We start from the raw sequence: 57,671 nt of genomic DNA, 5'->3' as shown, positions 1-57,671 counted from the left end.
GGCGTATCCAGAACAGCCAGCCGCAACACGGTTCGGTGCAACTGGATATCGGCAGCGGCGCGTTGATCGCCGATGCCGACGGCAAAAGCTGGGTGCTGCTGCGTGCGCGCACCACCGGTAATGCCTTTGACATGAAACTGCCGCTGCAAGTGGCAGCGCTGCTCCAGGCCAGTCGCGCACAGGCCAGCGGGCAAGGCGCGCAATTGCTCGCGGCCAGCGGCCTGCTCTACGCGGCCAACGGTCAGCAGCAGGCCACACGGGAAATCACCTGGGTCGGCGGCGGCGCGACCGTCGGTATTCTGTTGCTGCTGTTGCTGGCGTTCCGCCGTTGGCGCGTGCTGCTGGCCTTTGTGCCGGTGCTGGTGGGCATGCTGTTTGGCGCGGTGGCCTGTGTGGCGCTGTTCGGCCATATGCATGTGATGACCCTGGTACTGGGCTCCAGCCTGATCGGCGTGGCGGTGGATTACCCGCTGCATTACTTGTCCAAGAGCTGGAGCATGAACCCCTGGCGCAGCTGGCCGGCGTTGCGGCTCACCCTGCCGGGGCTGAGCCTCAGCCTCGCCACCAGTTGCATAGGCTACCTGGCGCTGGCCTGGACGCCGTTCCCGGCACTGACCCAGATCGCCGTGTTCTCCGCCGCCGGGCTGATCGGCGCTTACCTGTCGGCCGTGTGCCTGTTGCCCGCGCTGCTCAAGGGTGTGGAATTGCGCCCGGCGCAATGGCCGCTGCGCATCGCCGAATGCCTGTGGCTGGTGCGGGCTTCCTTGCTCAAGCGGGTGCCGAGCCCGGTGTTGCTGGCAATGGTGCTGCTGTTCTGCGCAGGTGGCCTGTGGCACCTGAACAGCAAGAACGATATCCGCCAATGGATCGGTGCACCGCCGCAATTGCTGCAAGAGGCGCAGGCCGTCGCGCGGATTACCGGGTTCCAGCCCACCAGCCAGTTTTTCCTGGTACGCGCGGACGACCAGCAGCAGTTGCTGGAACGCCAGGCCGCCCTGAGCCAGCGCCTGGATCAACTGGTGAACATGGACAAGCTCCAGGGGTACCTGGCGCTCAACCAACTGGTCAACCTGCCGGCCGAGCAGCAACAACTGCGCGACGCCTTGAACCAACTCCCACAACATTGGCAGCCACTGCTGGACCTCGGTGTGCCTGCCACGGCCCTGCAAGCCGAAGTCGCGCAGTTGCAAGCGTTGCCCACCGAAGACATCGACGCCGCGCTCGTCGGCCCCCTGGCCGAGCCTTGGCGCACGTTGTGGCTTGGCCAGGTCGACGGCGGCGGCGTGGCGGCGATGGTCAGCCTGCAAGGCTTGAACAACCCGGCGCTGCTGCGGGTGCAAGCGCTGGATCTGCCGGGTGTGCAACTGGTGGATCGCCTGGGCGACTTGAACCGCGTGTTTGCCGATACGCAGATCAGCGCGGCCGAATTGAAGTTGATGTCCTGCGTGCTGATCGTGCTGCTGCTGATCCTGCCATTCGGCTTTGCCGGCGCACTGCGTATCGTCGCCCTGCCCTTGCTGGCGGCGCTGTGCAGCCTGGCCAGCCTGGGTTGGCTGGGCCAGCCGCTGACCCTGTTCAGCCTGTTCGGCCTGCTGCTGGTCACGGCCATCAGCGTCGACTACGCGATTTTGATGCGCGAACAGATCGGCGGCCCGGCCGTCAGCCTTTTAGGCACGCTGCTGGCAGCGCTGACGACCTGGTTGTCGTTCGGCCTGCTGGCGGTGTCGAGTACCCCGGCGGTGAGTAATTTCGGCCTGTCGGTCAGCCTGGGCCTGGCGTTCAGCTTTATGCTGGCGCCTTGGGCGGGCCACCAGAAGCACGCCTCATGAATGTGATTATCGCCAATGCGGCAAGGAGCCCTCGTGCCCACAGTTGAAATGGAACGTCGCCAGGTGGTGGTGATCGGTGCCGGTCCATCCGGTGCCATCGCCGCCGCGCTGTTAAAGCGCAAGGGGCATGATGTATTGATCATCGAGCGCCAGCACTTCCCACGGTTCTCGATCGGCGAAAGCCTGCTGTCGCACTGCATCGACTTCATCGAAGAAGCCGGCATGCTCGACGCCGTGCAGGCCGCGGGCTTCCAGGTGAAGACCGGCGCTGCGTTCGCCTGGGGCGAGCGCTACAGCGCATTCGATTTCGGCGACACCTTCAGCAACGGCAAGCCGACCACCTTCCAGGTGCAACGCGGCGAGTTCGACAAATTGCTGGCCGATCAGGCGGCGCTGCAGGGCGTCGATATTCGCTACGGCGAAACCATCGTTGGCGTGGATTTCAAAGGCGAATCGCGCTACCTGCACGTGCGCCGCGAGAACGGCAGCGAATACCATCTCAAGGCCAGGTTCGTGCTCGACGCCAGCGGCTACGGCCGTGTGTTGCCGCGCTTGCTCGACCTTGAGGCGCCGTCGAATTTCCCGCTGCGCCAGGCGGTGTTCACCCACGTCGAAGACCGCATCGAACATCCTGGGTTTGATCGCACCAAGATCCTGGTGACCACCCATCCGACACAGCGCGATATCTGGTTCTGGACCATCCCGTTCAGCAATGGCCGCTGCTCGGTCGGCGTGGTCGCGGCGAAGGAGCATTTCGACGGCCGCGACGCGGACCTCGACGCCTGCCTGCGCGGTTTTATCGACGAAACCCCAAGCCTGTCCGGCGTACTGCACAACGCCGTGTGGGATACCCCCGCGCGCACCATCGGCGGCTACTCGGCCAACGTCAAAACCTTGCACGGCCCGGGCTTCGCGCTGCTGGGCAACGCCGCAGAATTCCTCGACCCGGTATTTTCGTCCGGCGTGACCATCGCCATGCGCTCGGCGAGCATGGCCGCCGGCCTGTTGCACCGTCAGCTGAGCGGCGAAACAGTGGACTGGCAAAGCGAATTCGCCGAACCGCTCAAGCGGGGTGTCGACACCTTCCGCTGCTACGTCGAAGGTTGGTATGCGGGCACGTTCCAGGATGTGATTTTCCATCCCGGCAGCTCGCCGGAGATTCGCCGGATGATCAGCTCGATCCTCGCCGGCTATGCCTGGGATGAGCGCAACCCGTTTGTCAGCGAGCCCAAGCGGCGGTTGCGGATGTTATCGGAGATTTGTGCAGGGGATGCCGCGTGAGCAGTCAGTACCTGAGTAAGAATTACGTCGAGGAAACCAGGTTCGGTTTCTGGTTCCTGCGCAGCCACACCTGGCAGCACCATGTGCTGCGCGTGGCGATCAACGACCTGCGCGGCCTGTTCAGCGAGGCATTGCCCCAGGCGCCGGTCTTGCTCGACGCCGGTTGCGGCCAGGGCAAATCCTTCAAGCTGCTGCAGCAAGTGTTTGCCCCCTCGCGCCTGATCGGCCTGGATGCCGACCCTCACAGCCTCCAACTGAGCCGCGAGGAAGCCACGCGCCAGGGCCTCGCCGTGGAGCTGATCGGCAGCGACTGCGCCACCCTCGAAGTGCCCGACGCCAGCGTCGATATCCTGTTCTGCCACCAGACGTTCCACCATCTGGTGGAACAACATCGCGCGCTGAAAGAGTTCTACCGCGTGCTCAAGCCGGGTGGCTACCTGCTGTTTGCCGAATCCACCGAAGCGTATATCGACACCTGGGTGATCCGCTGGCTGTTCCGCCACCCGATGCACGTGCAGAAGAGCGCCGAAGAGTACCTGCAGATGCTGCGCGAGCAGGGCTTTGAGTTCGGCGCGCAGAACGTCTCGTACCCCTATCTGTGGTGGAGCCGTTCCAGCGATTTCGGCCTGCTGGAACGTTGGGGCCTGCGCAAGGCGCCGCCGGTGGGCCAGCGCGAAGAAACCCTGGTCAATTGCGTCGCGCGCAAACCCTTGGCGGGTGCAACCGCATGATGCGCCTGCTGCTGATCGGCGGCCTGTTGCTGCTGAGCGCCTGCGCCAGCCAGGCGCCGCTGCCCGAAAAAATGCCCACCCTGACCCTGCCGATGCAATTGCATGTGCAACGCCAGGAAGGTGCCCAGCGCCAGGATTGGCTGCTGGTGATCCAGCGCGAGGACGGCGGCATTCGCTGGTCGATGATGGATCCCCTGGGTATCCCCCAGGCCCGGCAGATACTGATCAATGGGCAGTGGCAGGCCGATGGCTTGCTGCCGCCCAATCCCCAGGCGCGCGAGCTGTTCGCCGCCCTGCTGTTTGCCCTGACTTCGGCGGACGACCTGCGCGCGCTGTACCCCGACGCGCAGGCGATGGACCTGACGCGTACCCTGCCGGGCCATTGGCAAATCGTGTATCAGTCGTCCGAGGTATTTCGCGTGAACATCAGCGGGCAGCCGTTGAGCTATCGCATTACGCCGCTGGGAGTCGCGCGATGACCGCCTATCTCAATGCACTCGGTGTGATCTGCGCGCTGGGCCGCGGCCAGGCCGAGGTCAGCCGCAACCTGTTCGCCGGTGACTGTTCGGGCATGCGCGCCGAAAGCGGCTGGGTCCCGGAGCGAGTGCTGCCGGTGGCCGGTGTGCACGGCGAGCTGGCGACCATCCCACCCGAGCTGGGCCAGCAGAGCAGCCGCAACAACCAGCTGCTGCTGGAGGCGGCGCTGCAGATTGAGGGCGAGATTCGCCAGGCGATCCAGCGCTACGGCGCGGCACGTGTCGCCATTGTGCTGGGCACCAGCACCTCGGGGATCGATGAGGCCAGTCGCGGCATTGCCCATTACCTGCGCGATAACCAGTTCCCCGGCGACTATGACTACCAGCAACAGGAGCTCAGCGCGCCGGCAAACTTCCTCGCCGACTGGCTGCAAACGAGCGGCCCGGCCTATGTAATTTCCACTGCGTGCACCTCCAGCGCCCGCGCGCTGATGAGCGCCCAGCGCCTGCTGGACCTGGGCGTGTGCGATGCAGTGATCTGCGGCGGCGTCGACAGCTTGTGCAAGCTCACTCTCAATGGGTTCAGCTCGCTCGAGGCGGTGTCGGACCAGCGCTGCAATCCGTTTTCGCGAAACCGCAACGGCATCAACATCGGCGAGGCGGCGGTGTTGTTTCTGATGAGCAGGCAGCCGTCGCCGATTGCCTTGCTGGGCAGCGGCGCGAGTTGCGACGCGCACCATATCTCGGCGCCGGAGCCCGGCGGCAAAGGCGCTTTGCAAGCGATGCGCAAGGCTTTGGCCAGCGCGAAACTGGCCCCCGAGCAGATCGGCTACTTGAACCTGCACGGCACGGCCACCCAGCATAATGACGCGATGGAAAGCATGGCCGTCGCCAGCCTGTTCCCCACCGGCGTGGCCTGCTCGTCGACCAAACCCATGAGCGGCCACACCCTGGGGGCTGCGGGCGCGCTGGAAGCGGCGTTCTGCTGGCTGAGCTTGACCCACAACCAACTGCCACCGCACGTGTGGGACGGCCAGGCCGATCCGGCACTGCCTGCGTTGCACTGGGTACGGCCCGGTGCCCGCTTGGAAAAACGCTGCCTGATGAGCAACTCGTTTGCCTTCGGTGGCAATAATGTCAGCCTGATTATCGCAGAGGCACCATGATCGATTGGCCACTCGCCGAACTGCTGCCCCACGCGGGCGACATGATCCTGATCGACCAGGTGCTGTCGTTCGATGAAGAGCAGGTTCGCACCCGCACGACCGTCAAGCCCGGCGGCCTGTTCAATCGCCCGGACGGCAGCCTGCCGGCCTGGGTCGGCATCGAGCTGATGGCGCAAAGCGTCGCCGCCTATGCCGGTTGCCGCGCGCGCCAGAAAGGCGCCGCCGTGGAGCTGGGCTTTTTGCTTGGCACGCGCAAGTTCGAGTGCAACGTGGAACACTTCCCGGCAGGCGCCGAGCTGACGATCCACGGCCTGCGCTCGCTGGAAGACGACAACGGCATGGGTGTGTTCGAATGCCACCTGACCGGTGACGGTATCCAGGCCAGCGCCCGCCTGAACGTATTTCGACCGCCACAGGCGGCCAACTATTTAGAAGAATCGAAGGACGAAACGCCATGACTGAATCCGTACTGGTCACCGGCTCCAGCCGTGGCATTGGCCGCGCCATCGCGCTGCGCCTGGCCCAGGCCGGGCACGACATCGTGCTGCATTGCCGCAGTGGCCGTGCCGAAGCCGATGCCGTGAAGGCCGAGGTTGAGGCGCTGGGCCGCAACGCACGGGTGCTGCAGTTCGACGTGGCGGACCGCGCGCGCTGCAAGGCAATCCTCGAGGCGGACGTGGAGCAACATGGCGCCTATTACGGTGTGGTGCTGAATGCCGGCCTGACCCGCGACGGCGCCTTCCCGGCCCTGTCGGAAGACGATTGGGACGTGGTGATGCGCACCAACCTCGACGGTTTCTATAACGTGCTGCACCCAGTGATGATGCCGATGATTCGGCGCCGTGCGGCCGGGCGCATCGTGTGCATTACTTCGGTGTCCGGGCTGATCGGCAACCGTGGCCAGGTCAACTACAGTGCCTCCAAGGCCGGCCTGATCGGCGCAGCGAAGGCGCTGGCCATCGAGCTGGGCAAGCGCAAGATCACCGTCAACTGCGTCGCCCCCGGCCTGATCGACACGGCCATGCTGGATGAAAACGTACCGGTGGAAGAACTGATGAAGATGATCCCGGCGCAGCGCATGGGCACCCCGGAAGAAGTCGCCGGCGCGGTGAATTTCCTCATGTCGGCCGAAGCCGGGTATATCACGCGCCAGGTGTTGGCCGTGAACGGAGGCCTGTGCTGATGAAACGCGTTGTCGTCACCGGCATGGCCGGCATGACCTCCCTGGGCAGCGATTGGGAAACCATCGCGGCCAACTTTCGCGCCAACCGCAGCGGCATCCGGCGCATGGACGAGTGGGACCGCTTTACCGAACTGAACACGCGCCTGGCCGGGCCGATCGACAACTTCGTCGTGCCCAGCCACTGGACGCGCAAGCAGCTGCGCAGCATGGGCCGCGTCTCGCGCCTGGCGGTGTGGGCGGCGGAGCAGGCGTTGCAGGATGCCGGCCTGCTCGGCGACGAGTCGATCAAGGACGGGCGCATGGGCGTGGCCTGCGGCTCGTCCACCGGCAGCACCGACGAGATCAAGGCGTTCGGCAATATGCTGCTGAACTCGGTGGCCGAGGGCCTGAATGCCAACTCCTACGTGCGCATGATGCCGCACACCACGGCGGCGAATATCAGCATCTTCTTTGGCCTGACCGGGCGGCTGATCCCTACGTCCAGCGCCTGCACCAGCGGCAGCCAGGGCATCGGCTATGCCTACGAGGCGATCAAGTTCGGGCGCTTGCCGCTGATGCTCGCCGGCGGCGCCGAGGAGCTGTGCCCGACCGAGGCCATGGTGTTTGACGCGCTCTACGCCACCAGCCTGAAAAACGATGCGCCGCAGACCAGCCCGCGCCCTTACGACACTGGCCGCGATGGCCTGGTGATCGGCGAGGGCGGCGGCATGCTGGTGCTCGAAGAACTCGAACATGCGTTGGCGCGAGGGGCGCATATCCACGCCGAGATCGTCGGCTTCGGCAGCAATGCCGACGGCCAGCACACCACCCGCCCGGAACAGAAAACCATGCGCCGCGCCATGGAACTGGCGCTGGAAGATGCCGGGCTCGAGCCTGGCGCGATCGGCTACGTCAACGGCCACGGCACCGCCACCGATCAAGGCGACATCGCCGAGACGCTGGCGACCAGCAGCCTGTTCGGCAGCCGCATGCCCATCAGTTCGCAGAAGAGCTTCCTGGGCCACACGCTGGGCGCCTGTGGTGCACTGGAATCGTGGTTCAGCATCGAGATGATGAACCGCGACCAGTACGTGCACACCTTCAACCTGGACGCCATCGACCCGCAATGCGGCGAGCTGGATTACCTGCAGGGTGAGTTTCGCGAGATGCATCACGACTACGTGATGAACAACAACTTTGCCTTTGGCGGCGTCAACACATCGCTGATTTTCCGCCGCTGGTCCTGACTTTTAATCGATTGGAGAAAACGGAATGTCTTCCTTGCTACGCGCTACCCTGATCACCCTGGCCCTGTTGACCACCGCCGGCTGCACCAGCAAGCCGATCCTCAACACCCAGCACGAGCTGCCGGTTGCCAACCAGGTCAGCGAAGAAAAAATGAAAACGGTGATCATCAACGCCCTGCAAAAGCGCGAGTGGACGGTGCAACGCCTGAGCCCGCAACTGGTACAGGCCGAGATCAACGTGCGCAACCAGTACTACGCAGCGATCGACATCCGCTACACCCGCAACAGCTACGCCATCACCTACCGCGACAGCCGCGACCTGGGCTACAAGGACGGCAAGATCCATCGCAACTACAACCGCTGGGTGAGCATGCTTGATCGCGACATCATGGCGGCATTGCGCGCCAATGGCATGACCGTGGCAGAACCGGCGACGCCATGAGTGACGTCACCCGCAGAGCGGGTTAATGAGCAGCAAGGCCCTGCCGCCCCCCGGCAGGGTTCATTGATAAAGACAGGTCCCTTAATAACTGATATTACCGCCGCCTTCCTGGCTGATCTGAATACTGTTGCCGCTATTGCCGTTGTGCCCGCTATTGACGTAGCGGCTATCAGCGCCGGCATTACCATTATTGCCATAGTTACCGTAATTGCCGTGATCACCGACGGCGTTAATATTTTTATTATTACCGTTATGACCTTGGTTGACATAGGTACTATGATTGCCGCTATTGGCATTATTCCCATAGTTCCCGTAGTTACCACTCGCGCCAATTATCCCACGGTTATCATTATTGCCATTGTTGCCGTGATTCTCATACCGTGAGTTCACCCCGATGTTTTCGTTATTCCCATAATTACCATGGTTACCCGACCCCGAAGAGGGACCGTACACCGCATAGGCCGCCTGGGCTGCCCGACCTGTAGAAACCATCTAACACCTCACGCTTGGTAGAAAAATTTATGATGAGCCGGCACGCCGACCCAACCCTTAATCGCAATGAGAAAATAACAGTTCCACAACGCTGAAAAAAAACAAACTATCGGCACACTACGAACACGGCGCACACAGTGACCGACGTGCCTTCGCCATTTAGGCACCTCGTCAGACCCCACACATAACCTGCAACTGAAACAGAACCTTCAAACGGCTATACGACGACCGCTATCACTGCCTGGCAGGAGCGCAGCCAGGCGATTGCCGTTATTGCCGTTGTCGCCCTGATTGTCATAGTGACTATTGCTGCCACTGTTGCCATTGCTCCCATAGTTACCAAAATTACTGCCATTCATACTGTTGCTGCCGGTATTGGTATTGATGCTTAACTGACCAATATTTATATTAACGTTATAGTTAATCGTGACGGCCTGAGGTGTGTTGCCTTGGCCAGCATCCGCCGCGTTCGGGCGAAGGCCTGCACCGGTATTCCCCGCAGGGTTGCCTGGTTGATTCGGGCCTGTCGTAGTTGGCCCCTGGCAATGCCGCTGCGCCCCGACGCCATTTTGGACCGGGCCAGTTCCCTGGCGAACAGGGGCCTGGTTCGGCTGGTTGCCTGGACCCGGATTTCCCCGAACATTGCTCCGCTGCCCTTGGCCTGGCGTATTTTGCGCCTGACGTTGCTGCCCCGCACCGCCACCTTGGCCTGGCACTGCCGCGTTCGGGCGAACGCCTGCACCTGTATTCCCCCGACCGCTTCCTCGTTGCGTCTGGCCTGCCGTATTTGGCCCCTGACAATGCGGCTGCCCCCCAACAGCACTATGGCCTGGGCCGGTTCCTTGGTGGGGGGCCGACGGGTTCGTGCGAACGCCTGCACCCGTATTCCCCCGAGCATTGCCCCGTTGCGCCTGGCCTCCCGTATTGGGCCCCTGGTGCTGCGGCTGCCCCCTAACACCACTTCGGCCTGGGCCGGTTCCTTGGCGTGGAGCCGCCTCGTACGGATGAATGCCTGCCCCCGTGTGCCCCGGTGGCCCATAGCCTATAGGGCGTTGCCCCTCACCATGCGCGTTGCCGCCAACGCGCTGCTGGGCCCCGCCACCGCCTTGACCTGAACGGGTTACTGGACTCCCAATCGGCGGACCCGTAATGGTGTCAACGGTTGCACCCGGCATTCCAAGCCGCCACAACAACCAGCCAAGCTCAGCGCTTCGATTCCCAGCGATCATACGAACCTCCCACATCGAACATTTCAATACGAAGCCTTCGGCAGGATCAGTGGCCATTCGCACAAAAAGGGTTCCAGCTTTCCCATACGAGAACGACGAATCGCCCCTCTGGAAAAAGCGACTCTGAAACCCGCTTCAAGTCAGGGATCTGACCCACCAAGCGCCACATTTCAATGCATGCCTAGATCGCCGCCTTACGCGTCAACAACTCCACGAACGCCTTCGCCATCGGCGTCTGTACGCCCTTGCGCTGCACCAGCCACACCGCCGTTACCGCCTCCTGGTCCAGCAGCGTGCGATACACCACCCCATCAATGCGGATGCGCTGGTACGACGCCGGCAACACCGACACGCCCAACCCCGCTGCCACCAGGCCGATGATGGTCATCGCCTCGCCCGCCTCCTGGGCGAAGTGCGGGCTGAAGCCGGCATCACGCGCCAGGTTGAGCAATTGCGCATACAGGCCACTGCCGTAAGTGCGCGGGAAAAACACGAACGGCTCCTGCGCCAGTTGCGCCAGGTGCAATCCTCGTTCGCTGCCCTGCACCAACGGGTGACCAGCGTTCAATACGGCCACCAGCGGCTCGCGCATCAGCTCGACCACACTCAGTGAATCCGGCAACGGCAGCGGACGCATCAGCCCGACCTGGATCGACTCATCCACCAGCGACTCCGCCACCTCGGTGCTGCTCATTTCCTGCAGGTTCAAGTGCACGGCCGGGAACGCCTGGCGAAAGGCGAAGATCGCCTGGGGAATGCTGGAGTTAAAGGGCGCGGACGAGGTAAAGCCGATCTTCAGTTCCCCCAGCTCACCCAATTGAGCCCGACGCGCGACGTCCGCCGCCTTGTCGACCTGCGCCAGCACCAGGCGCGCCTCCTGCAGGAACAGTCGACCAGCCTCACTCAGCTCGACCCGACGATTGGTACGCTCGAACAAACGCGCGCCGACCTCCTGCTCCAGCGCCTGGATCTGCTGGCTCAAGGGTGGTTGCGAGATGCCCAGCACCTGCGCGGCGCGGCCAAAATGCAGTTCTTCGGCAACGGCGATGAAATACCGCAAGTGACGCAATTCCATGCAAGCCTCATTAGGTCGTTAAAGCTATCAAACAGGTCGAACAATATATTGGAAAGAATCATTAGCCAGCTATATTCTTTTCAGCATTGCCAGTCCTGGCACGCTCTTCCTCCCCGAGGTCCCCGTGAAATCTGCTGTTGCTCCCTTCGCGCAAGAAGTCCCACCCACCGCCTTGGATGAGGTGGTGGCGCAGCTCAACGACGAGTACATCGAAAAAGGCACGCCGATGTTCATGCGCACGGTGCTGGCGCTGTTTTCCGGCGGGTTTGCCACCTTTGCCCTGTTGTATTGCGTGCAGCCGATGATGCCGGCGTTGTCCCACGAATTTTCCATCAATGCCGCGCAAAGCAGCCTGATCCTCTCGGTGGCGACGGCGATGCTGGCGTGCGGCTTGCTGATCACCGGGCCGATTTCCGACCGGCTGGGACGCAAGCCGGTGATGGTGTCCGCGCTGTTCTGTGCGGCGCTGGCGACCATCGCCAGTGGCTTGATGCCAACCTGGGAGGGCATCCTGCTGATGCGCGCGCTGGTAGGCCTGTCGCTGAGCGGCCTGGCCGCCGTGGCAATGACCTACCTGAGCGAAGAGATCCATCCGCAGCACATCGGCCTGGCAATGGGCCTGTACATCGGTGGCAACGCGATTGGCGGCATGAGCGGGCGCCTGATCATCGGCGTGTTGATCGACTTCGTCAGCTGGCACACCGCGATGCTGATCATCGGCGCACTGGCGTTGATCGCCGCCACCGTGTTCTGGAAGATCCTTCCCGAATCGCGCAACTTCCGCGCCAGCAGCCTCAAGCCGCGCAACCTGGTGGATGGTTTTGTCATGCACTTCAAGGACGCGGGCCTGCCGTGGTTGTTCCTTGAGGCGTTCCTGCTGATGGGCGCGTTCGTGACGATGTTCAACTACATCGGCTATCGCTTGCTGGCCTCGCCCTACGAACTGAGCCAGGCCGTGGTCGGCCTGCTGTCGCTGGTGTACCTCTCGGGCATCTACAGCTCGGCGAAAATCGGCTCCCTGGCCGACCGACTCGGCCGCCGTCGCGTGCTGTGGGGCACGATCGTGCTGATGCTCGCCGGCATGGCGCTGACCCTGTTCACCCCGCTGTGGCTGGTGGTGCCGGGCATGCTGATCTTTACCTTCGGCTTCTTCGGCGCCCACTCGGTGGCCAGCAGCTGGATCGGCCGCCGCGCCGTCAAGGCCAAGGGGCAGGCGTCGTCGCTGTACTTGTTCTGCTATTACGTGGGGTCGAGTATTGCCGGTACGGCGGGCGGGTTCTTCTGGCACTTTGCCGGGTGGAACGGGATTGGGGCGTTTATCGTCGCGCTGTTGATTGGGGCGTTGCTGGTGGCGCTGAAGCTGGCGAAGTTGCCGCCGCTGGGGAATGTGAAGGCCTGATACGGTCCTGCTTTAAATGTGGGAGCGGGCTTGCTCGCGAATGCGCAGTGTCAGTGGATACACCGCATTCGCGAACAAGCCCGCTCCCACAGTTGTTTTGCGTGTTAGTTGTGGTATTGCGCGGACAGTTCGTGCACCGCCTGCAGGAACGCACCAGCGTGCTCCGGGTTCACTTCCGGGGTGATGCCATGACCGAGGTTGAACACGTGACCGGTGCCCTTGCCATAGCTGGCCAGGATGCGTCCGACTTCGGTGCGAATCGCTTCCGGCTTGGCGTACAGCACGGTCGGGTCCATGTTGCCTTGCAGGGCCACCTGGTTGCCGACGCGACGACGGGCATCGCCCAGGTCGCAGGTCCAGTCCAGGCCCAATGCATCGGCACCGGCATCGGCGATGCTTTCGAGCCACAGGCCGCCGCCCTTGGTGAACATGATGACCGGCACTTTACGGCCTTCGTGTTCGCGGATCAGGCCGCTGACGATTTTGCGCATATAGGCCAGGGAGAATTCCTGATACGCCGCGGCCGACAGGTTGCCGCCCCAGGTATCGAAGATCTGTACTGCCTGGGCACCGGCCATGATCTGGCCGTTGAGGTAGGAGGTGACCGACTGCGCCAGCTTGTCCAGCAGCAGGTGCATGGCCTGCGGGTTGTCGTAGAGCATGGCCTTGGTCTTGCGGAAGTCTTTCGACGAGCCGCCTTCGACCATGTAGGTGGCCAGGGTCCATGGGCTGCCGGAGAAGCCGATCAGCGGCACGCGGCCATTCAGCTCGCGGCGGATGGTGCTGACGGCGTCCATCACATAGCCGAGGTCCTTGTGCGGATCAGGAATCGGCAGGGCTTCGATATCGGCCAGGGTGCTGACGACTTTCTTGAAGCGCGGGCCTTCGCCGGTTTCAAAATACAGGCCTTGGCCCATGGCGTCGGGGATGGTGAGGATGTCGGAAAAGAGGATGGCCGCGTCCAGTTGTGGGTAGCGGTCCAGCGGCTGCATGGTGACTTCGCAGGCGAACGCAGGATTCATGCACAGGCTCATGAAATCGCCGGCGTTGGCGCGACTGGCGCGGTATTCCGGCAAGTAGCGACCGGCCTGGCGCATCATCCACACAGGGGTGACGTCCACGGGTTGCTTGAGCAGGGCACGAAGGAAACGGTCGTTCTTGAGGGCAGTCATGTCGGCATCCGCAAAAAAAGTGCGGGCATTTTCTCAGAGCGCGACGCAAAAGGCACGGAATGCGCCGTGCCTTTTGTCTATCGGGTCAATTTGTCGCATAAAAGCAGCGCCAAGTTTCAAGCTGCAAGCCCCAAGTATCGGGGCTTCCAGCGTGCAGCTCATTGCTTGAAGCTGGCTGCTGGCGTCGTCAGACGCCCAGGTAATCCAGGATCCCTTCGGCGGCATTGCGGCCTTCGAAGATCGCCGTCACGACCAGGTCAGAACCGCGCACCATATCGCCACCGGCGAAGATTTTCGGGTTGCTGGTCTGGTGCTTGTACTGGCCTTGTTCCGGGGCGACGACGCGGCCCTGGCTGTCGGTCTGGATCTGGAACTGTTCGAACCACGGCGCCGGGCTTGGGCGGAAACCGAATGCGATGACCACGGCATCGGCCGGGATGATCTCTTCGGAACCCGGGATCGGCTCGGGGCTGCGACGGCCACGGGCGTCCGGTTCGCCGAGACGGGTCTCGACCACCTTCACGCCTTCGACGCGGTCTTCACCGACGATAGCGATCGGCTGGCGGTTGTAGAGGAATTTCACCCCTTCTTCCTTGGCGTTCTTCACCTCTTTGCGCGAGCCGGGCATGTTCGCTTCGTCACGACGGTACGCACAGGTCACCGACTTGGCGCCCTGGCGGATCGAGGTACGGTTGCAGTCCATCGCAGTGTCGCCACCGCCGAGTACCACGACCTTCTTGCCTTTCATGTCGACGAAATCTTCCGGCGACTTTTCAAAGCCCAGGTTGCGATTGACGTTGGCGATCAGGAAGTCGAGCGCGTCATACACCCCCGGCAGGTCCTCACCGGCAAAACCGCCTTTCATGTAGGTGTAGGTGCCCATGCCCATGAACACCGCATCGTATTCCTCGAGCAGTTGCTCCATGGTGATGTCTTTGCCGATTTCGGTATTGAGACGGAACTCGATACCCATGCCGGTGAAGACTTCACGGCGATTGCTCAGGACGGTTTTTTCCAGCTTGAACTCGGGGATGCCGAAGGTCAGCAGGCCACCGATTTCCGGGTTCTTGTCGAACACTACCGGGGTCACGCCGCCACGCACCAGCACGTCGGCACAGCCCAGGCCCGCCGGGCCCGCGCCGATGATCGCAACGCGCTTGCCGGTCGGCTTGACCTTGGACATGTCCGGACGCCAGCCCATGGCGAACGCGGTGTCGGTGATGTACTTCTCCACCGAACCGATCGTCACCGCGCCGAAGCCGTCGTTGAGGGTGCACGCGCCTTCGCACAGACGATCCTGCGGGCACACCCGCCCACACACTTCCGGCAAGGTGTTGGTCTGGTGCGACAGCTCGGCGGCGGCAAGGATGTTGCCCTCGGCCACCAACTTGAGCCAGTTGGGAATGAAGTTGTGCACCGGGCACTTCCATTCGCAATACGGGTTACCGCAACCCAGGCAGCGGTGGGCCTGGTCGGCCGAGTGCTGGGGCTTGAAGGGTTCGTAGATTTCCACGAACTCCTTCTTGCGTTGACGCAACAGTTTCTTCTTCGGATCTTTGCGCCCGACATCGATGAATTGGAAGTCGTTATTGAGACGTTCGCCCATCTTCAAAACCTCTTACACGACAGCTCCAAGCGGCAAGCTTGAAGCTGCAAGAAAATCACATTAACCGGCATACCGCGCACTGCATTTCACTTGCGGCTTGAAGCTTGCCGCTGGCGACTGCACTTATTGCGGGTTGGCACGGATGCTGGAAAGCAACGACTTCAAGTTGGCAGCCTTGGGCTTGACCAGCCAGAAACGACGCAGGTAATCATCGAGGTTTTCGGCGAGGTTACGACCCCATTCGCTGCCGGTCTCCTCGACGTACTCGTCCAGCACGTGCTGCAAGTGGTTCCGGTAGGATTCCATGGCTTCGCCGCTGATCCGCTGGATCTCGACCAACTCGTGGTTGACCTTGTCGACGAAGGTGTTGTCCTGGTCGAGCACGTAGGCGAAACCGCCGGTCATGCCCGAACCGAAGTTGTAACCAGTCTTGCCCAGTACCGCGACAAAGCCACCGGTCATGTACTCGCAGCAGTGATCGCCGGTACCTTCCACCACGGTGTGGGCACCGGAGTTACGCACGGCGAAACGCTCACCGGCCGTACCGGCGGCGAACAGCTTGCCACCGGTGGCGCCGTACAAGCAGGTGTTGCCGATGATGGCACTGTCCTGGGTCTTGTACACGCTGCCTGCAGGCGGAACGATCACCAGCTTGCCGCCGGTCATGCCCTTGCCCACGTAGTCGTTGGCATCGCCTTCCAGGTACATGTGCAGGCCGCCGGCATTCCACACGCCGAAACTCTGGCCAGCGGTGCCCTTGAAGCGGAAGGTGATCGGTGCTTTCGCCATCCCCTGGTTGCCGTGCTTGCGCGCGATTTCGCCGGAGATCCGTGCGCCGATGGAACGGTCGCAGTTGCAGATATCCAGGGCGAACTCGCCACCGCTGGCATCGTTGATCGAGGAACTGGCCATCTCGACCATCTTCTCGGCCAACAGGCCTTTGTCGAACGGCGGGTTGCGGTCCACCTGGCAGAATTGCGGCTTGTCGGCCGGGATATGATCACTGCCCAACAGCGGCGTCAGGTCGAGGTGGTTCTGCTTGGCGGTCTGGCCTTCGAGGATATCCAGCAGGTCGGTACGCCCGATCAGCTCTTCGAGGGAACGCACACCCAGCTTGGCCAGCCACTCACGGGTCTCTTCGGCGACGTAGGTGAAGAAGTTCACCACCATGTCGACGGTGCCGATGTAGTGATCCTTGCGCAGCTTCTCGTTCTGGGTCGCGACGCCGGTGGCGCAGTTGTTCAGGTGGCAGATGCGCAGGTATTTGCAGCCCAGGGCGATCATTGGCGCAGTACCGAAGCCGAAGCTCTCGGCGCCGAGGATCGCAGCCTTGATCACGTCGAGGCCGGTTTTCAGGCCGCCGTCGGTCTGCACCCGGACCTTGCCGCGCAGGTCGTTGCCGCGCAGGGTCTGGTGGGTTTCAGCCAGGCCGAGTTCCCACGGCGCGCCGGCGTACTTGATCGAGGTCAGCGGCGATGCGCCGGTGCCGCCGTCGTAGCCGGAGATGGTGATCAGGTCGGCATAGGCCTTGGCCACGCCAGCGGCGATGGTGCCCACGCCGGCTTCCGCCACCAGCTTCACCGAGACCAGGGCCTGCGGGTTGACTTGTTTCAAGTCAAAAATCAGCTGCGACAAGTCTTCGATCGAATAGATGTCGTGGTGCGGCGGAGGCGAGATCAGGGTCACGCCGGGTACTGCGTAACGCAGCTTGGCGATCAGGCCGTTGACCTTGCCGCCTGGCAGCTGGCCGCCCTCACCGGGCTTGGCGCCCTGGGCAACCTTGATCTGCAGCACTTCGGCGTTGACCAGGTATTCCGGGGTCACACCAAAACGGCCGGTGGCCACCTGCTTGATTTTCGAACTCTTGATGGTGCCGTAGCGCGCCGGGTCTTCACCGCCTTCACCGGAGTTGGAACGCGCACCCAGGCGGTTCATGGCTTCGGCCAGGGCTTCGTGAGCCTCGGGCGACAAGGCGCCCAGGGAAATACCGGCGGAGTCGAAACGCTTGAGGATCGACTCCAGCGGCTCGACTTCGTTGATGTCCATCGCGGTGTCCAGGGTCTTCACCTTGAACAGGTCGCGGATCATCGACACCGGGCGGTTATCCACCAGGCTCGTGTATTCCTTGAACTTGGCGTAGTCGCCCTGCTGCACGGCAGCTTGCAGGGTGTTGACCACGTCCGGGTTGTACGCATGGTATTCGCCGCCGTGGACGAACTTCAGCAGGCCGCCTTGCTGGATCGGCTTGCGCGCGCTCCAGGCTTCGGCCGCCAGGGCTTTCTGCTCGGCTTCGATATCGACGAAACGCGCGCCCTTGATACGGCTCGGCACACCACGGAAGCTCAGCTCGCAGACTTCTTCGGACAGGCCGATGGCCTCGAACAGTTGCGCGCCACGGTACGAGGTGACGGTGGAGATGCCCATCTTCGACAGGATCTTCAGCAGGCCCTTGGTGATGCCTTTACGGTAGTTCTTGAACACCTCGTAGAGATCGCCGAGGACTTCGCCGGTACGGATCAGGTCGCCGAGGACTTCGTACGCCAGGAACGGGTACACCGCCGAGGCGCCGAAGCCGATCAGCACCGCAAAGTGATGCGGGTCACGGGCAGTAGCGGTTTCGACGAGGATGTTGGAATCGCAGCGCAGGCCTTTTTCGGTCAGGCGGTGGTGTACCGCGCCGGTGGCCAGGGACGCGTGGATCGGCAGCTTGCCCGGCGCGATGTGGCGGTCGGTCAGCACGATCTGGGTACGACCGGCGCGCACGGCTTCTTCGGCCTGGTCGGCGACATTGCGCACAGCGGCTTCAAGGCCGAGGCTCTCGTCGTAGTTGAGGTCGATGATCTGGCGGTCGAAGCCCGGGCGATCCAGGGTCATCAGCGAGCGCCACTTGGCCGGCGAAATCACTGGCGAGCTGAGGATCACGCGAGAAGCGTGCTCAGGCGATTCCTGGAAGATGTTGCGCTCGGCACCGAGGCAGACTTCCAGGGACATCACGATGGCTTCACGCAGCGGATCGATCGGCGGGTTGGTCACCTGGGCGAACTGCTGGCGGAAATAGTCGTACGGCGTGCGCACGCGCTGGGACAGCACGGCCATCGGCGTGTCGTCGCCCATGGAGCCGACCGCCTCGTAGCCTTGCTCGCCAAGCGGACGCAGCACCTGATCGCGTTCCTCGAAGGTGACCTGGTACATCTTCATGTACTGCTTGAGCTGGTCGACGTCGTAGAAAGCCGAACCGTGGTCGTTGTCTTCCATGGTCGCCTGGATGCGCAGGGCGTTCTTGCGCAGCCATTGCTTGTACGGGTGACGCGACTTCAAGCGGTTGTCGATCGCGTCGGTGTCGAGGATCTGCCCGGTCTCGGTGTCCACGGCCAGGATCTGGCCAGGGCCTACACGGCCCTTGGCGATCACGTCTTCAGGCTGGTAGTTCCACACGCCGATTTCCGACGCCAGGGTGATGAAGCCGTTGGTGGTGGTCACCCAACGCGCCGGGCGCAGGCCGTTGCGGTCGAGCAGGCACACGGCGTAGCGACCGTCGGTCATGACCACGCCGGCCGGGCCGTCCCACGGCTCCATGTGCATCGAGTTGTACTCGTAGAATGCACGCAGATCCGGGTCCATGGTTTCGACGTTCTGCCACGCTGGCGGAATGATCATGCGCACGCCACGGAACAGGTCGATGCCGCCGGTGACCATCAGCTCGAGCATGTTGTCCATGCTGGAGGAGTCGGAACCGACGCGGTTGACCAGCGGGCCGAGCTCTTCCAGGTCCATCAAATCGTTGGCGAACTTGGTGCGACGGGCCACGGCCCAGTTGCGGTTGCCGGTGATGGTGTTGATCTCGCCGTTGTGGGCGAGGAAGCGGAATGGCTGGGCCAGCGGCCATTTCGGCAGGGTGTTGGTGGAGAAGCGCTGGTGGAACACGCAGATCGCGGTTTGCAGGCGCTCATCGCTCAGGTCTGGATAGAAGGCGGTCAAGTCCGCCGGCATCATCAGGCCTTTATAAATGATGGTCTTGTGGGAAAAGCTGCAGATGTAGTGGTCGGTGTCGGCGGCGTTGGCCACGGACGAACGACGACGCGAGGTGAACAGCTTGATCGCCATGTCCTGGTCGCTCAGGCCATCACCGGCAATGAACACTTGCTCGATCTGCGGCAGGCGCTCCAGGGCCAGGCGGCCGAGCACGCTGGTGTCGATCGGCACTTTGCGCCAGCCGACGAGTTGCAGGCCGGCAGCCAGTATCTCGCGGTTCATGTTCTCGCGAGCGGCTTCGGCTTTGACCGGGTCCTGGTTGAAGAACACCATGCCCACGGCGTACTGCTTGGGCAAATCGGTGCCGAAATGCTCCTTGGCGACAGCACGCAGGAACTGGTCGGGCTTTTGAATCAGCAAGCCACAACCGTCACCGGTCTTGCCGTCGGCGTTGATCCCACCGCGGTGGGTCATGCAGGTCAGGGCCTCGATGGCCGTTTGCAAAAGGGTATGACTGGGCTCGCCCTGCATATGGGCTATCAGGCCGAAACCGCAGTTATCCTTGAATTCATCGGGTTGGTACAGACCTGCTTTCATAGACACTTTCTCACCAGGCTGCCTCTTATATCGAGGCAAATTTCTTTTCAATTCAACCGGTTACCTTCCACGCCGAACGTACGCCGGCTTAGCGGGGGCAAAAGGGAGGTCATTGTACACACCGACACGAACGCTCACAAATTTAGCGACGAAATGTCGCAAATCTATGTCGCATTTATGAAAGGTTTAAAGCGATATGCTGTGCTAGTCAAAACTTTTTTAATTCTGACCGCTACGACTCAAAAGCTACTGTGACGCAGACACCACAAAGCGCGCGGCCTTCAGGGCTGCACGCTGTTGTAGTTTTTTTGAGGTGCCGGGAGGGCGGCCTGGGTAAGGCCGCCGGATCTTCAGCGAGTTGTTGCGAGTTCTTGTTGAACGCTGGCAACAGTGCGTGGCCAAGGTTTACCAGCCTGGACCTTCGCTGGCAAGGTTTTGATCGCAGAATCAGCAGCGGCACGGCTGGAGAAACTGCCGTAGGTGATCACGTAGAGAGGCTTGCCGTTGAGCACTTTCTTGAAATAACGGTACTCGCCACCCTGCTCTTTCACGAACGCCTGGGCGTTGGCTTCGGAGCTGGTGCCGAGGATCTGCACCACGAAGTTACCGGTCGGCTGGCTGGTGTACCAGCTGCTGCCGGCGGCGCCAGCCTTGGCAACGGTGGCGGCGGGTTTTTCTGCAGGCTTGGCAGCCGGTGCCGGAGCGGGCTTGGCGGCTGGCGCAGGGGCGACCGGCTTGGTCACTGGCGCAGGCTTGGCCGTGGCGACGGTAGGTGCCGGCGTCGGCTTGGCAGCCGGCTGGCCCGCTGGCACACCCGCAGGTGGTGCAGTGGTGGTGACCGTCGGCGGTGTGGCACTGGAGCCTTCCACCGGCACGCCGTCGTCGCCTTCGGAGATGCCGCCGGCTTCTTCGGCGAGCGGGCCGCGCATCACCGGCTGGCCGACCATCGGCAGGTTGGTCGGTTGGCCGGAGTTGGCGAACTCGACATTTGGCGTGGGCTTGCCCAGTGGCAACTGCGCCTGTTCGGTTGGCGCGCCGGCAGTCGTCGGTGCCTTGCTGCGACCCGGGATCAGCCAGGCAGCGGCAACGGCGACCACGACAACGGCGGAAATCGCCAATACGTGCTTCTTAGGCATAGTGAACCCCATCTTTGGACGCTTGACCGCAGAGCGGCTGGCAATCATGGCTTCGATCATGGCATCGCGGGCGACCTGGTTGATGGTGCCAGGCCAGCCGTCGGAGCTTTCGTGAATATCAGAGATCTGCGCAGCGGAGAAAAGTTCGATGCCCTGCCCTGCGCCTTCAAGGCGTTGAGCCAGGTATTCGCGGGTTTCTTCCTCTTCGTACGGCTGCAATTCGATGACGTGGAACAGTTCCTGATCGCCACTGATCTGCTCCAGATCGGCGATCAACGAAGACTCACCGAACAGGAACACATGGGGGCGACCTTCGGGCGTACCCGCCGCCAGCGCCAGCAGTGCTTCCAGGGCGGATTCGTCGAGTTGTTCGGCGTCATCCACCAGCAGGTAGACTTCCTGGCCGGTCAGGCCTAACTGCACCACCTGCTTGAGGATCGCACTCGGCTCGGCAGTGGACACGTCCAACGCCTGGGCCACTTGGCGCAATACGCCCGCTGCATCACCGGCGCCGCGAGCCGAGACCACCACGCTCTGCACCGACTGCTTGTTGGTGCTGGCCACCAGGGCCTGGCGCAGCAGGGTCTTGCCGCTGCCCAACGGGCCGGTCACCACCAGCAGCAGTTGGCTGTAGCGCGCCAGATGGTGCAACTGCCCAAGCACCGGCTTGCGCTGGGCCGGGAAAAATTTGAAGCCAGGCACCCGTGGAGCAAAGGGGTCGTGGCTGAGCTGGTAATGGCCGAGGAACGCCTCGTCGGCATGCAAACTAGTCATCGGGATCTTATTAACCTTTAAGCTGGGCCAGGGCGCGGTAATCCGCTCCCAGCGTGGCCTGTAAAATCTCTTTCGGATAATCGTCGGTCACCACTGCTTCGCCCATGTGGCGCAGCAGCACCAGTCGCAGTCGACCGTCGATCACTTTCTTGTCTATCGCCATATGTTCGAGGAAGTCCGCCTCGGTCATCTCCTCAGGCGGGATGACCGGCAAACCGGCGCGCTGGAACAGGCGGATACCACGATCACGCTCCTGGGCACTGATCCAGCCCAGGCGGTGCGACATCTCCAATGCCATCACAGTGCCAGCCGCAACGGCCTCCCCATGCAACCACACACCATAGCCCATGTGGGTTTCGATCGCATGGCCGAAGGTGTGACCCAGGTTCAAGGTGGCCCGTACACCGGACTCCCGTTCGTCGGCATTCACCACCAGCGCCTTGGCGGCGCAGGAGCGGGAAATCGCTTCAGTGAGTGCCGCCTGGTCCAGGTTGCGCAGGGCGTCTACGTGCTCTTCGAGCCAGGTGAGGAACGGCTCGTCACAGATCAGCCCGTACTTGATGACTTCCGCCAACCCCGCCGACAGCTCGCGCGGCGGCAAGGTGTTGAGGGTCGCGGTGTCGATCAGCACGGCTTGGGGCTGGTAGAACGCACCAACCATATTCTTGCCCAGCGGGTGGTTGATACCGGTCTTGCCACCCACCGAGGAATCGACCTGGGACAGCAAGGTGGTCGGCACCTGGATAAAGTCCACGCCACGCTGATAGCAGGCGGCCGCAAAGCCGGCCATGTCGCCGATCACACCGCCGCCCAGGGCGACCACGGTGGTACGGCGGTCATGACGTGCGGTCAGCAGGCCGTCAAAGATCAGTTGCAGGGTTTCCCAGTTCTTGTGGGCTTCGCCGTCGGGCAAGATCACCGAGATCACGGAATACGCCGACAGGCTGCGGCTCAGACGCTCAAGATACAGCGGCGCGACCGTTTCGTTGGAGATGATCGCCACTTGCCGCCCGGCAATATGCGGTGCGAGCAACTCGGGCTGGTCCAGCAGACCTTCGCCAATATGGATCGGGTAGCTGCGCTCGCCTAGATCGACCTTAAGTGTCTGCATGTGTCCCCGCGTTGAAGATGTATTGACGACCGGTAACGTCCAGATCAGACGTTGCCTGATGGCTCTACGCCACACCCGCAAGGGTGATAGCGCGCCGCCGAGAATAGCGCATTTCGAGCCTGGCTTTAACGGGGTGGCAGCCGTTGCAGGCGCTCAAGAATGTCGAGCACCACCATCCGCGGTGGCCGCTCATCGGTTTCCACCACCAGATCGGCGATCTCCCGATACAGCGGGTCGCGCAGCGTCAGCAGATCCCGCAGGGTCTTGGCCGGGTCGGCGGTGCGCAACAACGGGCGATTGCGATCGCGGGCGGTACGGCCCACTTGTTGTTCCACCGACGCATGCAGATAGACCACGCGACCGCCGGCATGCAGCGCCCGGCGGTTTTCCTCGCGCATTACCGCGCCACCGCCGGTCGCCAATACCACGCCATCGCAGCCGCACAGCTCGGCAATCATCGCCTGCTCGCGGTCGCGAAAGCCCAGTTCGCCTTCCTTATCGAAGATCCATGGGATATTGGCACCCGTGCGCAATTCAATTTCCTTGTCGGAATCTTTGAATGGCAGGCGCAGCTCTTTGGCCAGCAAACGGCCGATGGTGCTTTTTCCAGCCCCCATCGGTCCTACAAGAATCAAATTTCGCACAGAATCAACGACTCACAGCAATCGCCTGGTTATTCATAATACGCGGAGTCAGGAATACCAGCAGCTCGGATTTTTTCTCCGCCAGCACATCGCGCCGGAAAAGGCGGCCAAGATACGGCACATCGCCCAAAAATGGCACTTTATCTACCACTTTGCTTTGGGTATTGGAGAAAACCCCGCCAATCACGATGGTCTCCCCATCCTTGACCAGCACCTTGGCGTTGACCTCGTTTTTCTTGATCGGCGGCACGTCATTGAGCTTGTTCAGGTAGTCGGGCTCATCCTTCGTGACCTTGACCTCCATGATCACCCAGCCGTCCGGGGTGATCTGCGGGGTGACTTCCAGCGACAGCGAAGCCTCCTTGAACGACACCGACGTGGCACCGCTGGAGCTGGATTCCTGGTAGGGAATCTCGGTGCCCTTGAGGATGCGCGCGGTTTCCTTGTCAGAGGTGACCACTTTGGGTTGCGAGACAATTTCCCCGTTACCGGTTTTCTCCATGGCGGTCAGCTCAAGGTCCAGCAGCAAATTATCGGTGATGAAGGCGATGCCCAGGCCGGAGGTCCCGGCCAGCGAGCCCATATCGACAAACGGCGCGCTGGCCGGGTTTTCCACAGGTTCCACGCCGTCGGGCAAAGGTTTCTGAATGCCGCCAGCGCCCCAACCACCGCGACTGAGTCCACCTCCCCAGCGCACGCCCAGGCTTTTGTCGTAATCGACATTGGCCTCGACAATCCTCGCCTCGATCATCACCTGGCGCACCGGGATATCCAGCTGCGCCACGATTCGCCGCAGCTCGTCCAAACGCTCGCGGGTCTGGTAGGCGATGATGTTATTGGTGCGGTCGTCCACCGCCACCGAGCCGCGCTCATCGGTGCTGCCTTCAAGGCCAGCCACCGACTGGAACAGCTTGGCCAGGTCCGCGGCCTTGGCGTAATTGACCTGCAGCAGCTCGCGGCGCAAGGGCGCCAGCTCGGCCATCTGTTTGCGCGACTCCAGCGTCAACAGTTCGCGGGCAGCCAGTTCCTCGGCAGGCGCCACCAGTAATACACCGGCTTTCAGCCGCTTATCCAGGCCCTTGGCCTGCAGCACCAGGTCGAGCGCCTGATCCCACGGCACATCCTTGAGGCGCAGGGTGATCGAGCCCTGCACGTCGTCGCTGGCCACCAGGTTGAGGCCCGCGACATCGGCGATTTGCTGCAGCACGGCGCGCAGCTCGATGTTCTGGAAGTTGAGGTTCAGCTTGTCGCCGGTATAGGTGTTCGATGCCGCGCTGCCGGGGGGCGGCAGCTGGATCAGATCCACACGATTGGGCACAGCAGCAGCCATCGGTGCCGTGAACGCTATCCATAGCGCCACACCGAAGGACGAGAAAGTCCTTTTCATTGGTTTATTCCGTTATGAGTTGACGTTTAACGCGAGGGTTCGCGGACGCTCCAGCCATGCGCCCTGTTCATCGGGGAACAATTCCACCAGTTCTATATGCCCCTCATGGATGGCCGTCACCCGGCCGTGGTCCGGCCCCAGGTAATCCCCGACCGCGAGGCGATGCACCGTGGAGGCGGCACGCAGCAAGGCATAGGTCTGCAGCCCGCGAGACAAGGTGCCGACCATTTCGAGCTGATCCACCGCCAGGCTTTCGAGGATGCCTCGCGCCCGGCTGAGGTCCGGCGCATGGGCCGCGCGGCCACGCACATGATCGACCTGGACGGCAAGCGGCTGGAACGGGTCGCGCAGGCCAAAAGCATCGTAGACAAACGGCTGGGCCTGAACGGCTATGCCACGCCCCTGCTGCGCATGCCAATAGGTCCGGGCCAGCAGGTCCAGGCGCAGCAGCTTGCCATCACGGCGCAGGGCGACATCGTGCACCGTGGTGAGTCGTGCCAGGCCGCCCAAGGCACTCACGAACGTGGCCAGGTCGTGGTAAGCGCCCGTCACGCCGATCTGCACCGGCTGCTCGCCGTGCAAAGACCGTGGTTGCTCATCCAGCGGGGCGATGCTTTCGATCAGCAAACCATTGGCCAGCGCCAACCGAGCGGTGTCTTCCAGCAAAGCGGGCATCTGCGATTCGGCGGGCAGCGCCTGCAACAGCTCGTCGAACTTCGCCTGCCTGAGTGCAAGCTCATGGACCCGTGCCTCGAGGCTGGCCGACAAGGTGCTTTTTTGCGCAAGCTGCTGCTGCAAAGCGACGTCCTCGCGCTCCAGCTGCTGCAACCGCTCCCGCGACGGGCCGAGGTACATCCACTCACCCATCACCAGCACCACGCCCACCAGCGCACAGCCCAGCAGGGCCTTGCCAGGTAGGGGCCATTTTGCAGCGTTGTGAGTGAGTGCAGAAATATCGAGCCTGGGCAGGCTCATGGTTGAGCCTCGGTGGACTCTCCCTGGCGCACCATCAGCTGGAATTCATTGTTGCCGCGCATGCCTTCGGTGCGTACATGCTGCAGCCGCGTGGCGTGGGCGCCTTCAGACGCCTCCAGGCGGCGCATCAACTGGGCGATGTCCTGGCTCGATTCAGCACTGCCGCTGATGCTCAGCGTGTCGCCCTTCGCCACGACTTCATGCAGGTGTACCCCTTCAGGCACTGCGCGGGCCAACTGGTCCAGCAGTTGGGCGCCGGATGAGCGGGAGTCGTGCAGGTCCTGTACGACCTTCATGCGCTCCGCCAGTTGCTGGCTTTGCTCCTGCAGGTCGTCGATGGTCTTGATACGCGAATCGAGCACGCCGACTTCCTTGCCGAGGTGGTCATTGCGCGTCACTTGCCGGTCAATCGCCTGGTCGATCACCTGGTCCGCCAGCCATACGGCTGCGAGCGCCACACAGGCGAACGCCAGCAAACACGCGAGGAAGTACTTGCGTCGCCGCTCTGCCAGCGCCTGCCGCCAAGGCAAAAGATTGATTCGTGTCATCAAGCGAAACTCCTCAGGGCCAACCCGCAAGCAATTCCCATCCCTTGGGCATCCAAGGCCCATTGTGCACCATCGACTCGATGGCCCGGCGTGAAGCTGGCGAAATCCTGACTGCAAGCGCGCGCCAATGCAAACGCTTCGACGTCCACCACCTTCGGCACCAGCCCGGCCAGCGCCAAAACCGCCTCGCGTGCATCCACCTGCGCCTTCAGGCACGCAGCCAGCAGCACCTGCACCCGCGCCGGGTCCTGGGACACTTGCCCTTGCACCTGAAAGTCGATGCTCACGTCATCCAATGGGTACGGGATGTACTGGTCCGCCTCCATCTGGATCATCCATGTCATCTCGTCGTCGCTGAGGCCTGCTTCCATTTCGATCACCCGCGTGATCACCGAGGGCCCGGACACCGCCACGGCAGCCCCGCGCGCCGAGGTTTGCAGCCGTGCCAATGCAGCCTGCAGGGCACGCCCGATCCCCTCGAGATCCAGCAAGGTACCGTCCACCACCGCATGCGCCGGCAGCGCCTGGGTGGCGTAGCCTTGAATGGTGTAACCGCCGGTTGAATGACTCAATTCGACCAGGCTGATGGCCGTGTCATTGATATCGACGCCCAGGAGGGTGTCGGTTTTTCGCCTGAAAAATCCCTTTCGCATAAAACTCCCTAAAGCTTTGCCTGTCATACCGCCTGATTGCCGTCGGGCGCCATGCATTCGGTCGATTTGTTGAACCTGTGCGAATGACGTCCGAAGCCGAAAAATGCTTTAATGCCCAGCGTTTTTTCCCGCTTTTTATCTGCAGCTCGGGTTGATCCATCGTTTGCCATGCATGCCCCGACGCCTAACTCATTCTTTTCTCTGGAAATCCAAAAGCCTTGATTCGTCTGCTGAAGTTTTTCGGGTACTCCATTGTCGCGATCGTCTGCGGGCTGCTGCTCGTGCTCAGCGGGGCCTATCTCTACCTTAGTCCGGGTTTGCCCTCCGTAGAGGCCCTGAGAAGTATCCAGTTGCAGATTCCTTTGCGGGTCTACAGCAGCGATGAAAAACTGATCGCGGAGTTCGGCGAAATGCGCCGCACACCGATCCGTTTTGCCGACATTCCACCCAATTTCATCAGCGCCTTGTTGTCGGCCGAAGACGATAATTTTGCCAACCACTATGGCGTCGACCCCAGCAGCCTGGTGCGCGCAGCCACACAATTGGTAAAAAGCGGACACATTCAATCCGGCGGCAGCACCATCACCATGCAGGTGGCGAAGAACTTCTTCCTCACCAGCGAGCGCAGCTTTTCGCGTAAAGCCACCGAGATCCTCCTGGCGCTGCAGATCGAACGCCAGCTGACCAAGGATGAAATCCTCGAGCTGTACGTCAACAAAATCTATCTGGGCAACCGTGCCTACGGGATCGAGGCGGCTTCGCAGGTGTACTACGGCAAGTCGATCCGTGACGCCAGCCTGGCGCAGATGGCGATGATCGCCGGCCTGCCCAAGGCCCCGTCGCGCTTCAACCCGCTGGCCAACCCGGCGCGCAGCAAGGAGCGTCGCGACTGGATCCTGGGGCGCATGTACAAGCTGGGCAAGATCGACCAGGCCGCTTACGAAAGCGCCGTGGCCGAGCCGCTGAACGCCAGTTATCACGTACCGACGCCAGAAGTGAACGCGCCGTATATCGCCGAAATGGCGCGCGCCGAGATGGTCGGCCGCTACGGCAGCGAGGCCTACACCGAAGGTTTCCGCGTGACCACCACCGTGCCGAGCGACCTGCAGGAAATCGCCAACACGTCGGTGCATTCCGGCCTGGTCACCTACGACCAGCGCCACGGCTACCGTGGCCCGGAATCGCGCCTGCCGGGCAAGACCCTGAGCGCCTGGACCACCGAGCTGGGCAAGCAACGCCCGATCAGTGGCCTGGAGCCCGCCATCGTCACCCAGGTGAAGAAAGATGGCTTGCAGGTCCTGACCCGCACCGGCGAAGCGCATGTGGCGTGGGACAGCATGAAATGGGCACGCCCGTTCCTGAACACCAACAGCATGGGCCCGATGCCCAAGCAGCCGTCGGACGTCGCGCAAGTCGGTGACCTGATCCGCGTGCAGCGCCAGAAGGACGACAGCCTCAAATTCAGCCAGGTGCCGCTGGCCCAGGGCGCGCTGGTATCGCTGGACCCACAGAACGGTGCAATCCGCGCGCTGGTCGGTGGCTTCGCCTTCGAGCAGAGCAACTACAACCGCGCCACCCAGGCCAAGCGTCAACCAGGGTCGAGCTTCAAGCCGTTCATCTACAGCGCCGCACTGGATAACGGTTATACCGCCGCCAGCCTGGTCAACGATGCACCGATCGTGTTTGTCGACGAGTACCTGGACAAGGTCTGGCGCCCGAAAAACGACACCAACACCTTCCTCGGCCCGATCCGCATCCGCGAGGCGCTGTACAAGTCGCGCAACCTGGTGTCGATCCGACTGCTGCAAGCGATGGGCGTGGGCAAGACCATCGACTACATCACCCGCTTTGGCTTCAACAAGTCGGACCTGCCGCCGAACCTGTCGCTGGCCCTGGGCACCGCGACCCTCACGCCGATGGAGATCGCCACCGGCTGGAGCACCTTTGCCAACGGCGGCTACAAGATCACGCCGTACCTGATCGACAAGATCGAAAGCCGCAATGGCGACAACCTGTTCACTGCCAACCCGCCACGCGTGCCGGGTGACGTGGTCAACGGCGTGGCGGCCACCGATGGCGTGGCGGCCCCGGGCAACGGCGGTATCACCATCGAGCCGACCCCAGGTACACAGCCTGCGGCAAATGCCACGGCCCCGACCGAGCCGCAGGCACCTGCCGTGGCCGAGCGCGTGGTGGATGGCCGTACCACCTATATCCTCAACAGCATCCTGGAAGACGTGATCAAGAAAGGCACCGGCCGTCGCGCCCTGGCCCTGGGCCGGGCGGATATCGCGGGCAAGACCGGTACCACCAACGATTCCAAGGACGCCTGGTTCTCCGGCTACAACGCCGACTACGTGACCACCGTGTGGACCGGCTACGACCAGCCGGAAAGCCTCGGCCGTCGCGAGTTCGGCGGCACCGTCGCGCTGCCGATCTGGATGAGCTACATGGGCGCCGCCCTGAAGGACAAGCCGCTGCATACCCAACCCGAGCCGGAAGGCATCCTCAGCCTGCGGATCGATCCGGTCAGTGGCCGCGCGGCCTCGCCAAGCACGCCGAATGCGTACTTCGAACTGTTCAAGAGCGAAGACACCCCGCCGTCGGTCAACGAGCTGGGCAATGGCGTTGCGCCGGGCAGCCCGCTGCCAGCGGATGAGGCGGCGCCGATCGACTTGTTCTAATCGGATCTGTGGCTGAGCACAGATCCAATGTGGGAGCGGGCTTGCTCGCGAAGGCGGAGTGTCAGGCTCAGATGGGCCGACTGACACACCGCCTTCGCGAGCAAGCCCGCTCCCACCTTTAGCTCACCGCAAGGCTCAAGCTAATTGCCAGCCAACAAAAAGCCCCGACTCTCGCGAGCCGGGGCTTTTTGTTGTGCGCTACAACGGCTTAGCCGTTGAACACATCATCCACGCTTTGCAGCGGGTAGTGCTTCGGATACGGCAGGGTAGCCACACCGGTCTCGATCGCGGCCTTGGCCACGGCATCGGAGATCAGGGTGATCAGGCGCTTATCCATTGGTTTCGGAATGATGTACTCACGGCCGAATTCCAGCTTGATGCCACCGTAGGCGTCGCACACTTCCTGAGGGACCGGCAGCTTGGCCAGTTCACGCAGGGCGTTGGCGGCGGCGACTTTCATTTCTTCATTGATGCGCTTGGCGCGAACGTCCAGGGCACCACGGAAGATGAACGGGAAGCCCAGGACGTTGTTGACCTGGTTCGGGTAGTCCGAACGGCCGGTCGCCATGATCACGTCGCTGCGGGTGGCGTGCGCCAGCTCCGGAGAGATTTCTGGATCAGGGTTGGAGCAGGCGAACACGATCGGGTTGGCCGCCATGGACTTCAGGCCTTCGGCGCTCAGCAGGTTCGGACCAGACAGGCCGACGAACACGTCGGCACCGTCGAGGGCGTCAGCCAGGGTGCGCTTCTCGGTGGCGTGGGCAAACATCGCCTTGTACTGGTTCAGGTCGGTACGCTCGGACTGGACCACGCCCTTGCTGTCGACCATGAAGATGTTTTCCAGCTTGGCGCCCATGCTCACCAGCAACTTCATGCAGGAGATGGCCGCAGCGCCAGCGCCCAGGCAGACGATCTTGGCGTCAGCCAGGGTTTTGCCAGCGATTTCCAGGGCGTTGATCATGCCGGCCGCGGTAACGATCGCGGTGCCGTGCTGGTCATCGTGGAATACCGGAATGTCGCACTGCTCGATCAGGGCCTTTTCGATCTCGAAGCACTCAGGTGCCTTGATGTCTTCCAGGTTGATGCCACCGAAGGTGATGGAAATGCGCTTGACGGTGTCGATGAAGGCCTGCGGGCTTTCGGAGTCGACTTCGATGTCGAAAACGTCGATGCCGGCGAAGCGCTTGAACAGCACGCCTTTACCTTCCATGACTGGCTTGGAAGCCAATGGGCCGAGGTTACCCAGGCCCAGGATCGCGGTGCCATCGGAAATCACTGCAACCAGGTTGCCTTTGCCGGTGTACTTGTACGCCAGTTCAGGGTCGCGGGCGATTTCACGTACGGGCTCGGCAACGCCAGGGCTGTAGGCCAGCGACAGGTCGCGGGCGGTGGCAGTGGCTTTGGTGAGCTCTACACTCAGCTTTCCTGGACGAGGATGGGCATGATATTCGAGAGCGGCAGTTTTCAAATCAGACATATCGGCATTCCGCTTTTACTGTTGGTCGACGGACCGCCGAGGATACGCGTGTCGCAAAGTCCCTACAAGACTGGGCAGTCACAGGTGTCAAGGGCCCTGCACTAAGACTTTCGGCCAAGAGCCGCGGGATACAAGGGCTCAACTGTTCACAATCGACTTAAAAAATGTCTACAATTTTTTCTTAAAACGTCGATTTAAGCATCCCGGGATCGGTCAGTGGCAGCAGCCAACGTGCCTGGCCGCTTTTCAGGCCGCCGCGTCGCGAACGATCCTGCACCCAACCACGCGCCTCAACAGTGCGCCCTTGCAGACCATCGAGCAGGACACTGTCGAATTGGCTGACCAGAGCCGGGGCGATGCGTAATACCAGTGAACCCTGCAGCTCAATCCAGACGCCGCCCCGATTACGCTCGACCTTGTTGACCCGGCCACTGACCACGGCAAACCCGGAACGCTTGAGTTGCGTGACGGCCTGCACCGGCGATTGCCGCCAAAGACCGAGCCGCGCCTTGCGGGCCGTGTTTTCAGCGGCCTGCTGACAGCTGACGAGGTCAACATTCGGCGCCACACCCACTTGGAAGCCCAGCCCTTCGGCCAACAGTTGGGCCTCAAGGTTCTTGCCGTCGGCACCATAGAGATGGGCCAGGGTGCGCCCGTAATGATCTTTAGGCTCGCGCCCCACCACCAGGCCGACACGCCCATCGCTGGCCTGGACCAGCGCCTGTAGACGCTGACGGGCGGCGACGGCGTAGGGTTCGTCCGCACGGCCCTTCTTGCCGGTCTCCGGCGCATTGATACCAATCAGCCGCACGCTGCGGCCATCCTTGAGGCGCACCGTGTCGCCATCCACCACGCGCTGCACTTCCACACGGGCCAGGGACGTCGGTGCCGGGCAGAACGCCTCGGCCTGCGCGGCCGAGAGCCAAATCCCAGGCACAAAAAAGGCGCCCACAAGGGACGCCTTTTTCAACAGCTGGCAAAAGCCCATAAGGCTTTTGAGCCTTACTCTGCTGGAGTAGCAGCAGGCTTCTTGCCGAAAGCACCAAAGCGATCTGCGAAGCGCTGTACACGGCCGCCGGTGTCCAGAGTTTTCTGCTTACCGGTGTAGAACGGGTGGCACTCGTTGCATACGTCAGTACCCAGTGGCTTGCACAGGTTCGAACGAGTTTCGAACTTGTTGCCGCAGCTGCAGGTGACTTCGATGGTTTCGTACGCTGGATGGATATCGGCTTTCATGGTGACTTCCTCGGGCTAGCGTGCCGCCACTCGACACTATTGTCGAATACCGCACGTAATTAGGCCGCGGATTCTACCAGACCTTTTTAATCACGCAAGCGGCGCCTCCGCTCGTTTACACACATAAAAGCCCCTTTCATCAGAAAACTTGCGGCACACCACAGGGCAAGCCTGCCCACCATAACCCGCCCGGCGCCCACAGAAGTGCTGCCTCCTGTACCAGAGACGGGACACCTCTACCGCAGGTCTGCTAGGCTCCCGCCCCTGCGCCACCGCCTGCCTTTATAGATGAGACCCCTCGCGTGCCCGACGCCATTTTGCGCCTAGCCCTGCCCTCGCCCCTGCGCCGCCTGTTCGACTACCGGGCCCCGGCCGGCGTGCTGCGGGCGCAGTTGCAGCCGGGCATGCGTGTGCGTGTGCCATTCGGGCGGCGGGAGATGATCGGCATCCTGGTGGAAGTCGCCGACCACAGCGAGGTGCCGGCCGAAAAGCTCAAGCCGGCCCTGGCGATCCTTGATGCCACGCCACCGCTGCCGCCGGAGCTGTTCAAGCTGTGCCTGTGGACCGCCCAGTATTACCAGCACAGCCTCGGCGATACCTTGAGCTGGGCACTGCCGGTGCTGTTGCGCCAGGGCGAGTTGGCCGAAGCGCGCCAGGAACGCTTCTGGTCGATGGTGCCCGGTGCGCGCCTCGACGACCCGCGCATCGCCCGCGCGCCGCGCCAGCGTGAAGCCCTGGCCACCCTGGCGCAACATCCTCACGGCGTCGCGCATCAGCTGTTGAGCAAGCTGATGCTGAGCAAGGACAGCCTCGACCTGCTGTTGGCCAAGGGCCTGGTGCAGGTGGAAATCCGCAAGCATGCCCCGGACCCGCGCCACGAACACTGGCTGGCCCAGCCCGAGCTACCGCTGAACACCGAACAACGCGCCGCGTACGAAGCCATTCGCGCAGGCTTCGACAGTTTCCACGCGTTCCTGCTGGCTGGCGTCACCGGCAGCGGCAAGACCGAAGTCTATCTGCAACTGATCCGTGAAACCCTGCAGGCCGGCAAACAGGCGCTGGTGTTGATCCCGGAGATCAACCTGGGCCCGCAAACCCTGGCGCGCTTCGAGCAGCGCTTCAATGCGCGCATTGCCCTGGTGCACTCGGCGGTCAACGACCGGGAGCGCCTGGAGTCGTGGCTGGCGGCGCGCGATGGCGAGGCCGACATTATTATCGGCACGCGTTCGGCGCTGTTCACGCCGATGAAGAACCCCGGGCTGATCATCATCGACGAGGAGCACGACGGCTCCTATAAACAGCAGGAAGGCCTGCGTTATCACGCCCGCGACCTGGCGCTGGTGCGCGCGCGCCAGGAAGACATCCCGATTGTGCTGGGCTCGGCCACGCCGTCCCTGGAAAGCCTGCATAACGCCTACACCGGCCGGTACGGACTCCTACGCTTGAATGAACGCGCGGGGGGCGCCAAACAGCCACGCTTCCTGCGCCTGGACGTCAAGAGTCGTCCACTCGACAGCGGCATCTCCGGGCCCATGCAGCAAGCCATCGGCCAGACCCTCGCCGCCGGGCAGCAGGTATTGGTGTTTCTCAATCGCCGTGGCTTTGCGCCGACCCTGCTGTGCCATGACTGCGGCTGGATGTCGGAGTGCGAGCGCTGCGATGCGCGCATGACCGTGCACCAGCGCTACGGCGAATTGCGCTGCCATCACTGCGGCCATGTGGAACGCGTGCCGCGCCACTGCCCGCAGTGCGGCAAGGTCGACCTGCGGCCGGTGGGCGCAGGCACCGAGCGCGCCGAGGAACGCCTGGGCATTCTGTTCCCCGACTACCCGGTGCTGCGGGTCGACCGCGACAGCACCTCGCGCAAAGATGCGATGAATCAGCTGTTTGCCACCATTCAGAAAGGCCAGCCATGCATTCTGGTGGGCACGCAGATGCTCGCCAAAGGGCATCATTTTCCACGGGTGACCCTGGTGTCGATCCTGGATGCCGATGGTGGCCTGTTCTCCGGGGACTTCCGCGCCAGCGAGCGCATGGCGCAGTTGATCGTGCAGGTCGCGGGCCGCGCCGGACGCGCCGAAGAGCCGGGCAAAGTGATTATCCAGACGCATTTGGCCGACCATCCGCTGCTGATCCAACTGACAGAACAAGGCTACTTTGCCTTCGCCGAGCAGGCGCTGAGCGAGCGCCGTTCCGCCGGACTGCCACCCTTTGCCCATTTGGCGCTGCTGCGCGCCGAAGCGCATAAACCCGGGCAGGCCGAAGGTTTCCTGGATGAAGCCTGCAGCGCAGCCGAACGTTTGCTCGTCGAACTGGGTCTGACCGGCATCGAATTGCTCGGCCCGGTGCCCGCGCCCATGGAGCGCCGCGCCGGACGCTATCGTGCTCAGCTACTCTTGCAGGCAACCTCCCGTGCACCGCTGCATCGGCTATTAAGTAGCTGGTTGCTTGCCCTGGAGCAAATGCCCAGTGGCCGGCAAGTGCGATGGTCGTTGGACGTAGACCCGGTAGATTTGTACTGATTTCAAAATCGCTATCCCAGGCAAGCCGGCTCCCACGTTTTGAAATGTGAATACCCTTAAATGTGGCAGCGGGCTTGCCCGCGATGAGGCCCGCAGGTCTGCCGAAGAACCTGAACGGTTGGCAAGCCCGCCCTCGCCACGGATAATGCCCAGTTTTTCCACCTGCGCATCGCGCGCCGCCGCTTGCGGTCGAAAGAGAACACCATGAAAGACACCATTCGCCAGCTGATCCAACAAGCCCTCACCCAACTCGTCAACGAAGGTGTGTTGCCTGAAGGCCTGACGCCGGCGATCCAGGTGGAAAACACCCGCGACAAGACCCACGGCGACTTCGCCAGCAACATCGCGATGATGCTCGCCAAGCCTGCGGGCATGAAACCGCGCGACCTGGCGGAAAAAATCATCGCCGCCCTGCCCGCCGACCCACAGGTCACCAAGGCCGAAATCGCCGGCCCGGGCTTTATCAACTTCTTCCAGAACACCCAGGCCCTGGCGTCCCGCCTGGACGCGGCCCTGGCTGACGCAAAAATCGGCGTGCGCAAGGCCGGCCCGCTCGAGCGCGTGGCGATTGACCTGTCGGCGCCCAACCTGGCCAAGGAAATGCACGTCGGCCACCTGCGTTCGACCATCATCGGCGACGGCGTGGCACGCGTACTGGAGTTCCTCGGCGACACCGTGATCCGCCAGAACCACGTGGGCGACTGGGGCACCCAGTTCGGCATGTTGATGGCGTATCTGCAGGAAAACCCGATCACCAGCAACGAGCTGGCAGACCTGGAGAACTTCTACCGCGCCGCCAAGAAGCGTTTCGACGAATCCGAAGAATTCGCCGACCGCGCCCGTGGCCTGGTGGTCAAGCTGCAAGCCGGTGACAAGGAATGCCTGGAGCTGTGGGGTCGCTTCCGGGAGATCTCGCTGTCGCACTGCCAGGAAATCTACGAGCTGCTCAACGTCAAGTTGACCCCGGCCGACGTGATGGGCGAAAGCGCCTACAACGATGACCTGATCAACGTGGTCAACGACCTCAAGGCCAAGGGCCTGCTGGTCGAAAGCAACGGCGCCCAGTGCGTGTTCCTCGAAGAGTTCAAGACTGCCGACGGCGAGCCGCTGCCGGTAATCATCGTCAAGGCCGACGGCGGCTACCTCTACGCCACCACGGACCTGGCGGCCGTGCGCTACCGCAGCGGCGTGCTGAAAGCCGACCGGGCGCTGTATTTCGTCGACCAGCGCCAGGCCCTGCACTTCCAGCAGGTGTTCGAAGTGGCGCGGCGCGCAGGGTTTGTCACCCACCCGATGCACATGGAACACATGGGGTTCGGCACCATGAACGGCGCCGATGGCCGCCCGTTCAAGACCCGCGACGGCGGCACCGTGAAGCTGATCGACCTGCTGACCGAAGCCCAGGAGCGTGCCTACAACCTGGTGAAGGAAAAGAACCCGGAGCTGGCCGAGGCCGACCTGCGCAACATCGCCCGCGTGGTGGGGATTGGCGCGGTGAAATACGCCGACCTGTCCAAGCACCGCACCAGCGACTACAGCTTCAACTTCGAACTGATGCTTAACTTCGAAGGCAACACCGCGCCGTACCTGCTGTACGCCTACACCCGCGTAGCCGGGGTGTTCCGCAAGCTCGGCAAGGACTTCAGCGAAGTCGAAGGCCAGATCGTGCTCCAGGCCCCGCATGAGCAGGAATTGGCCGCGAAACTGGCGCAATTCGGCGAAGTGCTGAACAGCGTCGGCGAGAAAGGCACGCCGCATATCCTCTGCACCTACCTGTACGAAGTCGCCGGTCTGTTCTCCAGCTTCTACGAGAATTGCCCCATCCTCACCGCCGACGACGAAGCCCAGAAGCAAAGTCGCCTGCGCCTCGCCGCACTGGCTGGACGGACCCTCAAGCAAGGCCTGGAACTGTTAGGCCTGGAAACCCTGGAGCGTATGTAAGTTGGCTGCCAAGAAAAAACCTGCACCCAAGCGCGGCGCGAGCCGCTACCAGGCACCGGCGAAGAAGCCTATTCCAGGCTGGTTGTGGATGGCCATCGGCCTGGCGGTCGGCGCGTTTGTGGTGATTCTGATGAAGCTGGAGCCGGGCAAGGGCGATGACGTCAAACGCGTCAAGCAGGAGCAGCAGAAGGCCACCAAAATCGCCGAAGCCAACAAGACTGCGCCGAGCCCGACTGCACCGGTGAAGCCGAAGTACGACTTCTACACGCTGCTGCCGGAATCGGAAGTGATCGTGCCGCCCGACGCCGTGCCGGAGAAAACCCTGCCGACGCCGCAAGTGCCGACCACCCCGGTAACGCCTGCGGAAGCGGCGAAAATCGACACCGCACGGGCCCAGGCGGCGCTGGCCGGGATCACCCCACCACCAGCCCCGCCGGTTGCAGAGACCAAGGCGGCGCCGGTGACCAAATTCTTCCTGCAGGCGGGCTCGTTCCCGAAACAGGCGGATGCGGATCGTGTGCGTGCGCAGATCATCCTGCTCGGCCAGACGGTGACGGTGGAGTCCGGCACGGTCAAGGACGCGACCTGGTATCGCGTCCTGGTAGGGCCGTTCAGCAACCGCGAACAGCTGACCGTCGCACAGAAACAACTGGCCGGCGCCGGGTTTAGCAACCTGTTGTTACAACAACGCCAGAGCCGCTGAATCTGAGAACACAGTAGGGCCCATGTGGGAGCTGGCTTGCCGGCGATGGCGGTATCACAGTCAATATTTTCAGTGACTGGCACACCACCATCGCAGGCAAGCCCGCTCCCACATTTGGTTTTGGGGTGCGCTTAAAAAATGTGTCAGACCGATAAACACCACTCGTCCGCCTTAAACCCCTACGGTTGAAATCCCCCCCGCCACCCCCATATGAGTTTCCATCAGGGCATTTTCGCCCCGCTGCGTGGAGACTCTCCCCTTGACCACCATCGTTTCAGTACGTCGCCACGGCAAAGTCGTCATGGGCGGCGACGGCCAGGTTTCCCTTGGCAACACCGTGATGAAAGGCAACGCGAAAAAAGTCCGTCGCCTGTACCACGGCCAGGTTCTCGCGGGCTTTGCCGGCGCTACCGCCGACGCCTTCACCCTTTTCGAACGTTTCGAAGGCCAGCTTGAAAAACATCAGGGCCACCTCGTGCGCGCTGCTGTCGAGCTTGCCAAAGAATGGCGCACCGACCGCTCCCTCAGCCGCCTGGAAGCCATGCTGGCAGTCGCCAACAAAGACGCGTCCCTGATCATCACCGGTAACGGCGATGTGGTTGAGCCCGAACACGGCCTGATCGCCATGGGTTCCGGTGGTGGCTACGCACAAGCGGCTGCCAGCGCACTGTTGAAGAAAACCGACCTGTCGGCCCGCGAAATCGTCGAGACTGCCTTGGGCATTGCCGGCGACATCTGCGTGTTCACCAACCACAACTTCACCATTGAGGAGCAGGACCTCGCCGAGTAAGCCGTAGGCTTATTCCTGCTTGAGGCCGCCAAACACTATGTCCATGACTCCCCGCGAAATCGTCCATGAACTCAATCGCCATATCATCGGCCAGGACGATGCCAAGCGCGCCGTTGCCATTGCGCTGCGTAATCGCTGGCGCCGGATGCAACTGCCCGAAGAACTGCGCGTTGAAGTAACCCCCAAGAACATCCTGATGATCGGCCCGACCGGCGTGGGCAAGACCGAGATCGCCCGACGCCTGGCCAAGCTGGCCAACGCGCCGTTCATCAAGGTCGAGGCCACCAAGTTCACCGAAGTGGGCTATGTGGGCCGCGACGTCGAGTCGATCATTCGTGACCTGGCCGACGCCGCGCTGAAGCTGCTGCGCGAACAGGAAATGACCAAGGTCAGCCACCGCGCCGAAGACGCCGCCGAAGAGCGCATCCTCGACGCCCTGCTGCCACCGGCGCGCATGGGCTTCAACGAAGACGCCGCACCGGCCTCGGATTCCAACACCCGCCAGCTGTTCCGCAAGCGCCTGCGTGAAGGCCAGCTGGACGACAAGGAAATCGAGATCGAAGTCGCCGAAGTTTCCGGCGTCGACATCTCCGCACCGCCTGGCATGGAAGAAATGACCAGCCAGTTGCAGAACCTGTTCGCCAACATGGGCAAGGGCAAGAAGAAAAGCCGCAAGCTCAAGGTGAAGGAAGCACTGAAGCTGGTGCGCGACGAAGAAGCCGGGCGCCTGGTGAACGAGGAAGAGCTCAAGGCCAAGGCCCTGGAAGCGGTCGAGCAGCACGGCATCGTGTTTATCGATGAGATCGACAAGGTGGCCAAGCGCGGCAACGCCGGCGGCGTCGATGTGTCCCGTGAAGGCGTGCAGCGCGATCTGCTGCCGCTGATCGAAGGTTGCACCGTGAACACCAAGCTGGGCATGGTCAAGACCGACCACATCCTGTTTATCGCCTCCGGTGCGTTCCACCTGAGCAAGCCCAGCGACCTGGTACCCGAGCTGCAAGGCCGGCTGCCGATTCGCGTCGAGCTCAAGGCGCTGACCCCGGGCGACTTCGAGCGCATCCTCAGCGAGCCGCACGCGTCGCTGACCGAGCAGTACCGTGAGCTGCTGAAAACCGAAGGCCTGGGCATCGAGTTCCTGCCGGACGGCATCAAGCGCCTGGCGGAGATTGCCTGGCAGGTCAACGAGAAGACCGAGAACATCGGTGCCCGTCGCCTGCACACCCTGCTGGAGCGCCTGCTTGAGGAAGTGTCCTTCAGCGCGGGTGACATGGCGGGCGCGCAGAATGGCGAATCGATCAAGATCGACGCGGACTACGTCAACAGCCACTTGGGCGAATTGGCGCAGAACGAAGACCTGTCTCGTTATATCCTGTAAGCCTTACATCGGACCAGCTTGTGTGAGCGCTGGCTTTTGTGGGAGCCGGGCTTGCCCGCGATGGGATCGCCGCGTAGTGCCAGAAGCACCGCGGTGATGCTATCGCCGGCAAGCCAGCTCCCACACAAGCCCAGCTACCACATTGATCCGGTTCCTTCAGGATCATCTCTGAGCGGTTCCCCAAATGACCAAACTGCCTACCGCCATCAACCTGCACAAAACCTCCAACACCCTCGGCCTCACCTATGGGCCAGACGAGGTCTACCAGTTGCCCGCCGAACTGCTGCGGGTGCACTCGCCGTCTGCCGAGGTCCAGGGCCACGGCAAACCCATCCTGCAATTCGGCAAACTCAATGTACGCTTGACCAAGATCGAACCCGCCGGCCAATACGCACTGAAATTGACCTTCGACGACGGGCATGACAGCGGTTTGTTCACCTGGGACTACCTCTACCAACTGGCCGTGCGTCAGGACGCGCTGTGGGCCGATTATCTCGTCGAGCTCAAGGCTGCCGGCAAAACCCGCGATCCGAGTGAATCGGTCGTGCGCCTGATGCTCTAGCCCAGGCTTCTTGCTCTTTAGAGGGCATTTTCTAATTTCATCTGCTTGAATGCCCTGTCGCGTGGCCAATGATTGGCCCGCTTGCGAAAAAAATTAAACTCGGGTAACCAATGGAACTGGCAAGTTCCCTGCATTTGACGATGCGGTATCAACGGTCACCCGAGTCGCAGTACCTGGCTTGTGTTGTGTATCGAAACCTGGTGCGCAGCGGTACCCGGTACTCGTCTTTCGGACAATGGAGCGTCGTAGATGAGTAACAAGAATAACGATGACTTGAAACGCCAGGCCTCGGAAAACACCTTGGGGCTCAACCCGATCATCGCGTTACGAAAAAAGGATTTACTCGCCTCGGCGAAGATGGTGCTGACCCAAGCCATCAAGCAACCGTTGCACAGCGTCAAGCATGTGGCCCACTTCGGCGTCGAATTGAAGAACGTGATGTTCGGCAAATCGCAGCTGCAGCCCGAGAGCGACGACCGTCGCTTCAATGATCCGGCCTGGACCCAGAACCCGCTCTATAAACGCTACCTGCAGACCTACCTGGCGTGGCGCAAGGAACTGCACGAGTGGATCGGCGACAGCAACCTGTCGGAACAGGACATCAGCCGCGGCCACTTCGTGATCAACCTGATGACCGAAGCCATGGCCCCCACCAACAGCGCGGCCAACCCCGCAGCGGTCAAGCGCTTCTTTGAAACCGGCGGCAAGAGCCTGCTCGATGGCCTGTCCCACCTGGCCAAGGACATGGTGCACAACGGCGGCATGCCGAGCCAGGTCAACATGGGTGCCTTCGAAGTAGGCAAGACCCTGGGCACCACCGAAGGCGCCGTGGTGTTTCGCAACGACGTGCTGGAGCTGATCCAGTACAAGCCGACCACCGAGCAGGTGCACGAGCGCCCATTGCTGGTGGTGCCGCCGCAGATCAACAAATTCTATGTGTTCGACCTGAGCCCGGATAAAAGCCTGGCGCGCTTCTGCCTGCGCAATGGTCAGCAGACGTTTATCGTCAGCTGGCGCAACCCGACCAAGGCGCAGCGCGAGTGGGGCCTGTCGACCTATATCGAAGCACTGAAAGAAGCCGTCGATGTGGTCACCGCGATCACCGGCAGCAAAGACATCAACATGCTCGGCGCCTGTTCCGGCGGCATCACCTGCACCGCGCTGCTGGGCCACTACGCGGCGCTGGGCGAGAAGAAGGTCAACGCCCTGACCCTGCTGGTGAGTGTGCTGGACACCACGCTGGACACCCAGGTGGCGCTGTTCGTCGACGAGCAGACCCTTGAAGCGGCCAAGCGCCACTCCTACCAGGCCGGCGTGCTGGAAGGCCGCGACATGGCCAAGGTATTCGCCTGGATGCGCCCCAACGACCTGATCTGGAATTATTGGGTGAACAACTACCTGCTCGGCAACGAGCCGCCGGTGTTCGACATCCTGTTCTGGAACAACGACACCACGCGCTTGCCGGCGGCCTTCCACGGCGACCTGATCGAACTGTTCAAGAACAACCCACTGGTGCGCGCCAATGCACTGGAAGTGTGCGGCACGCCGATCGACCTCAAGCAGGTCACCGCCGATATCTATTCACTGGCCGGTACCAACGACCACATCACGCCCTGGCAGTCCTGCTACAAGTCGGCGCAGCTGTTTGGCGGCAAGGTCGAGTTTGTGTTGTCCAGCAGCGGGCACATCCAGAGCATCCTCAACCCGCCGGGCAACCCCAAGGCGCGCTACCAGACCAGCGATGGCTTGGCGGGCAAGGCGCTGGAATGGCAGGAGAATGCCACCAAGCACACCGATTCCTGGTGGCTGCATTGGCAGGCCTGGCAGGCGGAGCGGGCGGGGAAACTGAAGAAGGCACCGACAACTTTGGGTAATAAAACTTACGCCGCAGCTGAGGCTGCGCCGGGGACATACGTTCACGAACGCTAAACGAACCACCGTTTTGTAGCTGGAATGCGCTCAAATGTGGGAGCGGGCTTGCTCGCGAATGCGCTAGATCAGTCACTATTTACTCGACTGATACACCGCTTTCGCGAGCAAGCCCGCTCCCACACTGACCGAATTCCGACAGGGAAATAGTGCGCCACTTCGCAGGGTAAGCCCATGCCGCAACCGTTCATCTTCCGCACCATCGACCTGGATGGCCAGACCATCCGCACGGCGGTGCGCCCGGGCAAGCCGCACTTGACGCCGTTGCTGATCTTCAACGGCATCGGCGCCAACCTTGAGTTGGTGTTTCCGTTCGTCCAGGCCCTGGACCCTGACCTTGAAGTGATCGCCTTCGACGTGCCGGGCGTGGGCGGTTCCTCGACGCCCAGCCGGCCGTACCGGTTTCCTGGTTTGGCCAAGCTCACGGCGCGCATGCTCGATTACCTGGATTACGGCCAGGTCAACGCGGTGGGCGTGTCCTGGGGCGGCGCGCTGGCGCAGCAGTTTGCCTATGACTACCCGGAGCGCTGCAAGAAGCTGATCCTGGCCGCCACCGCCGCCGGCGCCTTTATGGTGCCGGGCAAACCCAAGGTGCTGTGGCTGATGGCGAGCCCACGGCGCTATATCCAGCCCTCTCATGTGGTGCGCATTGCGCCGATGATCTATGGCGGCTCGTTCCGCCGCGACTCGAAACTGGCCGCCGAACACGCCAGCAAAGTGCGCTCGGCCGGCAAGCTCGGCTACTACTGGCAGCTGTTCGCGGGGCTTGGCTGGACCAGCATTCATTGGCTGCACAAGATCCGCCAGCCTACCCTGGTGCTGGCCGGGGACGACGACCCGCTGATCCCGCTGGTCAACATGCGCATGCTGGCCTGGCGCATTCCCAACGCGCAGTTGCACATCATCGATGACGGCCATCTGTTCCTGATCACCCGCGCGGAAGCCGTGGCTCCGATCATCATGAAGTTTCTCGAGGAGGAGCGTCTGCGGGCGGTGATTCACCCGCGACCGGCGGTGTAAGGACTGCGCCGCCGCGCAACTTGCCGAGAACCGGCTATGGTTCTGAATTGGCGTGCCTGTTGATGGCTTGACGAAGGAGTGTTGGCTCATGCGAGAAAGACCCGTGACGAACCCGGCGCCCACCCCCGCTGCGTTCATCAACGCGCAAAATGCGATCACCGGCCTGCGCGGCCGGGATCTGCTCTCGACCCTGCGCAGCGTCGCCGCCCATGGCTTGCGCAACCCGGTGCATACCGCCCGTCACGCGCTCGCGCTGGGCGGTCAACTGGGCCGCGTACTGCTGGGGGAAACGGTGCACGAGCCCAATCCCCGCGACAGCCGCTTTGTCGACCCGACCTGGGCCCTCAACCCCTTCTACCGGCGCAGCCTGCAAGCCTATCTGAGCTGGCAGAAACAGACCCGCCACTGGATCGATGACAGCACCTTGAGCGCCGATGACCGCGCCCGTGCGCATTTTGCCTTCGCCCTGATCAACGACGCCGTCTCGCCGTCCAACACTCTGCTCAACCCGCTGGCCATCAAGGAGCTGCTCAACTCCGGCGGCAACAGCGTGGTGCGCGGCGTGAGCAACCTGTTCGACGACCTGCTGCACAACCACGGCCTGCCACGCCAGGTGAGCAAGCAGGCCTTCGAGGTCGGCAAGACCGTGGCCACCACGCCGGGCTCGGTAGTGTTTCGCAACGAGCTGCTGGAGCTGATCCAGTACAAGCCCATGAGCGAAAAGCAGTACGCCAAGCCGCTGCTGATCGTGCCGCCGCAAATCAACAAGTACTACATTTTCGACCTGAGCCCGGCCAACAGTTTTGTGCAGTACGCGCTGAAGAACGGCCTGCAGACGTTCATCGTCAGTTGGCGCAACCCGGACGTACGCCATCGCGAATGGGGCCTTTCCACCTATGTGGCCGCGCTGGAAGAAGCGCTCAACGTGTGCCGGGCGATCACCGGTGCCCGCGAAGTCAACCTGATGGGCGCCTGCGCCGGCGGCCTGACCATCGCGGCCCTGCAAGGCCATCTGCAAGCCAAGCGCCAGCTGCGGCGCATCTCCAGTGCCAGTTACCTGGTGAGCCTGCTGGACAGCCAGATCGACAGCCCCGCCACGCTGTTTGTCGACGAGCAAACCCTGGAGGCGGCCAAGCGCCGCTCCTACCAGCAAGGCGTGCTCGACGGCCGCGACATGGCGCGCGTGTTCGCCTGGATGCGTCCCAATGACCTGATCTGGAATTACTGGATCAACAATTACCTGCTGGGCAAGGAGCCACCGGCGTTCGACATCCTGTACTGGAACAATGACAACACGCGCCTGCCCGCCGCACTGCATGGCGACCTGCTGGACTTCTTCAAGCACAACCCGTTGAGCCATCCGGGCGGCCTGGAGGTGTGCGGCACGCCCATCGACTTACAGAAGGTCACGGTGGACAGCTTCAGCGTCGCCGGGATCAACGACCACATCACGCCGTGGGACGCGGTGTACCGCTCCACCCAACTGCTGGGCGGCGAGCGGCGCTTCGTGCTGTCCAACAGCGGGCATATCCAGAGCATCCTCAACCCGCCGGGCAACCCCAAGGCCAACTACGTCGAAAACCCCAAGCTGAGCAGCGACCCGCGTGCCTGGTACTACGACGCCGATCACGTCGAAGGCAGCTGGTGGCCACAGTGGCTGACCTGGATCCAGCAACGCTCGGGCGTACAGCGCGAAACCCTCACCGCCCTGGGCAACCAGAACTATCCACCGATGGAAGCGGCGCCAGGCACTTACGTGCGGGTGCGCTGAGCTCAACGATCACATTAAGAAGACTGGATGAAGACCCGCGACCGTATCCTTGAATGTGCCCTGCAGTTGTTCAACCAGAAGGGCGAACCGAACGTGTCGACCATGGAGGTGGCCAATGAAATGGGGATCAGCCCCGGCAACCTCTACTACCACTTCCATGGCAAGGAGCCGCTGGTGCTCGGGCTGTTCGAGCGCTTCCAGAACGAGCTGGCGCCGCTGCTCGACCCACCGGCAGATGCGCAACTGGAGGCCCAGGATTACTGGCTGTTCCTGCACCTGATCGTCGAGCGCATGGCGCACTACCGTTTTTTGTTCCAGGACCTGTCGAACCTGGCCGGCCGCCTGCCGAAGCTGGCCAAGGGGATTCGTGGCCTGTTGACTGCACTCAAGCGCACCCTGGCGTCATTGCTGGCGCGGTTGAAGACGGCGGGGCAACTGGTCAGCGATACCCAGGCACTGGGGCAACTGGTGGAGCAGATCACCCTGACCCTGCTGTTCTCCCTGGACTACCAGCGCATTCTCGACCGCGACGGCGAAGTGCGGGTGGTGGTGTACCAGATCATGATGCTGGTGGCGCCGCACTTGATGTTGCCGGCACGCCAGGCGACCGAGCGATTGGCCCTCAAATACCTGGATCACACCGATTAGAAATGAAAAAAAACGCCCGACCTCTGTAGGCCGAGCGTTTTTTTGTGTCCTGTAGAAATCAGGACTGACTGGATGGCGTCGGGGTTACCGGCGTTGCAGTCGGGGTGACAGCAGCGGGCGTCGGTGCGGAAACCGAGTTGGCTGAGGACGCGGTTGGCGTTGGCGCGGTGGCAGGCTTGGCCGCTACGGCGGGTTTGGCCGCTGCGGGTTTTTTCGCTGCAGCGGGCTTCTTCGCGGCGGCGGGTTTTGCCGCAGGCTTGGCGGCGGCCGGTTTGGCAGCAGCGGGCTTGGCAGCCGGTTTCGCGGCAGCTGGCTTGGCGGCTGGCTTGGCGGCAGGTTTGGCTGCTGCGGTTTTCGCTGCCGGCTTGGCGGCCGGTTTTGCTGCTGCTTTGGCGGCAGGCTTGGCAGCCGGTTTGGCCGCTGGCTTGGCTGCAGCTTTAGCCGCTACAGGTTTAGCCGCAGGCTTGGCGGCCGGTTTGGCCGCGGCGGTCTTGGCTGCAGGCTTGGCGGCGGGTTTCGCCGCGGCTTTTGCAGGGGCCTTGGCCGCAGGTTTGGCAGCCGGCTTGGCGGCAGCTTTCACCAGAGGCTTGGCAGCGGTCTTGGCGGCCGGTTTGGCAGCAGCAGTTTTGGCCGCTGGCTTGGCAGCCGGTTTCGCCGCAGCGGTTTTAACCGGAGCCACTTTGGCGCCCGTGAGTTTTTCGATTTGCTTGGTCAGGGTATCGACCTTGGTGTGCAGGGCCTTCACTTCAGTACGGCTAGGCACGCCCAGTCGCGAGATGGCTTTGTTGAGGCGAGTATCCAGTGCCCCTTCAAGCTCGCTCCAAGTACCCAGTACCTGTTTCTTCGCATCACTGATGCGTGAACCGGCAGTCGCCTTGGCGGCATTAACTTGTTTACCGACTGTGCTCTTGGTCAACTTCTCGGCCTTTTCGCCGTCCTTGACCAAAGTCTCGAAGAGTTTACTGCCGTCACTGTCGATCTTCGAGTAAACGCCTAAACCAGCCAGCCAGATCTTGCGGGAATATTCTTCAACTTTCCCGACCCACGAGCTGCCTTCTTTCTGAGTAGTCTTTTTAACAGCCATCCCGATGTCTCCTTAGTGTTTACGCGCGACACGTTCGAGCAATGCCGTCAGCTCTTCGAGCTTAGCAGAGAGTGTCTCCACGTCATGTTTAGACGCAATGCCGATTCGATTCAAGGCACTGGCGACACGAGTATCAAAAGCTTTTTCAACTTTATCCAGCTGAACTTCTACCAGACCTTTGACCGCGGAGACATTACTCTTTACTTGATCAATCTGACTGTTGGCAGCATCAAGTTGTTCAACTGCAACTTTTTTGCCTTTACTTTCAACATGTTGACCAGTCTTAACCAGCTCTTTGAAGTAGTCGCTACCCTCGCTTCCGACCTTGGCGTAGGCACCAAGACCCGCCAGCCAAATCTTGCGGGCATAGGTTTTAACGTCACTCAGGGCAGTGGTCTGGGCGTCGATTTTTTTCTTCAGAATAACTTTGGCCATGGTGCACCTCACGCGAAAAAGGGGGGAGGAACGGCCCACAGGAGTTGAGGGCTTGGGCACAAAGTAGGCTGGAAAATTAGAATCGGCACCCTAAGTACACGCGGATCAGGCCAAGGCTTTATCCAGGGCTTTCTCGATTTCGGATTTGATCGTGCCACTCATGGCCGACATCAACAGCCCCAGTTCCACATCAATACGCAGTGAATCATCAGCGACGACTACCGTGCCTTTAACCCCCGAACGCTTGAGGTTCAAGGTATCGCCGGACCACGACGGCTCGAGGCCATATTGCTCCTGGAGTTTGTGCGCCAACTTGTCGGCCTTTGCCCGTGCGCCTTCTTTACCCAGGGAATGTGCACGTTCAACGGTTATACGGGCCATTGCAATGACTCCTCTTTATAGGGATTTGAATACCTTCGATGCGGCAAAAGGTCTCGGTGACCGCCCATCTTACCTGCAGCCTTGCCAAGACAAAGCAGGCCTTGGGGATTATCATGTCCCGCATTCTCTTTTGGTGACAGCGATATGACTGATCAGCGCAAAGGCAGCGATGCCGAACCCACCACTCACTTCGGCTTCAAGAACGTCCCGGAAAGCCAGAAAGCGGAAAAAGTCGCTGAGGTGTTCCACTCCGTAGCGGCCAAGTACGACCTGATGAACGACGTGCTCTCCGGCGGTATGCACCGCCTGTGGAAACGCTTCACCATCGAGCTGTCGGGTGTTCGCACCGGCAACCGCGTGCTGGATATCGCCGGCGGCACGGGCGACCTGGCAGCCAAGTTCTCCAAGCTGGTTGGCCCGACCGGCCAGGTGGTCCTGGCGGACATCAACGGTTCGATGCTCAAGGTCGGCCGTGACCGCCTGCTCGACAAGGGCGTGGCCGGCAATATCGAATTCGTCCAGGCCGACGCGGAAAAACTGCCGTTCCCCGACAACCATTTCGACTGCGTGACCATCGCATTCGGCCTGCGTAACGTGACCCACAAGGAAGACGCGATCCGCTCGATGCTGCGCGTCCTCAAGCCGGGCGGCCGCCTGTTGGTCCTGGAGTTCTCCAAGCCGACCAATGCGCTGATGTCGAAGGTCTACGACACCTACTCGTTCGCCTTCATGCCGCTGATGGGCAAGCTGATCACCAATGACGCCGAGAGCTACCGCTACCTGGCCGAATCGATCCGCATGCACCCCGACCAGGAAACCCTGAAGTCGATGATGGTAGAGGCCGGTTTCGACCGCGTGACCTACCACAACATGACCTCGGGCATCGTCGCCCTGCACCGCGGCATCAAGCCCTGATGTTGTTCGCGGGCCTCCTCGCCAGCGTAGAGCACGGCCTCAACCGTGTGCTGCGCCTGGACAGCACCGCCCTGGCGCGGCTGGCGCACTTGACCGGCAAGGTGATTGCCGTCGACTGCCGCAGCCCCGCCTTGCAGCTGTTTATCCTGCCCAGCGATGAAGGCCTGCTGCTCGCGACCCAATGGGCCGCCGAGGCCGACTGCACCCTGCGTGCGCCGGCCTCGAGCCTGTTGCACCTGGCGCTCAGTCGCAACAAGACCGCCATCCTGCACAGCCCCGAAGTGGAGCTGGAAGGCGACAGCGCGGTGCTGATGGACCTGGCCGCCGTGCTGCAGGACCTGGAGCTGGACTGGGAATACGAGCTGTCCCGCTGGATCGGCCCCGTGGCCACCCAACTGATCAGCGGACACCTGCGCAGCCGCTCGCGCTGGTACCAGCAGGGGTTTGCCAGCCTCAATCAGAACCTCGCCGAATACCTGAGCGAAGAATCGCGCACCCTGGTCGGAGAACGGGAAGCGCAAGCGCGCTTTCGTGAACTCGACAAGGCCAAAATCGACCTGGAACGCCTCGAGGCCCGCTTCGAGCGCCTGAGCCGTTCCCTTGATCCAAGCGATAACGCATGAAGCTGCTCGCCGTCCGCCGTTTGTTTCGTATCCAGCGCGTCGTAATCCGCTACCGCCTCGATGACCTGCTGTTCGCCCTGCCTCTGCCCTGGTTCCTGCTCGCGGTGCGCTATGTGCTGCCGTGGCGCTGGTTCCCGCGCAAACAGCTGGAGCTGAGCCGTGGCGCGCGCCTGCGCCTGGCGCTGCAGGACCTGGGGCCGATCTTCATCAAGTTCGGGCAGATTCTGTCGACCCGCCGCGACCTGCTGCCGGAAGACATCGCCGACGAACTGATGCTGTTGCAGGACCGCGTACCGCCGTTTGATTCCCAGCAGTCGATGAAGCTCATCGAAGACCAACTGGGCAAGAAGATCAGCGAGGTGTTCAGCCGCTTCGACGTCGAGCCCCTGGCTTCGGCGTCGGTGGCGCAGGTGCACGCGGCGCAGCTCAAGACCGGCGAAGAAGTGGTGGTGAAGGTAATTCGTCCGGGCCTCAAGCCGATCATCGGCCAGGACCTGGCGTGGCTGTTCATCCTCGCCCGCGCCGCCGAGCGTTTCTCGGCGGATGCACGCCTGCTGCACCCGGTGGACGTGGTAGCCGACTACGAAAAAACCATCTACGACGAACTCGACCTGTTGCGCGAGGCGGCCAACGCCAGCCAGCTCAAACGCAACTTCGAAGGCTCGCCGTTGCTCTATGTGCCACAAGTGTATTGGGACTGGTGCCGCCCGAAAGTGCTGGTGATGGAGCGCATCTACGGCGTGCAGGTCACTGACCTCGCCACCCTCGCCGACCAGCGTACCGACATGAAGATGCTCGCCGAGCGCGGCGTGGAGATCTTCTTCACCCAGGTGTTCCGCGACAGCTTCTTCCACGCCGACATGCACCCGGGCAACATCTTCGTCAGCACCGTCAACCCGTGGAGCCCGCAATACATTGCGATCGACTGCGGCATCGTCGGCAGCCTGACCCCGGAAGACCAGGACTACCTGGCGCGCAACCTGTTCGCCTTCTTCAAGCGTGACTACCGCCGTGTGGCGCAGTTGCACATCGACTCAGGCTGGGTGCCGGCAGAAACCAAGCTGAATGAATTCGAAGCGGCGATCCGCACCGTGTGCGAGCCGATCTTCGAAAAACCATTAAAAGATATTTCCTTCGGCCAGGTGCTGATGCGCCTGTTCCAGACCGCGCGCCGCTTCAATATGGAAGTGCAGCCACAACTGGTGCTGCTGCAGAAGACCTTGCTGAACATCGAAGGCCTGGGCCGCCAGCTCTACCCGGACCTCGACTTGTGGAACACCGCGCAGCCGTTCCTCGAACGCTGGATGCGCGAGCGCGTCAGCCCGAAAACCTTGCTGGGCAACCTGCACAGCCAGATGGAACAGCTGCCGCACCTGGCCAACATGACCCGCGACCTGCTGGAGCGCATGTCCCAGCCCCATGCCAAGGACCCGGCGCCGCCATGGCAGAAGCGCAAGGACGACTGGTTCCTGCGCCTGCTCGGCGCAGCGCACCTGGTGGGTGGCGTGATGCTGGCCATCGGCGGGCCGCTGAACCAATTGGGCCACTGGCCGGCCGGCATCATGGTCGCCGTGGGTGTTTATCTGATCGTGCGTCGATAGCCAATCCGGTTATACACTGTCGCAAATTGCCGGAGCCGAACATGAAAGACTGGCTGGACGAGATCAAGTGGGACAGTGACGGCCTGGTGCCGGCCATTGCCCAGGACTACAAGACCGGGCGCGTCCTGATGATGGCCTGGATGAACCGCGAGGCGCTGAGCCTGACTGCCGCTGAGCAGCGTGCCATCTACTGGTCACGCTCACGTGGCAAACTGTGGCGCAAGGGCGAAGAGTCCGGGCATGTGCAGACCCTGCACGAGATGCGCATCGACTGCGACGCCGACGTGGTGATCCTGATGGTCGAGCAGATCGGCGACATCGCCTGCCACACCGGCCGTCACAGCTGCTTCTATCGCGTGTTCGAGAACGGCGAATGGAAGGTTGTCGAGCCGGTGCTCAAAGACCCGCACGCCATCTACTCCGCAGGACACTGAACATGAGCGATACCCTGAACCGTGTGGCCCAGGTGCTGGAAGACCGCAAAGGCGCGGATGCCGACAGCTCCTATGTCGCCAGCCTGTACCACAAGGGCTTGAACAAGATTCTGGAAAAACTCGGCGAAGAATCCATCGAGACCATCATCGCCGCCAAGGACGCCCAGGTCAGCGGCGACTGCAGTGATGTGATCTACGAAACCGCCGACTTGTGGTTCCACAGCCTGGTCATGCTCGCCCAACTGGGGCAGCATCCACAGGCAGTGCTGGATGAACTGGACCGTCGCTTCGGCTTGTCCGGGCATGCCGAAAAGGCCTCGCGCCCGTCCGCCTGAATAACTTTTACAGAGGAATTGCAGCATGGGCATTTTTGACTGGAAACACTGGATCGTCATTCTGGTGGTGGTGGTACTGGTGTTCGGCACCAAGAAACTGAAAAACCTCGGCACCGACGTGGGCGAGTCGATCAAGGGCTTTCGCAAAGCCATGAACGACGATGAGAAGCCGGCCGACCCGGTCGTCAACCCGGTGCCTCCGGCCCAGCCTGTGCACCCACAGGCCACCCAGCCGATCACCGAGCGTCGTACCTTCGACGTGCAGGCTGAAAAAGTCGAAGAGCCGACCCGCAAAGACTCGTGAGCACTGACTAATGTTTGGTATCAGCTTCTCTGAACTGCTCCTCGTCGGCCTGGTTGCCTTGCTGGTACTCGGGCCGGAACGCCTGCCCGGTGCCGCACGCACGGCGGGCCTGTGGATCGGGCGCCTGAAACGCAGTTTCAACGCCATCAAACAGGAAGTTGAACGGGAAATCGGCGCCGACGAGATCCGTCGCCAGTTGCACAACGAACATATCCTGTCGTTGGAGCAGGAAGCGCGCAAAATCCTGTCTCCGGTGCAGGAACCCGCCAAACCGGCGGAGCCTGTGGTGGAACACAGTATCGCGCCGCCCGCCGCGGCCGAGCCTGCACCCGTGGTGGAACCGACCCCGGCACCGAGCGTTCCCGCCCCGACAGAGCCAGCGCCGACGCCCGTTGCGTCGCCCGCTCCCCATGACCCTACATTGCCGCCGCGAGCCCCATGAGCGCTGATAAACCGGAAAACGACCAGCACATGCCGCTGGTCTCGCACCTCACCGAGTTGCGTACCCGCCTGCTGCGTTGCGTAGCGGCCATCTTCATCATCTTTGCCGGGCTGTTCGCCTTCACCCAGCAGATCTACACCTTCGTCTCCACGCCCTTGCGCCAGTACCTGCCGGCCGGCGCGACGATGATCGCCACCGACGTCTCGTCGCCGTTCCTCACGCCGCTGAAGCTGACCATGATGGTCTCGCTGTTCCTGGCCATCCCGGTGATCCTGCACCAGATCTGGGGCTTTATCGCGCCGGGGCTGTACAAGCACGAGAAACGCATCGCCGTGCCGCTGCTGGTGTCGAGCATCCTGCTGTTCTACACCGGCATGGCGTTCGCCTACTTCCTGGTGTTCCCGCTGATCTTCAAGTTCTTCGCTGCCGCCACCCCGGCCGGCGTGGAGATGATGACCGACATCACCAGCTACCTCGACTTCGTGATGACGCTGTTCTTCGCCTTCGGCGTGGCCTTCGAAATCCCGGTGGCGGTGGTGCTGCTGGTGTGGATCGGCGTGGTCGACGTGAAGTACCTGAAGAAAATCCGCCCGTACGTGATCATCGGCTGCTTCGTGGTCGGCATGATCCTCACGCCGCCGGACATTTTCTCCCAGACCCTGCTCGCCGTGCCGATGTGGATGCTGTTCGAGATCGGCATCCTGTTCAGCGCCTTGATCAGCAAGCGCGGCGAACATCCGGATGACCAACCCGCCGACGACGACCAGCCGCCAGCGACCCAGCCGTGAACCTGCTGCTGCTCGAAGAGGCCGACTTCATCGCGGCCGACCGCGTCATCTTGCGTGATCGGCGCCTGGTGCATATGCAGGACGTCCACCGCGCGGCGGTCGGCGACAACTTGCGTGTCGGCCGCATTGGCGGGCTGATGGGCAATGCGCAACTGCAACGCCTTGAAGCACACGAAGCCGAGCTGCAAGTGAGCTTCGACCTGCCGCCCCCGGCCAAACTGCCGCTGACCCTGCTGCTGGCCCTGCCGCGCCCGAAGATGCTGCGTCGGGTGCTGCAGACCGTGGCAGCCATGGGCGTGCCCAAGGTGGTGCTGGTCAACAGCTATCGGGTCGAAAAGAGTTTCTGGCAAACCCCGTTCCTGGAACCCGAGGCGATCCGCGAGCAACTGATCCTCGGCCTTGAACAGGCGCGCGACACCGTGCTGCCCGAGATCATCATCGAGAAGCGCTTCAAACCCTTCGTCGAAGACCGCCTGCCGGCCATGACCGAGGGCACCCTGGGCCTGATCGGCCATCCGGGCGATCACCCGGCGTGCCCGCGCGGGCTGGATACGCCGGTGACCCTGGCCATTGGCCCGGAAGGTGGCTGGATACCCTATGAAGTGGACCTGCTGAGCAAGGCCGGAATGCAGCCAGTCCAGCTGGGCGCGCGCATCCTGCGGGTCGAAACCGCCGTCACCGCCCTGCTCGCCCGCTTGTTCTGATCCCCCACTTGTTGCGGATGAAGGTGTTTCAGGGGCGATCTGGCAAACCTGCCAGCTGAGACAGGTGAAATTTTTATGGCTGGCAGGCTTTTTGTGGTGAGCGGGCTTGCCCCGCGTTGGGCTGCGAAGCGGCCCCAAACCCACCACTCATAAACACCTGACCCACCGCACTCTGCTGGATTGGCCCTGCTGCACAGTCCAACACAGGGCAAGCCCGCCACAACCCCTTTCGCCTACAGAATCTTCCCGCCCTGCCGATAACCCCTGGATAAGTCCAAGCCTTGTTCCAGGGGAGATCGCAGCATGTATCGTTGGTTAGCCGAAAAGCTGGGGAATGTGAGCGTCAACCGCAAGCTGGGCATAGGTTTTGGCCTGGTGTTGATCCTGACCCTGTTGATCACGTTCACCGGCTGGACCGGGCTGGGCGAGGTGATCAGCCGTGGTGACAAGCTGGGCTTCATCTCCAGCCTCACCGGGCTGACCAAAGACCTGCGCCTGGCGCGCCTGGACTTCGAAACCCGCCGTGGCGAACAGGGCACCGGCGCGGTCAATGACCTGATCACACAGCTGGAAAACGGCCTGAAAACTGCTGAGTCCCTGATCGAGCAACCCGACGACAAGGCCCTGGTCGAGCAACAACTGGACGCCTTGAACCAATACAAAAAAGCCTTCGGCGCCATGGTCCAGGCCGGTCTAAAGCGTGAAGGCGCTCGTAGCAAACTCGGCGACACCGCCGACAACGCCGTCGCCAAGATCAACGAAGTCGAAAAAACCCTGCTGCAAGGGGACAGCGTCACCCAGTTCAATCGTGTGGTCGACCTGAGCAAGCTGATCCAGCAATCACGCTTCCAGGTGCGCGGCTACACCTACAGCGGAAAAGTCGAGGCCGAACAGCCGGCGCTGGATGCCATCGACAACGCCCTGAAGAAAATCACCGAACTCGAAGGCCAACTGCCGGCCGAGTTCCAGGCCAACCTGCAAGAGGCCAGCGTTTCGCTGCAAGCCTACCGCGCGGCCGTCAGCCAGTACCGTGACTCCCAGGTCGCCAGTGCCGCGGCCCTGGCAATCATGAACACCCAGGGCGATGTGCTGCTGGGTCATAGCGAAAAACTCACGGCTTCCCAGACAGTGGTGCGCGATACCGACGCAGCGCAGGCCAAACAGTTGTTGCTGCTGGCCACCGCACTGGCGCTGATCTTCGGCGTCGTCGCGGCCTGGGCCATCACGCGCCAGATCGTCATTCCGCTGAACCAGACCCTTAAAGTCGCCGAGCGCGTAGCCTCCGGCGACCTGAGCCACAACCTCACTTCCCTGCGCAAGGACGAGCTGGGCCAGTTGCAACGCGCCATGCAAAGCATGACCGTAGGCCTGCGCGAACTGATCGGCGGCATCAGCGACGGCGTCACCCAGATCGCCAGCGCCGCCGAGCAGTTGTCGGCCGTGACGGAACAGACCAGCGCCGGCGTCAACAGCCAGAAAGTCGAGACCGACCAAGTCGCCACCGCCATGAATGAAATGGCTGCCACGGTGCAGGAAGTGGCGCGCAACGCCGAAGAAGCTTCCGAGGCCGCTGTAGCCGCCGACCAACAAGCCCGTGAAGGCGACAAGGTCGTCGGCGAAGCCATCGCCCAGATCGAACGCCTGGCCACCGAGGTCGGTAACTCCACCGAGGCCATGGGCCATCTGCAGCGCGAAAGCGACAAGATCGGCAGCGTGCTTGATGTGATCAAGTCCGTGGCCCAGCAAACCAACCTGCTGGCCCTCAACGCGGCGATCGAGGCCGCGCGGGCCGGTGAAGCCGGCCGCGGCTTCGCGGTAGTGGCCGATGAAGTGCGCAGCCTGGCCCAGCGCACCCAGAAGTCCACCGAGGAGATCGAGGAGCTGATTGTCGGCCTGCAAAGCGGCACCCAGCAGGTAGCGAACATCATGGACAACAGCCGTGGCCTCACCGACAGCAGCGTCGAGCTGACCCGCCGGGCCGGCAGCGCCCTGGGCAGCATCACCCGCACGGTATCGACCATCCAGGCGATGAACTCGCAGATCGCCACCGCCGCCGAGCAGCAAAGCGCCGTGGCCGAAGAGATCAACCGCAGCGTGCTCAATGTGCGCGACATCTCCGAACAGACCGCTGCGGCCAGCGAAGAAACCGCTGCGTCGAGCACCGAACTGGCGCGCCTGGGCACGCACCTGCAAGCGCTGGTCAGCCGCTTCCGCGTCTGATGCCCGCCCCGCGTGGCGACCTGTCCTGGGTCGCCGCGCATACCCTGTGAAATTTCCTACGCACTTATCAGCCCCGCCGTCGCGCCCCGAGAACTAGCGTTCAGTCAGTTCAATGTGCTTGCGCACCTCAAGAACGCCCGTTGTTCTCTTGTCGGAGGGGTCACCATGTTTGCTCGAATGACGCACCTGTTGGGTGACGCCAGCGTCACCCTCAAGCTGGTCCTGGGATTCTCGCTGGTCCTGGCCCTGAGCCTGGTGATTGCCGTCACCGGCTGGCAGGCCCTGGCCGCCTCGCTCTATCGATCACAAACGCTGACGATACTTGCGCAACTGGCGGTGACTGGCGAGGAACTGCGCGCCGACAGAATTGTTTATCGCACCCTCGACGATACCAACAGCCTGAATAAATTGAGTGTCAGCATGGGCAAAGTCGACGATCTGCTGGTGGAGCTTTCCGGCCGACTGAAAATACCCAAACCCATCGAATACCTGCAGGAAATGACGCGCATTTCAGCGTCGTTCAAAACCATACTCAAGGACGTGCCCCTGCTGGTTGAAAAGCGCGAGGGCGCCCGTGAACAGCTGAAACAAAGCTCATCGCGAACCGGCGACGTCCTGGCACAACTGGCCAGCGACCTGCCTGACCAGGAGGACGCAAAAGCCCTGGATGCCATCGAAGACCTGCGCCAGGCCATCGAGCAGGCCGAAGATCGCGCGCAGAGCCCCGCGTGGGCCGCCAGTTCGCTGGAGGCCTACGCGCAGGCGATCGGTGACGCAGAGCGCAGCCTGGAAACCGCCCAGGCCGCCGTGGCGAAACTGCCGGTGGACGGCAACCTGCTGAAAAATACCGTGCTCGGCACCCGCACTTACCTCACGCGTCTCAAGGACACCCAACTGACCACGGAAAATACGCAAACCCAACTGGAGCAACAGCTGGATCAACTGCTCGCGCAGAGCGACCTATTGAGCCAGGACCAGACCCACAGGCGCGACAGTGAGGCCGAGCAAGCCCGCACCCAGATGCTGGGGGTTACCGCTGCCGCGTTGCTCCTCGGTGTCCTGGCCGCCTGGGTGATTGCCGGGCAAATCGTCAAGCCGCTGCGCAAGGCACTGGACGTCGCCCATCGCATTGCCGAGGGCGACCTGAGCCACGACATACAGACCAGGCGCCGGGACGAACTGGGCCAGTTGCAACGCAGCATGGCGCAAATGACCCTGAACCTGCGCGGGCTGATTGGCAATATCAGCGATAACGCCCGGCAAATCGCCAGTGCTGCCGAGGAGCTGGCGGCCATCACCGTGCAAACCCGTGCCGGGGTCAGTCATCAGCGCGATGAAACCGAGCAGGTCGCGACAGCCATGAACCAGATGCTGGCCACTGCCCAGGAGGTGGCGCGCCACGCCGAGCAGGCGTCCATCGCCGCAGCCGAAGCCAATCAACAAGCGGAATTGGGCGATCAGGTGGTGACGGATGCCGTCGCGCAGATTGAACACCTGGCCCATGAGATGGCGCGCTCAAGCCAGGCCATGCTGGCGCTGCAACACGAGAGTCAGAAGATCGGCAGCGTGCTGGAGGTGATCAAGTCCGTGTCACAGCAGACCAACCTGCTGGCGCTCAACGCCGCGATAGAAGCCGCACGCGC

At 62.3% G+C, this 57,671-nt stretch carries 49 protein-coding genes and 2 pseudogenes (2 of these 51 only partly in view); 34 read left to right on the top strand and 17 right to left on the bottom strand.

The features are described 5' to 3' along the window. The 10 genes in view from AC07SI_RS07260 to AC07SI_RS07215 are tightly spaced (at most 33 nt apart) and all read left to right on the top strand, a layout consistent with a single transcriptional unit that may run on beyond the window. On the top strand, window positions 1–1,829 hold the 3' portion of the coding sequence (locus AC07SI_RS07260) for an MMPL family transporter (protein ID WP_495005441.1). 487 nt of this gene lie to the left of the window's left edge; the window shows 1,829 of its 2,316 coding nt (coding positions 488–2,316); the start codon falls outside the window, past its left edge; it ends in the stop codon at window positions 1,827–1,829. Between the two features lie 33 nt (window positions 1,830–1,862). Continuing rightward, entirely contained in the window at window positions 1,863–3,110 is a 1,248-nt protein-coding gene (locus AC07SI_RS07255; RefSeq protein WP_065899968.1) for an NAD(P)/FAD-dependent oxidoreductase, read from the top strand. Beyond that, the gene (locus tag AC07SI_RS07250) at window positions 3,107–3,841 is read left to right on the top strand and encodes a class I SAM-dependent methyltransferase (RefSeq protein WP_065899966.1); all 735 of its coding nucleotides are present in this window, start codon (window positions 3,107–3,109) and stop codon (window positions 3,839–3,841) included. Before AC07SI_RS07255 ends, AC07SI_RS07250 begins: the two co-directional genes overlap by 4 nt. Then, window positions 3,838–4,320 carry a hypothetical protein gene (locus tag AC07SI_RS07245; protein WP_495005440.1) on the top strand — a complete coding sequence of 161 codons (483 nt, stop codon included), beginning with the start codon at window positions 3,838–3,840 and terminating at the stop codon, window positions 4,318–4,320. Before AC07SI_RS07250 ends, AC07SI_RS07245 begins: the two co-directional genes overlap by 4 nt. Then, window positions 4,317–5,483 carry a beta-ketoacyl-[acyl-carrier-protein] synthase family protein gene (locus tag AC07SI_RS07240; protein ID WP_495005439.1) on the top strand — a complete coding sequence of 389 codons (1,167 nt, stop codon included), beginning with the start codon at window positions 4,317–4,319 and terminating at the stop codon, window positions 5,481–5,483. Before AC07SI_RS07245 ends, AC07SI_RS07240 begins: the two co-directional genes overlap by 4 nt. Then, on the top strand, window positions 5,480–5,941 hold the full coding sequence (locus AC07SI_RS07235; RefSeq protein ID WP_120447446.1) for a hotdog family protein: 462 nt from the start codon (window positions 5,480–5,482) through the stop codon (window positions 5,939–5,941). Before AC07SI_RS07240 ends, AC07SI_RS07235 begins: the two co-directional genes overlap by 4 nt. Continuing rightward, window positions 5,938–6,666, top strand: a complete 729-nt coding sequence (gene fabG / locus AC07SI_RS07230) for a 3-oxoacyl-ACP reductase FabG (protein ID WP_065899959.1) — start codon at window positions 5,938–5,940, stop codon at window positions 6,664–6,666. Before AC07SI_RS07235 ends, fabG begins: the two co-directional genes overlap by 4 nt. Next, window positions 6,666–7,892 (top strand): beta-ketoacyl-ACP synthase, encoded by a 1,227-nt coding sequence (locus AC07SI_RS07225; RefSeq protein ID WP_065899958.1) that lies wholly within the window; start codon window positions 6,666–6,668, stop codon window positions 7,890–7,892. The genes fabG and AC07SI_RS07225 overlap by 1 nt, the downstream gene beginning before the upstream one ends. Window positions 7,893–7,917: 25 nt before the next feature. Continuing rightward, complete coding sequence (locus AC07SI_RS07220) at window positions 7,918–8,334, top strand: hypothetical protein (protein WP_213550310.1); 417 nt, start codon at window positions 7,918–7,920, stop codon at window positions 8,332–8,334. Further along, entirely contained in the window at window positions 8,335–8,718 is a 384-nt protein-coding gene (locus AC07SI_RS07215) for a hypothetical protein (RefSeq protein WP_495005438.1), read from the top strand. A 1,518-nt stretch (window positions 8,719–10,236) separates the two neighbouring features. On the opposite strand, the gene AC07SI_RS07210 is transcribed toward AC07SI_RS07215, so the two are convergent. Beyond that, entirely contained in the window at window positions 10,237–11,130 is an 894-nt protein-coding gene (locus AC07SI_RS07210; RefSeq protein WP_106805368.1) for a LysR family transcriptional regulator, read from the bottom strand. A 172-nt stretch (window positions 11,131–11,302) separates the two neighbouring features. Here AC07SI_RS07210 and AC07SI_RS07205 point away from each other — a divergent pair, with 172 nt between their 5' ends. After that, window positions 11,303–12,529, top strand: coding sequence for an MFS transporter (locus AC07SI_RS07205; RefSeq protein ID WP_207200701.1), 1,227 nt, complete (start codon window positions 11,303–11,305; stop codon window positions 12,527–12,529). 104 nt (window positions 12,530–12,633) lie between these two features. On the opposite strand, the gene hemE is transcribed toward AC07SI_RS07205, so the two are convergent. The 10 genes and pseudogenes from hemE to pilM form a co-directional block, all read right to left on the bottom strand. Then, complete coding sequence (gene hemE, locus AC07SI_RS07200; protein WP_065899950.1) at window positions 12,634–13,701, bottom strand: uroporphyrinogen decarboxylase; 1,068 nt, start codon at window positions 13,699–13,701, stop codon at window positions 12,634–12,636. A 187-nt stretch (window positions 13,702–13,888) separates the two neighbouring features. Beyond that, entirely contained in the window at window positions 13,889–15,307 is a 1,419-nt protein-coding gene (locus AC07SI_RS07195) for an FAD-dependent oxidoreductase (RefSeq protein ID WP_065899949.1), read from the bottom strand. Window positions 15,308–15,430: 123 nt separating this feature from the next. After that, window positions 15,431–19,876 carry a glutamate synthase large subunit gene (gene gltB / locus AC07SI_RS07190; protein ID WP_065899947.1) on the bottom strand — a complete coding sequence of 1,482 codons (4,446 nt, stop codon included), beginning with the start codon at window positions 19,874–19,876 and terminating at the stop codon, window positions 15,431–15,433. Window positions 19,877–20,226: 350 nt separating this feature from the next. Then, the gene (locus AC07SI_RS07185) at window positions 20,227–21,786 is read right to left on the bottom strand and encodes an SPOR domain-containing protein (protein ID WP_495005437.1); all 1,560 of its coding nucleotides are present in this window, start codon (window positions 21,784–21,786) and stop codon (window positions 20,227–20,229) included. 10 nt (window positions 21,787–21,796) lie between these two features. Continuing rightward, the gene (aroB, locus tag AC07SI_RS07180; RefSeq protein WP_065899943.1) at window positions 21,797–22,897 is read right to left on the bottom strand and encodes a 3-dehydroquinate synthase; all 1,101 of its coding nucleotides are present in this window, start codon (window positions 22,895–22,897) and stop codon (window positions 21,797–21,799) included. A gap of 125 nt (window positions 22,898–23,022) precedes the next feature. Then, complete coding sequence (gene aroK, locus AC07SI_RS07175; protein ID WP_065899941.1) at window positions 23,023–23,541, bottom strand: shikimate kinase AroK; 519 nt, start codon at window positions 23,539–23,541, stop codon at window positions 23,023–23,025. Window positions 23,542–23,545: 4 nt separating this feature from the next. After that, window positions 23,546–24,799 (bottom strand): annotated as a pseudogene (locus AC07SI_RS07170) (type IV pilus secretin PilQ); the annotation flags it as partial. 141 nt (window positions 24,800–24,940) lie between these two features. Continuing rightward, entirely contained in the window at window positions 24,941–25,903 is a 963-nt protein-coding gene (locus AC07SI_RS07165) for a pilus assembly protein PilP (RefSeq protein WP_495005436.1), read from the bottom strand. Beyond that, window positions 25,900–26,451: a PilN domain-containing protein gene (locus tag AC07SI_RS07160; protein WP_065899935.1), complete on the bottom strand. Its 552-nt coding sequence runs from the start codon at window positions 26,449–26,451 to the stop codon at window positions 25,900–25,902. The genes AC07SI_RS07165 and AC07SI_RS07160 overlap by 4 nt, the downstream gene beginning before the upstream one ends. Beyond that, a complete protein-coding gene (gene pilM, locus AC07SI_RS07155; protein WP_495005435.1) occupies window positions 26,451–27,104 on the bottom strand; it encodes a type IV pilus biogenesis protein PilM in 654 nt (217 codons plus the stop codon). The genes AC07SI_RS07160 and pilM overlap by 1 nt, the downstream gene beginning before the upstream one ends. Window positions 27,105–27,325: 221 nt before the next feature. Here pilM and AC07SI_RS07150 point away from each other — a divergent pair, with 221 nt between their 5' ends. Next, on the top strand, window positions 27,326–29,788 hold the full coding sequence (locus AC07SI_RS07150; protein ID WP_495005499.1) for a penicillin-binding protein 1A: 2,463 nt from the start codon (window positions 27,326–27,328) through the stop codon (window positions 29,786–29,788). A gap of 208 nt (window positions 29,789–29,996) precedes the next feature. Here the strand turns inward: AC07SI_RS07150 and AC07SI_RS07145 are convergent, their stop codons facing one another. The 3 genes from AC07SI_RS07145 to rpmE all read right to left on the bottom strand — a co-directional run bounded on the left by AC07SI_RS07145 (window position 29,997) and on the right by rpmE (window position 32,501). Continuing rightward, window positions 29,997–31,265, bottom strand: coding sequence for a malic enzyme-like NAD(P)-binding protein (locus AC07SI_RS07145; protein WP_065899913.1), 1,269 nt, complete (start codon window positions 31,263–31,265; stop codon window positions 29,997–29,999). Between the two features lie 181 nt (window positions 31,266–31,446). After that, a complete protein-coding gene (locus tag AC07SI_RS07140) occupies window positions 31,447–32,253 on the bottom strand; it encodes a thermonuclease family protein (protein WP_495005434.1) in 807 nt (268 codons plus the stop codon). A 14-nt stretch (window positions 32,254–32,267) separates the two neighbouring features. Next, window positions 32,268–32,501 (bottom strand): 50S ribosomal protein L31, encoded by a 234-nt coding sequence (gene rpmE / locus AC07SI_RS07135; protein WP_005784030.1) that lies wholly within the window; start codon window positions 32,499–32,501, stop codon window positions 32,268–32,270. Window positions 32,502–32,803: 302 nt separating this feature from the next. Here rpmE and AC07SI_RS07130 point away from each other — a divergent pair, with 302 nt between their 5' ends. The 10 genes from AC07SI_RS07130 (at window position 32,804) to AC07SI_RS07085 (ending at window position 45,762) form a co-directional block, all read left to right on the top strand. After that, window positions 32,804–35,023 carry a primosomal protein N' gene (locus AC07SI_RS07130; protein WP_065899909.1) on the top strand — a complete coding sequence of 740 codons (2,220 nt, stop codon included), beginning with the start codon at window positions 32,804–32,806 and terminating at the stop codon, window positions 35,021–35,023. A 204-nt stretch (window positions 35,024–35,227) separates the two neighbouring features. Continuing rightward, window positions 35,228–36,964 (top strand): arginine--tRNA ligase, encoded by a 1,737-nt coding sequence (gene argS / locus AC07SI_RS07125; RefSeq protein WP_495005433.1) that lies wholly within the window; start codon window positions 35,228–35,230, stop codon window positions 36,962–36,964. 1 nt (window position 36,965) lies between these two features. Next, window positions 36,966–37,667 (top strand): SPOR domain-containing protein, encoded by a 702-nt coding sequence (locus tag AC07SI_RS07120; protein ID WP_065899905.1) that lies wholly within the window; start codon window positions 36,966–36,968, stop codon window positions 37,665–37,667. Window positions 37,668–37,926: 259 nt separating this feature from the next. Then, window positions 37,927–38,457, top strand: coding sequence for an ATP-dependent protease subunit HslV (gene hslV, locus AC07SI_RS07115; protein WP_010563201.1), 531 nt, complete (start codon window positions 37,927–37,929; stop codon window positions 38,455–38,457). 37 nt (window positions 38,458–38,494) lie between these two features. Next, on the top strand, window positions 38,495–39,832 hold the full coding sequence (hslU, locus tag AC07SI_RS07110) for an ATP-dependent protease ATPase subunit HslU (RefSeq protein WP_106805378.1): 1,338 nt from the start codon (window positions 38,495–38,497) through the stop codon (window positions 39,830–39,832). 184 nt (window positions 39,833–40,016) lie between these two features. Then, complete coding sequence (locus AC07SI_RS07105; protein ID WP_065899901.1) at window positions 40,017–40,394, top strand: gamma-butyrobetaine hydroxylase family protein; 378 nt, start codon at window positions 40,017–40,019, stop codon at window positions 40,392–40,394. A 249-nt stretch (window positions 40,395–40,643) separates the two neighbouring features. Next, window positions 40,644–42,323, top strand: a complete 1,680-nt coding sequence (phaC, locus tag AC07SI_RS07100) for a class II poly(R)-hydroxyalkanoic acid synthase (RefSeq protein ID WP_106805380.1) — start codon at window positions 40,644–40,646, stop codon at window positions 42,321–42,323. Window positions 42,324–42,497: 174 nt separating this feature from the next. Then, a complete protein-coding gene (phaZ, locus tag AC07SI_RS07095) occupies window positions 42,498–43,343 on the top strand; it encodes a poly(3-hydroxyalkanoate) depolymerase (protein ID WP_065899897.1) in 846 nt (281 codons plus the stop codon). A gap of 88 nt (window positions 43,344–43,431) precedes the next feature. Next, a complete protein-coding gene (gene phaC, locus AC07SI_RS07090) occupies window positions 43,432–45,114 on the top strand; it encodes a class II poly(R)-hydroxyalkanoic acid synthase (protein WP_065899895.1) in 1,683 nt (560 codons plus the stop codon). Between the two features lie 27 nt (window positions 45,115–45,141). Then, on the top strand, window positions 45,142–45,762 hold the full coding sequence (locus tag AC07SI_RS07085; protein ID WP_065899893.1) for a TetR/AcrR family transcriptional regulator: 621 nt from the start codon (window positions 45,142–45,144) through the stop codon (window positions 45,760–45,762). Between the two features lie 58 nt (window positions 45,763–45,820). On the opposite strand, the gene AC07SI_RS07080 is transcribed toward AC07SI_RS07085, so the two are convergent. The 3 genes from AC07SI_RS07080 to AC07SI_RS07070 all read right to left on the bottom strand — a co-directional run bounded on the left by AC07SI_RS07080 (window position 45,821) and on the right by AC07SI_RS07070 (window position 47,662). Next, entirely contained in the window at window positions 45,821–46,846 is a 1,026-nt protein-coding gene (locus AC07SI_RS07080; RefSeq protein ID WP_106805381.1) for a phasin family protein, read from the bottom strand. Between the two features lie 12 nt (window positions 46,847–46,858). Beyond that, a complete protein-coding gene (locus tag AC07SI_RS07075; protein WP_065899891.1) occupies window positions 46,859–47,281 on the bottom strand; it encodes a phasin family protein in 423 nt (140 codons plus the stop codon). A 105-nt stretch (window positions 47,282–47,386) separates the two neighbouring features. Beyond that, window positions 47,387–47,662: a polyhydroxyalkanoic acid system family protein gene (locus tag AC07SI_RS07070; RefSeq protein WP_065899890.1), complete on the bottom strand. Its 276-nt coding sequence runs from the start codon at window positions 47,660–47,662 to the stop codon at window positions 47,387–47,389. Window positions 47,663–47,806: 144 nt separating this feature from the next. Between AC07SI_RS07070 and ubiE the strand changes: the two genes are divergently transcribed. From ubiE to AC07SI_RS07010, 12 genes and pseudogenes are all read left to right on the top strand, one after another. Continuing rightward, a complete protein-coding gene (ubiE, locus tag AC07SI_RS07065) occupies window positions 47,807–48,577 on the top strand; it encodes a bifunctional demethylmenaquinone methyltransferase/2-methoxy-6-polyprenyl-1,4-benzoquinol methylase UbiE (protein ID WP_003171186.1) in 771 nt (256 codons plus the stop codon). Then, window positions 48,577–49,200, top strand: a complete 624-nt coding sequence (locus AC07SI_RS07060) for a ubiquinone biosynthesis accessory factor UbiJ (protein ID WP_201143378.1) — start codon at window positions 48,577–48,579, stop codon at window positions 49,198–49,200. The genes ubiE and AC07SI_RS07060 overlap by 1 nt, the downstream gene beginning before the upstream one ends. Then, window positions 49,197–50,801 (top strand): ubiquinone biosynthesis regulatory protein kinase UbiB, encoded by a 1,605-nt coding sequence (ubiB, locus tag AC07SI_RS07055; RefSeq protein WP_065899888.1) that lies wholly within the window; start codon window positions 49,197–49,199, stop codon window positions 50,799–50,801. The genes AC07SI_RS07060 and ubiB overlap by 4 nt, the downstream gene beginning before the upstream one ends. A gap of 41 nt (window positions 50,802–50,842) precedes the next feature. Then, window positions 50,843–51,235 (top strand): phosphoribosyl-AMP cyclohydrolase, encoded by a 393-nt coding sequence (gene hisI / locus AC07SI_RS07050; RefSeq protein WP_065899886.1) that lies wholly within the window; start codon window positions 50,843–50,845, stop codon window positions 51,233–51,235. Window positions 51,236–51,237: 2 nt separating this feature from the next. After that, window positions 51,238–51,570, top strand: coding sequence for a phosphoribosyl-ATP diphosphatase (locus AC07SI_RS07045; protein ID WP_065899885.1), 333 nt, complete (start codon window positions 51,238–51,240; stop codon window positions 51,568–51,570). Between the two features lie 25 nt (window positions 51,571–51,595). Next, window positions 51,596–51,874 carry a twin-arginine translocase TatA/TatE family subunit gene (locus tag AC07SI_RS07040; protein WP_012721795.1) on the top strand — a complete coding sequence of 93 codons (279 nt, stop codon included), beginning with the start codon at window positions 51,596–51,598 and terminating at the stop codon, window positions 51,872–51,874. 10 nt (window positions 51,875–51,884) lie between these two features. Then, window positions 51,885–52,316 (top strand): Sec-independent protein translocase protein TatB, encoded by a 432-nt coding sequence (tatB, locus tag AC07SI_RS07035; protein ID WP_106805383.1) that lies wholly within the window; start codon window positions 51,885–51,887, stop codon window positions 52,314–52,316. Next, on the top strand, window positions 52,313–53,104 hold the full coding sequence (gene tatC, locus AC07SI_RS07030) for a twin-arginine translocase subunit TatC (RefSeq protein ID WP_065899881.1): 792 nt from the start codon (window positions 52,313–52,315) through the stop codon (window positions 53,102–53,104). The genes tatB and tatC overlap by 4 nt, the downstream gene beginning before the upstream one ends. Next, on the top strand, window positions 53,101–53,808 hold the full coding sequence (locus tag AC07SI_RS07025; RefSeq protein WP_065899879.1) for a 16S rRNA (uracil(1498)-N(3))-methyltransferase: 708 nt from the start codon (window positions 53,101–53,103) through the stop codon (window positions 53,806–53,808). Before tatC ends, AC07SI_RS07025 begins: the two co-directional genes overlap by 4 nt. A 303-nt stretch (window positions 53,809–54,111) precedes the next feature. Further along, window positions 54,112–55,122: pseudogene (locus AC07SI_RS07020) on the top strand (methyl-accepting chemotaxis protein); the annotation flags it as partial. Between the two features lie 33 nt (window positions 55,123–55,155). After that, window positions 55,156–56,028 carry a methyl-accepting chemotaxis protein gene (locus AC07SI_RS07015; RefSeq protein WP_410017410.1) on the top strand — a complete coding sequence of 291 codons (873 nt, stop codon included), beginning with the start codon at window positions 55,156–55,158 and terminating at the stop codon, window positions 56,026–56,028. Between the two features lie 165 nt (window positions 56,029–56,193). Continuing rightward, window positions 56,194–57,671, top strand: partial view of a methyl-accepting chemotaxis protein gene (locus AC07SI_RS07010; protein WP_495005432.1) — the 5' portion only. The gene runs 430 nt beyond the window's last position; the window shows 1,478 of its 1,908 coding nt (coding positions 1–1,478); its start codon is at window positions 56,194–56,196; its stop codon lies beyond the right edge, outside the window.

Source organism: Pseudomonas sp. GW821-FHT05D12, assembly GCF_059419825.1.
The sequence above is the reverse complement of the archived record's forward strand: the minus strand, read 5'-3'. Positions and strand labels throughout refer to the sequence as shown.

Coding starts and splice junctions, on each gene's coding strand:
- AC07SI_RS07245 (WP_495005440.1), top strand. CDS start 3,838: ATGATGCGCCTGCTGCTGATCGGCGGCCTGTTGCTGCTGAGCGCCTGC.
- AC07SI_RS07240 (WP_495005439.1), top strand. CDS start 4,317: ATGACCGCCTATCTCAATGCACTCGGTGTGATCTGCGCGCTGGGCCGC.
- AC07SI_RS07235 (WP_120447446.1), top strand. CDS start 5,480: ATGATCGATTGGCCACTCGCCGAACTGCTGCCCCACGCGGGCGACATG.
- fabG (WP_065899959.1), top strand. CDS start 5,938: ATGACTGAATCCGTACTGGTCACCGGCTCCAGCCGTGGCATTGGCCGC.
- AC07SI_RS07225 (WP_065899958.1), top strand. CDS start 6,666: ATGAAACGCGTTGTCGTCACCGGCATGGCCGGCATGACCTCCCTGGGC.
- AC07SI_RS07220 (WP_213550310.1), top strand. CDS start 7,918: ATGTCTTCCTTGCTACGCGCTACCCTGATCACCCTGGCCCTGTTGACC.
- AC07SI_RS07210 (WP_106805368.1), bottom strand. CDS start 11,130: ATGGAATTGCGTCACTTGCGGTATTTCATCGCCGTTGCCGAAGAACTG.
- hemE (WP_065899950.1), bottom strand. CDS start 13,701: ATGACTGCCCTCAAGAACGACCGTTTCCTTCGTGCCCTGCTCAAGCAA.
- AC07SI_RS07195 (WP_065899949.1), bottom strand. CDS start 15,307: ATGGGCGAACGTCTCAATAACGACTTCCAATTCATCGATGTCGGGCGC.
- gltB (WP_065899947.1), bottom strand. CDS start 19,876: ATGAAAGCAGGTCTGTACCAACCCGATGAATTCAAGGATAACTGCGGT.
- AC07SI_RS07185 (WP_495005437.1), bottom strand. CDS start 21,786: ATGACTAGTTTGCATGCCGACGAGGCGTTCCTCGGCCATTACCAGCTC.
- aroB (WP_065899943.1), bottom strand. CDS start 22,897: ATGCAGACACTTAAGGTCGATCTAGGCGAGCGCAGCTACCCGATCCAT.
- AC07SI_RS07165 (WP_495005436.1), bottom strand. CDS start 25,903: ATGAGCCTGCCCAGGCTCGATATTTCTGCACTCACTCACAACGCTGCA.
- AC07SI_RS07160 (WP_065899935.1), bottom strand. CDS start 26,451: ATGACACGAATCAATCTTTTGCCTTGGCGGCAGGCGCTGGCAGAGCGG.
- pilM (WP_495005435.1), bottom strand. CDS start 27,104: ATGCGAAAGGGATTTTTCAGGCGAAAAACCGACACCCTCCTGGGCGTC.
- AC07SI_RS07145 (WP_065899913.1), bottom strand. CDS start 31,265: ATGTCTGATTTGAAAACTGCCGCTCTCGAATATCATGCCCATCCTCGT.
- AC07SI_RS07140 (WP_495005434.1), bottom strand. CDS start 32,253: ATGGGCTTTTGCCAGCTGTTGAAAAAGGCGTCCCTTGTGGGCGCCTTT.
- rpmE (WP_005784030.1), bottom strand. CDS start 32,501: ATGAAAGCCGATATCCATCCAGCGTACGAAACCATCGAAGTCACCTGC.
- argS (WP_495005433.1), top strand. CDS start 35,228: ATGAAAGACACCATTCGCCAGCTGATCCAACAAGCCCTCACCCAACTC.
- hslU (WP_106805378.1), top strand. CDS start 38,495: ATGTCCATGACTCCCCGCGAAATCGTCCATGAACTCAATCGCCATATC.
- AC07SI_RS07105 (WP_065899901.1), top strand. CDS start 40,017: ATGACCAAACTGCCTACCGCCATCAACCTGCACAAAACCTCCAACACC.
- phaC (WP_106805380.1), top strand. CDS start 40,644: ATGAGTAACAAGAATAACGATGACTTGAAACGCCAGGCCTCGGAAAAC.
- phaZ (WP_065899897.1), top strand. CDS start 42,498: ATGCCGCAACCGTTCATCTTCCGCACCATCGACCTGGATGGCCAGACC.
- phaC (WP_065899895.1), top strand. CDS start 43,432: ATGCGAGAAAGACCCGTGACGAACCCGGCGCCCACCCCCGCTGCGTTC.
- AC07SI_RS07085 (WP_065899893.1), top strand. CDS start 45,142: ATGAAGACCCGCGACCGTATCCTTGAATGTGCCCTGCAGTTGTTCAAC.
- AC07SI_RS07080 (WP_106805381.1), bottom strand. CDS start 46,846: ATGGCTGTTAAAAAGACTACTCAGAAAGAAGGCAGCTCGTGGGTCGGG.
- AC07SI_RS07075 (WP_065899891.1), bottom strand. CDS start 47,281: ATGGCCAAAGTTATTCTGAAGAAAAAAATCGACGCCCAGACCACTGCC.
- AC07SI_RS07070 (WP_065899890.1), bottom strand. CDS start 47,662: ATGGCCCGTATAACCGTTGAACGTGCACATTCCCTGGGTAAAGAAGGC.
- ubiE (WP_003171186.1), top strand. CDS start 47,807: ATGACTGATCAGCGCAAAGGCAGCGATGCCGAACCCACCACTCACTTC.
- AC07SI_RS07060 (WP_201143378.1), top strand. CDS start 48,577: ATGTTGTTCGCGGGCCTCCTCGCCAGCGTAGAGCACGGCCTCAACCGT.
- ubiB (WP_065899888.1), top strand. CDS start 49,197: ATGAAGCTGCTCGCCGTCCGCCGTTTGTTTCGTATCCAGCGCGTCGTA.
- hisI (WP_065899886.1), top strand. CDS start 50,843: ATGAAAGACTGGCTGGACGAGATCAAGTGGGACAGTGACGGCCTGGTG.
- AC07SI_RS07045 (WP_065899885.1), top strand. CDS start 51,238: ATGAGCGATACCCTGAACCGTGTGGCCCAGGTGCTGGAAGACCGCAAA.
- AC07SI_RS07040 (WP_012721795.1), top strand. CDS start 51,596: ATGGGCATTTTTGACTGGAAACACTGGATCGTCATTCTGGTGGTGGTG.
- tatB (WP_106805383.1), top strand. CDS start 51,885: ATGTTTGGTATCAGCTTCTCTGAACTGCTCCTCGTCGGCCTGGTTGCC.
- tatC (WP_065899881.1), top strand. CDS start 52,313: ATGAGCGCTGATAAACCGGAAAACGACCAGCACATGCCGCTGGTCTCG.
- AC07SI_RS07015 (WP_410017410.1), top strand. CDS start 55,156: ATGCAAAGCATGACCGTAGGCCTGCGCGAACTGATCGGCGGCATCAGC.